Raw genomic sequence first — 55,632 nt, forward strand, 5'->3', positions numbered from 1 at the left:
AGCAGCTCATCGACCTTCAGGGGAACGACTTCGATTTCGTGGCGCCGCAGCATCGCGCGCATGCGGTCGATCACGGCACCGGCGCGCTGATCATCGGCGCGGATGTCTTCGACGATCTCGCGGATCTCGTCGAGGTCCGCATGACCGGAGCGCAACATCAGTTCAGCGGCTTCGGCATTGCGAAGGATCGCGCCGAGCGGCTGGTTGATTTCGTGGGCCAGAGCCGCTGCCAATTGACCCATGACCGACAGGCGGCCCGCATGAGCGATCTCGTCGCGCAGGCGCAAGTTCTCTTGCTCGGCTTCCTTGCTCGTGGTGATGTCGCTGCATACGCCCCGGCTGCGGACCGCGCGATCGCGGTCGAATTCGAACTGGCCCTGTGCCGAGATCCACCGCGAATTGCCCTCGGCGCCGCCGACGCGAAACTGCATCTGGTAGCGGCCATCCCCGACCCCGGCGGCCGCTTGCGCGAACGCCGACCGAACTGCGTCGCGGTCGTCCGCATGCACCTTCAGCAGCAATGATTCGAAGCTGATCTCCTCGCCCGGCGAGAAGCCGAACAGCTGGCGGGTTCTCGGGCTCGCCCAAACGGCATCGCTCGCCATATCGTGCATCCACAGGCCGAGTTTTGCAGCCTGCGTGGCGAACGTCACGCGCTCTTCGCTCTCGCGCAAGGCGTTGACCAGTCTTGCTGCAGAACGCACGTTGCGGCTCAGTTCGTAGGCCATTGCAAACACGATGCCCAGGGAAAACAAGCTCACCGTGATGGGCATCTCGATGAAGCCCCAGAAGACGAGGATCGCCTGACCGACACCGCCCACTGCGAACAGGCAGGCCGTCCCGCCGATGGTGAGCGCAGCGGACCTGTCGCCGCGGCGCCAGGCCGATCGCCCGGCATCCAGCACAAAGATGGCGAGCAGGCCCATTGCCAGTTGACCGACCAGCATCCAGGGATTGGGCGTCCCGACAGCGACCGAGACGTTCTCGCCCAGGAAGGGAATCGCGCGCAGTGCCGAGATCTCGTTGAAGTTCAGTGACTGGCCGCTCAGGAAGTTGGGCGCCAGCGTGAAGGTCCTCAGCGCGATGACTGTCCACCCCAGCCACGGTCGGCCGGCTCCGAGATAGCTGCGCACGAACCCGACCAGTGAAAAGGTGGCAACCCAGACAGCCACTTGCCCGACGCGGTTCCCGAACGCAAATTCCTCCGGGGTCTGCGACTTCATGATGAAGAGTTCGCAGAAGGCAAGCGCAGCTGTGGCCATGGCCAGGAGCGACAGGAACAGACTCGGCCATGCGGCCCGGTCCTTTACCCAAACCGGCAAGTGCACTGCGGCCAGCATGAGGCAAGCGGAACCGACCATGGCCCACACAACGGTGACCCAGCTCATGAAAACTCCACGCGATGATCAAGCATCATTGTGGCTGGAGTATGGCGCAGCACACGCCATCGGCTGGGCCCGCCGCGGGCTCTGCGACTTTGCCCGGGTAGCAATGGAAAGCGGCGGATCCTAGAGCGGGATCTTCATGGCCGGCCGGGCCACCATGGCGTTCATGCGAAGAGCCCTCCCCAGCCTTTGACCGCGCGAGTGTCGATGCCGGTGATCTTGAGCGCCTTCCACACGACGGTGGCGACCGAGTCGTAGATGGGAATGCCGAGTTCACGCTCCAGGTCGTCGGCCAGCGGGGCGCCGTGCAGGTTGGTGCACATCACGGTGATGGCGTCGGGCTTTTGCTGCGCGACCTCGCGGATCATCTTGCGCAGGGTGTCAGCATCGACTGCGGCGAACGAGAAGTTCACCGTCAGGTCGAGGTGGCGTTCCGCGACGCACTGGATGTCGAGCGCAGCGTAGTTGGTCACGATGCGGCGCTGCACGTCCTCCACATAGGGCGACACCAGCCCCAGCGTGCGTGCGCCCTGCGCGGCCAGCAGGTCGTTGAGCGCCAACACCGACGTGGTCGCCGGGATGCCGGTCACTTCGGTGATGCGCGCGCACAGCGCACGGTCGCGTTCGAAGCCCAGCCAGCTGGCGGAGGTGCCGCTCCAGCAGATGACGTCGACGTTCGCATCGGCCAACAGCCTGGCCGCATCGAGAATGAGGCGTTCGTCGAACTGGTTCTGCGAGGTATCGCCCATCGAGATCTCGGTCACGCGGAACCGCGAAAAGTGCGCCGTGACGCCCGGCACGCCGGCAACCATCGCGCTGGTCAGGGGCTCGAGCGCCGTGTTGGAGGAAGGCGTCAATGCGCCGATGCGTTTTTGCTGGGACATTTTGCAGATCTCGAAAAGTTAGGCGGAGGGGACCTTCGTGCTGCAGGCCAGCGAGAACCGTGCCTATGCCCGCGATGACCAAGGCGAAGCCCCACCAGCCGAGCATCGCGCCCGGGCCTTGGATCGTCAACATCATTGCTGAAAAACGCGTCGACGCTAGCTCATTGAGCTCATGGCCCTGCCTCGTTGGCACGGAGCACCGTGATGAACTCATCCAACGCTGCGGCGGCGCCATCGGCATCGCGCGCCCTCAGGCGCTCGACGACCTTGCGCCGAAGCGGGAACACATCAGGTCGGGGGTGCGCCGGAATGACAAGAGCCATCCGTTCGCGCAGCACCGCCGTCATCGTCCGCGCCATGAGCTGGAGCACTTCGTTGTGGCCCGCCAGAGCGATCGACGAGAAGAAGCTCGTCATCGCTTCGATGCGCTGCGGGAGCGCCTTCTCGCCCTGGTGCTGCTCGATCCGGTCAACCGCCTGCTCGATCGCATCGACTTCCGCTTCGGAGGCGCGCGCGCAGGCCAGGCGAAGCAGCGTTCCGTACAGCGCGCGATAGGCCTCGTCCATGTCGTTCGTGCCGAGCTGGCCTTCGAGCACCAGCTTGCGCAGCGACTCGGCCAGCATCATGTAGGCGCCCTTGTAGAACACCAGCGCATGGTCCGGCGAGCCGGGCGCCATGTGCTTGACTTCGCCGATGAAGATCTCGTGGTCGCCGGCCTCATGGCGGGCATAGACGGTGCACTCGAAGCTGGCAAGGCAGTCGTCGATGAGCGGAGTCCCGAGCGGCCCGGCGCGCCATGCGACGCCTTCGAACTTGTCGGAGATCTTGCTCGAAGCAAAGCGCCCGGAGAGCGCGTCCTGGCTCTGCGACAGGATGTTGATCGCGAAGGTACCTGCCTCCACGAAGGCCGGCAACAGGCTGCTCGCCTTGCGCAGGCTGAAGAGCACCAGCGGCGGCTCGAGTGACACCGAGCTGAAGGAGTTGCAAGTCAGGCCCGCGGGGCGCCCGTCGCCGGTGGTCGTGGTGACGACCGCAACGCCCGTGGGGAAGCACCCCAGCAACTGGCGGAAAAGTTGCGGCTCGATCGCGTCGATCCGCGGCGTCTCATAGCTCATGATGCCGGCGTCGGCTGACGCTTGAAGAGTTGAACGACGTTGCCCTCCGGGTCTCGCAGCGACAACACGGCGCCATGCGAACCCATGTCGCGCACGCCGAGCACCTCGCCGCCCGACGCGGCGACGCGCTCGGCAACCGTCTCGAAGTCTTCCACTTCGAACACCATTACGACGCCCGAAGTCGCGGGAACCGCCTCTTCGCGGCAAGCCAGCGCGACGTTGCCGTTGCCCACGCCGTACTGGATCCAGCGGTCCTTGTCGCGGAACTTGAGCTGCAGTCCCAGTGCCGACTCATAGAAGCCGTGGAGTTCCGCCGGCCGCTCGGCGACGACGAACACGTTCTGCAGGCGCTTTGGGGAGTCCATGGTGTTGTCGCTCATGTTGCGTTGCTGTTGTAGATGTTGGTCAGCGATGCCTTGAGGAAGCCGCCGTCGACCACGATGTCCTGACCGTTGACGTACGCCGACGCATCGCTTGCCAGGAAGGCCACCACCGAACCGATGTCCTCCGGCCGGCCGATGCGACGCGCGGGGATGGCGGCAGTGCGGCTCTTCAGCGTGGCCTCGTTGCGGTAGTGCGGCTCCGACAGGGGTGTGCGGATCATCCCCGGGCTGACCGAGTTCGCACGGATGCCGCGCGGGCCCCATTCAACGGCCATCTGGTGCGTCAGCGCCCTGAGCGCAGCCTTGGTGGGGCCATAGGCGCCGACGCGCGTGGGCACCTGCGCGGCGATCGAAGCCACGTTGACGATGCTGCCCGCCTGCTGGTCGAACATCATCGGCACCATTGCCTGCGCGCACAGCAAGGCGCCACGCAGGTTGACGCGGAAGATGCGGTCCCACACGTCGACAGGAAGATCGTGCAAGGCCACCGGCGATGCGGTGATGCCGGCGTTGTTCACCAGCACATCGCAGCGGCCGAAGCGGGATTGCACCTGCCGCGCCATCGCGGCGATGGACGCGGGCTCGCCGATGTCGCAGTGCATGGTCAGCGCGCCATCGCTTTCGGTGATTCCGGCAGATTCAGTGTTCGCGGCCGGATAGCTGATGTCGACCTGCACCACGGAGGCGCCCGCCAGCCGCAGGTGTTCGCAGATCGCAAGGCCCAGGCCGCCGGAGGCGCCGGTGACCACGGCCACCCTGCCGTGCAAGGCCTTGCTGTCGAAAGCAGTGGGAGAAGGGCTTGAGGACATATGCGCTTCAGGCGGAGACCGAATTCATCGAATCGACTTCCTTGCGGATCGCCGGGATGATCTTCTCGCCCCACACTTCGATCTGGCGGAGCATCGTCTTCTGGTCGCAATCGCCCAACTGCGTCTGCAGCGCAACGTGCTTGGGCCGCAGGATGCTGATTTCTTCCAGCATCTTGTCGATCACCTGGTTGACCGAACCCACCGGCAGGTTCTTGCGCAGTTGCTCGAAAGTCGGGTCGGTGGCCGACGGCACTTCCTTGACCATGTAGCCATCGTCGGACTGCGCACGACGGAACTTGAGGCTTTCGGAGATTCGGCGCTGGAAGCGCGCGTTGTCGAGGTAATTGTCGATCTCGGCTTGGTTGTCCGACGCGAACGCGCAGCGCAGGAAGCCGAACTTCACGTCCTCATCGAGATCCGCGCCGTTGTCCTCTGCGACCTTGTCGAGACGCTCGCGCAGCGAGACGATCGCTTCGGTGCCATTGAGCAGTGCGGTGACGAAGAGGTTGTGACCCTCGCGCACGCCGCGGCCGAGCGTGACCGGATTGCCCGAGGTGATCCACAGGGGCGGCATCGGCGACTGCACGGGACGCACCGCGATCGAACTCGGCGGCAGCTTGAGGAATTTTCCGTCGTACGACACGATCTTCTGCGTGAGCCCCTTCGGGATGATGTCGAGGAACTCGTTGTAGATCGCGCCCGAATCCTCGATCTTCACGCCGAAGCGCTCGAACTCGAACTCCTGGTAGCCGGAGCCGATGCCAAGCTCCAGGCGCCCGTTGGACACGGTGTCCGCAAAGCCCACTTCGGCGAGGAAGCGTGCGGGGTGATACAGCGGCAGGATGCACACCGCGGAGCCCAGGCGAATGCGCTGGGTCTTGGCGGCCATGTGCGCGATCATCATCAGCGGCGACGGCGAGAGCGAATAGTTGTTGAAGTGGTGCTCCGCATACCAGGCGGTGTTGAAGCGCGCCTGCTCGGCCACCACGGTCTGCTCAATCGAGTTGTTGATGACCTGCTGCGAAGTCTGGTGATAGCCGCGCTGCTGGGCCAGGATGAATACGCCGAATTCCATGTGTTCCGCCTTCCGAAGGGGTGATGTGCAATGACGGAAATTCTCTTGTTCGATCCCGCGCTCGTGAATACCGAAGGAACGTGATTCAGTCCTGCAAAAAAAGGTGGGATGCGCGTTGCGGACGCGCAAAAAAAAGGACCGGAGCGCGTGGCTCCGGTCCTGTTCCCGGGATGCTCAGTGGTGCTTACTTTTCCTTGAGATCGGTGGTTCGCGCGAGCCCCTGCCAGATGGCGGCATCGCGCTTGATGGAAGCGCTGAACTGCTTCGCCGTGGCGCTCGCGGGCACGATCATGTTCTGCACTTCGATCTTCTCTCGCACTGCAGGGGTCTGTTGCAGGCGGTTGATTTCCGTGTTGAGCCTGTCGATGATTTCCGGCGGCGTTCCTGCCGGCGCGAACACGCCATACCAGCCATCGGCCTCGAACTTGTATCCCTGCTCCGAGAGCGTGGGCAGGTCCTTGGTCGCCGGCCAGCGTTGCGAGCCGGTCTGGCCCAGCCCGACGAGCCGGCCTGCGCGGATGTGCGGAACGGGCGACGCGATGTCGGTAAAGCCCACGCTGATGTTGTTGCCGATGAGATCGGTCACTTCCGAAGTCAAGTTCTTGTAGGGCACATGCGGCATGTCGAGGCCGTAGCGCTCCTTGATGCCCTCCATCGCGAGATGGCCCGACGACCCGGTGCCCCACGAGCCGTAGGCGAGCTTGCCCGGGTGCGCCTTGGCATAGGCCACCATGTCCGCGAGGTTCTTGAAGCCGGTGCCGGGATTGGCCACCAGCAGGATGCCGGCCGCGCCCACCTGTGCGATCGGCAGCAGGTCCTTCTCCGTGTCATAGGGCAGCTTCGAATGGATGACCGGGTTGATGAGGATCGCGGACGACGGCGCGAACAACAGCGTGTAGCCGTCGCCGGCAGACTTGGCGACCGTGTCGCAGGCGATCAAACCGTTGGCGCCCGGCTTGGAGTCCACCACCACCGGCTGCTTGAGCACTTCGGCCAGGGGCGCTGCGATGAGGCGCGCAAAGATGTCGCCGCCGGCACCGGGCGAACCGGCGACCACGATGCGGATCGGTCGATTGGGCCAGTTGCCCGTGTTCGCGAAGGCACTGAAGCCGGCACCCAGCAGCATGCTGCCGAGGAGGACGGTACGACGTTTGATGGGTATCTGGGTTGAGGTCGGGATCGGGGTTGGGGTGGTCATGCAAGTCTCCTGTTTTGATGGGTGCCCAGTTCCTTCTGGATGGCGGGAATGATCTTTTCGCCCCACAGCTCGATCTGCCTGAGCATCGTCTTCTGGTCGAAATCGCCCAACTGCGTCTGGATCGCGATGTGCTTGGGCTTGAGGATGCTGATCTCTTCGAGCATCCGGTCGATGACCTGGTTCACCGAGCCCACGGGCAGATTCCTGCGCAACTGCTCGATGGTGGGGTCCGTCTCGTACGGCACTTCCTTGATCATGTAGCCGTCGTCGGACTGCGAGCGGCGGTACTTCAGGCTCTCGGAGATGCGGCGCTGGAAGAGCGCGCATTCCAGGTACGCGTCGATCTCGGCCTTGTTGTCGGACGCGTAGGCGCAGCGCAGGAAGCCGAACTTCACATCGCCATCGAGATTCCTGCCGTTGACGCCGGCCACGTTCTCCAGCTTCGCGCGCAGCGTGCGAATGCCCTCCGTGCCATTGAGCAACGCGGTCACGAAGAGGTTGTGGTTCTCGCGAACGCCGCGGCCCAGCGTGACCGGGTTGCCCGACGTGATCCAGATCGGCGGCATCGGCTCTTGCACGCAGCGCACGGCGATCGAGCTCGGCGGTATCTTCAGAAAGCGGCCGTCATGCGAAAAGATCTTCTGCGTCAGCCCCTTCGGGAGGATGTCGAGGAATTCGTTGTAGATCGCGCCCGAATCGGCGATGTCGACGCCGAAGCGCTCGAATTCAAATTCCTGGTAGCCCGAGCCCACACCCAGGTCCAGCCGGCCATTGGAGACCGTGTCGGCAAAACCGACCTCCGCCAGAAAGCGGGCCGGCTGATAGAGTGGCAGGATGCATACGGCGGTGCCCAGGCGAATGCGCTGCGTCTTTGCCGCCATGTGGGCCACCATCATCAGCGGTGACGGCGAAAGCGAATAGTTGTTGAAATGGTGCTCCGCATACCAGGCGGCATCAAATCCAGCCTGTTCCGCAATGACGGTCTGCTGGATCGAGTTATTGATGACCTGCTGCGAAGTCTGGTGATAGCCGCGCTGCTGGGCGAGAATAAATACGCCGAATTCCATTCTTTTCTCCGGGAAAATACCGCCCGCAAAGGATCGATAAATTCTAGAGAGACGAGCCGCATTGGCTATGGCTGAAACTGCAGATCAGAACTGCACCAACTGGAGGATTCATGGACAGGTTGCGCGCCATGGAACTGTTCCTGTCGATTTCCCAGACCAAGAACTTTTCCGAGACCGCACGTCGCTTCGGCATCTCGGCGACAGGCGTGTCGCGGATGATCACGGACATCGAGGAAGAGCTGAAGGTCAAGCTGCTGCTGCGCTCCACGCGCCAGATCGCGCTGACCGAATCCGGGCAGGAATATGCGCGCCAACTCGAAAGCATCCTCTGGCGCATCAACGAACTGCAGGGCAACATCACGGCGATCAGCTCGGCGCCGCAAGGCTTGCTGCGCGTGCATTCGCGAATGATGTTCGGCCTGGGCGTGCTGCCCAACCTCATTGCCGGCTTTCGCAAGCTCTATCCAGAAATCCACATCGAACTCACTTTGGGCGAGGCTGCGGTGGACCTGCGACGCAACCAGTTCGACGTGGACTTCCGCATCTCGCCGCCGGTGGAGGCCGGCGTCAAGCGCCGCATGCTGTTCCAGAGCGACCGCTACCTTGTCGCATCGCCCGCCTACCTCGCCGGCAGGCCGGAACTGACGGAACCCGCAAGCATCCTGGCCCACGAGTGCCTCGCCTATCAGCTGCCCGGCGATGAATACACCTGGACCTTCAAGCAGGAGGGGCAACTCGACCAGATCGCGTTCAAGCCCCGCCACATCACCAACAGCGGCATTGCCCTGCTGGAGCTTGCGCGGCTCGGCGAAGGCATGGCGCTGCTGGACGACTACACGGTGCACAACGACATTCGCCAGGGTCGCCTGGTGCGACTGCTGAGCAACTACCGTATCAGCAACAAAGGCTTCGACGAGGGCATGTACGCGACCATCCTCGACACGCCCATCATTCCGGCCAAGATCCGTCTCTTCCTCGACTTCGTGGCCGAGCGCGTGGCCGGACCCGAGCTTCGATTCCTTGCGCACGGCAAGGCCGCGGGACTGGATCCGTCGCCGGGCTCGCCCTAGAGCGGCAGGCGACACACCGGCCGCGCCAGGCCCCGGAAGCCCACGCCCGTGAGCTTGAGTACGGCGCCGTCCATGGGCCCGGATGCGCTGAGCCGTCCACTGTCGCTGATGCTGGTGACGAACAGGTCCGCCATGTCGGGGCCACCGAAACACAGCGCGCTGGGGTACGCCACCGGCAGATCGATGCGATGCGTCAACCGGCCCTGCATGTCGAAGCGGCCCAGCGCGCCTGCGCGCACCAGTGCGGTCCAGAGCCCGCCTTCGCTGTCGAAGGTGCAACCGTCAGGCCCGGAGTCGCAGGCATCGGTCCGCACGAAGACCTGCTTGTCGGCCAGCGTGCCGTCGGGCTTGATCGCATAGGAATAGATCACCCGCTCGGCGCTGTCCGCGACGTGCAGGCGGCCGTTGACGGGATTCACGCACGGCCCGTTCGCGATGCCGATTCCGTCGTCGAGCTTGTGCAGGCGCAAGGCTGTGTCGAGGCGATACAGCCCTCCAAGCGGCGGCTCGCCGGCTGCCCGAAACACATGCATCGTGCCGGTCACGAAGCTGCCGTCGGCAAGCGCAATGCCGTCGTTCAGTCGCAGATCAGGATGGCTCGCATCAATACGCGCCAGCGATCGCAGCTTGCCGGTGCGCAGGTCCAGCGCAGCGATTTCTTCCTTCAGCGACAGGACGATGCAGTCGCTGCCATCGCCATTGAATGCGAAGGAACCGAGGGGCGCGGGGGCTTCGTGGCGCGCAGTCACTTCGCCGGTGTCCGGATCCATGGTCAGGATCAGCCCCTGCCGGCAATCCAGCAGCCACAGCCGGCCGCCATGCCAAAGCGGGCATTCGCCCAATGCCAGTTTCAAGTTGCCGAGGCGCTGAATTTTCATTGATTTTCTGACTCGCTAATTAGCTCGCCAATTAATCAGCCAATTAACTGCATTAATTAATGCGACGAATTCAAACTGAATTGTTCAAATAGACCCGGGTTGACGAATCCGCGCTGGCGCATCCTAGCAGCCATGCCCCAACGGACTCCTTCATTTTTTGCAGAACACTCCTTCAGAATGAATGGAGAACGATTCGGAGTGCCATTTCTATAATTTTCCGCAAGAGACAAACAGGCGGAACGGGCGTTTCATGCCGTCGCCGAAGCCAGGAAAAGAATTTGCCGCAGCGAAAAGCCTGTTTGTCGGAATCGTCCTTTATTCAGATGGATGCCGCAGCGCGCGGTGCCGATTACCGAGGTGATGTATGAGTGATGAATGGGTTCGTTTGGAAGTCTCCGAGGGCGTCGGCCTGGTCACGATGGACCGCAAGCCCGTCAATGCCCTGAACCGCGAAATGCGCCGCCAACTGGTGGCGACGTTCGACGCCATCTCCGAGCGTGAGGACATCCGCTGCGCCGTGCTGACCGGCACCGGCAGCGTCTTCTGCGCGGGCGCCGACCTGAAGGACCGCCCCGATCACACGATCGCCGGCGACTTCCTCGATCACAACCGCATCACCCGCGAGACCGGCAATGCGATTCGCGAATGCGCCAAGCCGGTGATCGCCGCAATCAACGGCACCGCCCTGGGCGCGGGGCTCGGCCTCGCTGCCGCCTGCGACATCCTCTACGCCTCCGAGAACACCACCGTGGGCATGCCCGAGATCAATGTCGGACTGGCCGGCGGCGCCTCGATGCTCAAGACGCTGTTCGGCCGCTCGACCTTGCGCCGCATGTTCTTCACGGGGCAGCGACTGACCGCGGAAGAGCTCTTCCGGCGCAACGTGATCGAGGAAGTGGTTTCCGAGAAAGACCTGCTCCCGGTGACGATGGCGCTCGCACGCGAGATCGCGTCGAAGGCACCGCTGGCCATCATCTACGCCAAGCGCGCGGCCAACATGGTCGACCTGATGCCCCAGCGCGATGCCTACCGCTTCGAGCAGGAATTCACCGTTGCGCTGTCAAAGACCGAAGACGCGCGTGAAGCGCGCATGGCCTTCCTCGAGAAGCGCACGCCGGTCTTCAAGGGACGGTGAAGATGCTGACCCAGGTTCAGGCCACGCCGGGCGCGGGGCTCGACGCATTCTTCAGCGCACGCAGCGTTGCGGTGATCGGCGCGTCCGACGACGTCACCAAGATCGGGGGCCGCCCGGTCCAGTTGCTGCGCAAGTACGGGTATGCGGGCGCGATCTATCCCATCAACCCGAAGGGCGGAACCATCCAGGGTCTGCAGGCCTACGCTTCGGTGCTGGACACGCCCACGGCGCCCGAACTCGCCATCGTGGCGGTGCCCGCGAACGCCACTCTGCAGGCCCTACGCGACTGCGGCAACCGCGGTGTGCGCGGCGTGGTGGTTCTCTCCACCGGCTTCGCGGAGGCGGGCGCCGAGGGCGCGGCGCTGCAGGCCGAACTGGTCCACGTGGCGCGCAACCACGGCATGCGTCTGCTCGGGCCGAACTGCCTCGGCGCGGTGAACGTGGTGGACCGGCTCGTGGCCTCGTTCTCCATCGCGCTCGAACAAAGCATGCCGCCTGCCGGGCAGGTGGGGATCGTCTCGCAGTCGGGAAACATCGGCAGCTTCACGATGCGCTGCATGGCCGATCGCGGCCTCGGCGTGAGCCGCTTCATCGCCACCGGCAACGAAGCCGACGTGGATGTCGCCGATGGCATCGCCGCACTGGCGAACGATTCCGCCACGCGCATCATTCTGTGTTGCATGGAGACCTGCCGCGATGCAGGAAGGCTGATCGCAGCGCTCGACATGGCACGTCGCCATCGCAAGCCGGTGATCGCGCTCAAGATCGGCGCCACCGCGCAAGGCCAGGCCGCGGCCGCCTCGCACACGGGCGCGCTGATGGGCTCGGACGCGGTGTTCGATGCGGTCTTCCGGCGCTACGGCGTGCTGCGCGTGCGCTCGTTCGAAGAACTGCTCGACGTCGGCCACGCAGCGGCCCTCCTGGGTGCGGACCGCCTGCCCACCACCGATGCAGTGACGCTGGTGGCTGCATCCGGCGGCTTCGGCATCATGATGGCCGACGCGATGGTCGAAGCCGGCATGACGCTTCCGCAACTGGCGGACACGACCCGGGCCCTGATCCGCGAAGCCGTTCCGACCGCCGGCACGAACAACCCGGTGGACGCATCGGCACAGATGTCCGCCCGGCCGGACATCCTCTTGAAGATGCTGACCGCACTGCAAGGCGATGCGGGCGGCAGCACACTGGTGCTGCTGCTCGCCCTCTCGCTGTACAACCCGCGGCTGCGCGGCGTGTACATGGAAGCGCTGTCGAAGATTCGCCAGAGCCACCCCGATCGCCTGATGGTCCTCATCAGCAAGGGCCCGGCCGATGCGGTGGCCGAGATCAATGCGCTGGGCATCCCCGTGTTCCCGAGCATCCCTGCGGCGGCCAGCGGGATGGCCGGGCTGGTTCGCCTCGGGCAACTCGCCAGTCTCTCTCCGGCAGCGGCGTACAGCGGCCCTGTCGACAAAGTCGATCCGGCTGTGTTCCGCAACGAGTTCCACGCCAAGAAGGCGCTGGCAGCCGCCGGCATCAGCGTGCCGCGCGAAGAGGTGGTTTCTTCCGCTGAAGAGGCCGTTCGCAGCGCACGGGCGACAGGCTATCCGGTGGTCCTCAAGATCGCATCGGAGGACATCGCCCACAAGACCGAAATCGGCGGCGTGGCGCTCAACCTGAAGGACGACGACGCGGTGCGCCAGGCTTATGACCGCCTGATTGCCAACGCACGCCAGCATGCGCCGGAAGCGCGTCTCGACGGCGTGCTCGTGGCACCAATGGTCCGGGGCGGCGTGGAGCTGATCGCAGGCGTTTCGCGCGACCCCGTATTCGGTCCGGTCGTCATGGTGGGGATGGGCGGCATCCACGCGGAGATCCTGAAGGACGTCGCCGTGCAGGTCGCGCCTGTTTCCGAAGAAGAGGCTGCGCGGATGATCCGCAGCCTTCGCATGTATCCGCTGCTCGACGGCGCCCGGGGCCAGGCCAAGTCCGATGTCGGCGCCGCCGCGCGCACCGTGGCAAGGCTGTCCGAGTTCGCATGCCGCCATGCGGGCGACGTGGCCGAGATCGACATGAACCCGATCCTGGTCAGGCCCGAAGGCGAGGGTGTGCTCGTGCTCGATGCGCTGATGGTTCCCACCTCTTGAAGGCTCTCATGCACACGGAAAAAAACCCGGCCATCCCGGCCGCCTCGGCGGGTCCGGCCGTCTACCGCCAATATGCGCGCGAGTGGCTCCGCGCTCATCTGCCCGGGCACATGCGTGCCGATAGCCTCGACTACCGCACACCCACGCTGGACGAGTGCCGCGACTGGGAAGCCTCCATGTACGACGCGGGCCTGGCCGGCATGACATGGCCCAAGGCCTATGGCGGCCTCGGGCTCACGCTGCGCGAACACCTCGCCGTCAACAAGGAAGTGGGCGCGCTCGCCATGCCCGAGAGCGTGAGCTCGATCGGAAAGGAACTGGCCGGCCCCATCATCCAGACCGTGGGAACGGAAGAGCAGAAGCAATTCTTCCTGCCGCGCATCCTCTCGATGCGCAACTACTGGTGCCAGGGCTTCTCCGAGCCCGACGCAGGCTCCGATCTCGCGCGTTTGCGGACCAAGGCGGTGCAGGAAGGCGACACCTGGCGCATCAACGGCCAGAAGATCTGGACCAGCGGCGCGGCCAAGGCGCACTACTGCCTGCTGCTGACGCGCACCGGCACCGTCGCCGACAAGCATCGCGGCCTGCTGATGTTCGCAGTGCCGATGGACACGCCCGGCATCCGCGTGGTGCCGATCAAGTCGATCGACGGCAAGGACTCGTTCGCCGAAGTGTTCTTCGACAACGTGGTGGTGCCTGACAGCGCAAGGCTCGGCGCGCCCGACGAAGGCTGGAACGCGGCGATCCGCGTGCTGTCGATCGAACGCGCGACCAACCGCATGTACCGCGCGTGGCGCTTCGAATGCGAACTGCGCCAGCTCGTCAACGCCTGCAAGTCCGATCCGCAGTTGTCGAAGTTGCTCGATGACGGCTATTACCAGCGCCGCATCGGCGATGTGGTCGGCGAAATCGCGGCGCTCAAGGGACTGGTCGAACGCGCGGTGGACCAGCTCGCGGCCGGCGACAGGATCGGCGCACGCGGCTCCCTGACCAAGCTGTACTGGTCCGAATGCCACCAGGCCTTCATGGGCCTCGCGCTGTCGGTCGTGTCGCAAATCAATCCGCGGTCGAGCCCGCTGGCGCAACGCGCGCGCAAGCACTTCACCGGCGCCTATCTCTATGCCCGCGCCGAAACTATCTATGCGGGCACCACCGAAGTGCAGCTGGACATCATTGCCCAACGCATCATGGATTTGCCCACGGACCTCCAGGAGTCGCTGAAATGAGCGCATCGGACAACGATCTCAAACCGGAGGAGTTCGCACAGGCCGCTGCCGATGCGATCGCAGACGCACAAGCCGCACAAGCCCGCGGCTTCCGCGAAGCCGCCGCAGTGCTTGCCAATGCGGGGCTGTGCGGCGTATGCGCAAGCGAAGATGCCGGCGGACTTGCGCTGGGCACCGAGTTCGCGCTTCCCATCGTGGCCGAGGCGGGCAAGCTGCGCCTTCAGTGGCCGCTGCTCGAAACACTGCTGATCGCAAAGGCGCTCGGCGATTCGCCGCTCGCGGCGGAGTTGGCTGGCGGCACGCGTGTCGCCACCTGGGCACTGCAAGGGAGCCTGCGGGACGGCTTTGCAGGCCACGCGCGCCATGCACGCCATTGCGACTGGGTACTGGTGGCCAACGGCCAGGGCGGCGGGGCGCTGCTGGACCTCGAATCGATCGAAATCCAGGACGACGCCTCGCTGGACCCCGACTATCCCCAGTCGTGGCTCACGCTGGACAACGCCAAGGTGCTCGCCGAGATCGATGCCCCCACCTTCGCCACTCTGCGGCGTGACGGCGAGATCCTGATTGCCGGTTGGGTCAACGGCGCGGCCGAAGGTGCGCTCGCCACCACGGCCACCTACATGGCGACCCGCGTGCAGTTCGGACGCCCTCTCTCGGCCAAGCAGGCGGTGCGCCACCTGCTGGCGCGGATGCGGCTGGTGCAGGAGGCCTCCAGCGCCGGCATCCAGCGCTTGTTGCGCAAGGACGAATACGGCCATATGCGCGCGACCGGACCGGTGCTTGCCAATGCGCTGGCGAATGCGGCCTTCGTGCTGGAGAAATCCATCCACCTGCATGGCGGGATGGGCTTCACCTGGGAAGTGCCCCTGCACTACGCCCTGCGCGAAGTGCGCAAGTTCGACGCGGCGTTCGGATCGGGATCGCTGGCGCGCCAGGCCGGACTGGACTTCATCCAGTCCGCCGCATGAATGAAGGAGTTCGAATGAATCAGGATCTGCTCGGCCGCGTGGCCCTCATCACCGGCGCAGGCGCCGGTATCGGCCGCGAGACCGCACTGCAGATGGCAGCTCGCGGCGCCATCGTCTGCGTCAACGACATCAAGGAAGAACTGGTGTTCCCGGTCGTCGACATCATCAAGGACCGTGGCGGAAAAGCATTCGCGGTGCCGATGAACATCGCCACCCGCGAAGGCATCCGCGAGGCCGTCCGACGCTCTTTCGAGCACGGCGGGCGCTTCGACATCCTGGTCAACAACGCGGCCTGGGTGCGCTACCAGGCCATCCCCGAAATCATGCCGGAGACGATGGACCGCATGCTGGACGTCGGCTTCAAATCGGTCGTCTGGAGCCTGCAGGAAGCCGTCGCGGTGATGGACCCGCAGCGCGGCGGCTCGATCGTCAATGTGGCATCGGTGGCGGCCCTGCGCTCGGCCGCCAACTCGGTGGTCTATTCGGGCATCAAGGCCGGGATCATGGGGATCACGCGTGCGGCGGCAGCGGAACTCGGCGCACGCAACATCCGTGTCAATGCGGTGTGCCCGTCGGCCGTTCCCACGGAAGGCACGCAGCGCAACCGCGATGCCGCGCGCGACGCCAACCGCATCGCGCGCACGCCGCTGGGCCGACTCGGCACGGTCGAAGATATCGCGCGCGCCATCTGTTTCCTGGCGAGCGACGAGGCGGGATTCATCACGGCGCAGGGCCTGACGGTGGACGGCGGTATCACGCTGACCAACATCTGACATTCGAAGGACACGCGCAGATGCAGACGGTCCTGATCACCGGTGCCGCTTCGGGTATCGGCCGCGATGCCGCGCGACGCTTCGCCGCCGCGGGCTGGCAATGCGTGCTCGTCGATCACAACGAACAGGCCTTGCATGCGCTGGGGCGGACATTGCCTCTACCCGCTTCGTCGGCGCATGTGCTCCGCACGATCGACCTCACCGATCCGGCGCAGATCGCATCGCTTCGCAACAGCATGCCGGCGCTGGACGCGCTCCTCAGCAATGCCGGCATGTCCGATGCATCGAACACGCCGCTGGCCGAACAATCCCCGGCACAGATGGGGCGACTGCTCGCGCTCAACCTGGCTGCGCCGGCGGCCGTGATCGACGCGTGCATGCATCTGATCAAGCCGGGCGCGCGGATCGTGAATGTCGCATCCGGCGCGGGGCTGCATGCGATTCCATGGCGCGGCGGCTACAGCCCGAGCAAGGCGGGGCTCATCGCGCAGACGCGAGCCCTCGCAGCAGCGCGGCCCGACTGGTGCGTGACCGTGCTTGCGCCCGGCTTCGTTCGAACCGAGCTGGTGGACGGGCTGATCCAGGCCGGCCGGATCAAGCCTGAGAACGCGGTCGGGAAGATTCCGCTCGGCCGCATGGCCGTCCCTGCCGAGATGGCGCAGGCGCTCTTCTTTCTGGCAAGTCCCGGCGCGGCGCCTCTGCACGGACAGGTGCTGGCGTTCAACGGTGGCTCTTCCGTCTTCGGCGGCAGCCAGCGCTTCGAGCCGGCCACGCTGGAGCCGCTGCCCCTGGACCTGCCGCTACGCCTCGAAGTCCACGGCGGAGATGCTGCGAAGTGGCAAGCCGCGACGACAGAGCCCACCGCGGCGCAGCACTACGACGCGTGTCTCGACCTGTCGCCGCTGTCCTGCGAAGGACCGGGCCTGTTGCAGGCGGTGCATGCCGCTGCCACGCGATTCCATGCGCGCTACAAGCAGCAGGCCAGCCTGACGGTGCTGCTGCCACGCACCCGCCAGGGCCGCTGGCAGGACGCCGGCGATGCCGCGGCGGCACGCATGCTGGTGTCGACCCTCGCGTGCGAATGGGGCGGTCGCGCCATGCGCATCAATGCGCTGGAAGTGCCGGAAGACCTCGATCCGGAATCACTCCACCCGCTGCTGCGTTTCGTCTGCGGCCCAGCCGCGCAGTACCTCACGGGGCAGACGCTGGTATGCGGCGGCGCCGCTCAAGGAGAGGCACGATGAGCGCGCAGCCGGAAAGCATCACCGACGCCGGGCTCGCGCGGATCAAGGACAACTTCATCGCCGAGCGCGGCTACTGGCGCCCCTGGACCGAGACGATGCTGCAGGCGTGCCCCGGCTTCGTCGCGCAATACGCACGCTATGCCGGCTATCCCGCACGCACCGGGCCGCTCTCGCCGCGCATGGTCGAGCTCATCTATGTAGCGCTCGACAGCTCTTCGTCTCACCTCTTCGAATCAGGACTGCAGATGCACATGAAGCGCGCGCTCGAAGTCGGCGCGACGCAGGCCGACATCTTCGACGTGCTGCACCTCTTGGCCGTGCAAGGGGTCGCCAGTGTGGGGCAGGCCGCCGACATCCTCGCGGAGCTCGCCGGTACGGATGCAGCCGGGTCGATCGGCGACGCGCTTCGGGGCCGGATCGATTCGCTCGGTCCTGCACATGGGCTTTCCCTTGCCGCTATTGCAAGGATGGACCCCGGCTATGCCGAGGTGCTGCTCGACTTCATCGAACAAGGCCGGCCTGGAGGCGGCCTCAGCGCGGCGGAGCGCAGTCTGGTGCAGGTGGCATTGCACGCGTGCTTCACTGCCTTCAATCCCGAAGCGACGAGGCAGATGCTGTCGGTCGCGCTTTCGCAGGGCATACCGCCGGCCGAACTGCTGCAGGCCATCCAGTTGGGATCACACCTGGCGGTGCATGGCACTGCCCTGGGTGCGAATGTCTTTCGGCAATTGCAGCCACCGCAGCAGCTCTCGTCATAGCCGTCAGCTCTTGCCCGCCTTGGCCCGCGAACGCACCGCAGGCTTTCGCGCAACGGCGCGGACCGGCCCGCGCTGCTCCCCCGCTCGCGCCGTGCGCATCAAGAGGCTTTCCGTCGAAGTCACACCGACGATGCGCGCCAGTTGCCGGCTGATGCTGACGTAGGCATGGCCGATGCGGCTGTCGAAGTAGAGCGAATCGCCGCGCTCCAGACGCACGACCTCCCCGACTTCGAAATGCACTTCGATCGTGCCCGAGAGGACGTACGCAAACTCCTCGCCGTCATGGCGCGCGAAGTCCTCGGGTCCTTCAATGCGCCGCGCGTGCACGGTGCCGATCACCGGGCTCATGAGCTTTCCGGTGGCGGTCGTGCCCAGGAATTCGTAGGCAAAGGAAAGGCCGCGATACACCACGCCCTTTCCGGATCGCGTCACGACCGGCGCCTGCAGGGCCGTCGTCTTCACCCCTTCGCCCGCGAACATGGCGTTCATGTCCATCTTCAGTGCGCGGCCCAGGGCTGCGAAGTTCTCGTAGCCCAGCGCCAGTTGCCCGCGTTCCGCACGCGAGATGGTCGGCACCGAAACGCCTGAGAGTTCCGACAACTGCTGCAGCGTCCAGCCGAGGCTCTTGCGGGCGCTTCGCAAACGGCGTCCGAAGGTCTCGCGGTCCAGCAACTGGCCCTCGGGCTGCGCGTCCTCGCTCTCGCGCGGCTTCATGGATTCATCCTCGATCTCCTGTGTGTCTCGGCGGGCCTGCCCAGCAGGGATTCTGCCAGCCGGCGCTATGGACAGGGCTGCTTCATGGCCTGGATTTTGCGTCAATGCAAATTGCGAATCCGCAAATTTACCAATGTAGAGCGATGAGTGTTTTCCCTGAAATACCCCGACAGTTTTTGCGTATCCGCAAATTTGTGCCTACACTCCGCGTCTTCTGAATCGCGCCACCCGACCACCGCTCTTCCAAACCATGACTTCCGAGACCGCCGCCATTCAAGCCGACTTCCTCGTGATCGGTGCGGGCATCGCAGGCGCATCCGTCGCCCACTGGCTTGCACCGCATGGGCGCACCATCGTGCTCGAGCGCGAATCACAGCCCGGCTATCACTCGACCGGGCGTTCGGCGGCCCTCTTCATGGAAAGCTATGGCACCGAGCAGGTGCGCGCGCTCACGCTGGCCAGCCGCGCATTCTTCGAGTCGCCGCCAGCGGGCTTCACCGAGCATCCGCTGCTGACGCCTCGCGGCGCGATGATGGTCGGGACGCCCGAGCAGCACGCCGAACTCGACGCGCACTGGGAGGTGCTCAGCGCGATGTCGCCCCGTGCTCGCCGCCTGACGCCTGCCGAAGCGTGTGCGCTCGTCCCGGCCCTGCGCGCCGAGTTGCTGCACGGCGCCGTCTACGAACCGGATGCCGCCGACATGGACGTGCACGCAATCCATCAGGGCTATTTGCGCGGCATGCGGCGCGCCGGTGGCACGCTGGTGTGCGATGCCGATGTGTCGCAGATGCGGCGCGTGGGCGGCCGCTGGCAATTGACCGCAGGAGCGGCGACGTACGAAGCCCCGGTCGTGCTCAATGCAGCCGGTGCGTGGTGTGACGTGATCGGGCAACTCGCCGGCGCACTGCCGCTGGGCCTTCAGCCGTGCCGCCGGTCGGCATTCATCTTTGCCGCCTCGCCCGATCAGGATCCCAGCCATTGGCCCATGGTGCACGGCGCGACGGAAGACTGGTACATCAAGCCGGATGCCGGCATGTTGCTTGGCTCACCCGCCAACGCAGACCCTGTCGATCCGCAGGACATCCAGCCCGAAGAGCTGGACATCGCCATGGCCATCCACCGCATCGAGGAAATGACCACGCTGCAGATCCGCCGGCCCACGCGCACCTGGGCGGGGCTGCGTTCCTTCGTGGGCGACGGCAACCTCGTCGGCGGCTTCGACGATCAGGTCGAGGGCTTCTTCTGGATCGCCGCCCAAGGGGGCTACGGCATCCAGACTTCCGCCGCAATGGGCGAGACCTGCGCCGCACTCGCGCGCGGGCTGCCGGTGCCCCCGCACCCTTCTTCCTTCGGCCTCACCGAAGAGATGCTGAGCCCGCGACGTCTGCGCAAGCAGGACGTCGTCGCTGTCTGATTCCATTCGTCATTCACAAAGGAGTACTCCGCCGTGCGTGTCTTCAGCGCTTCCCTCGCCACCGAAACCAACACCTTCGGACCCATGCCGACCGGCCTGGCGTCGTTCCGTGATCGCGGCTACTTCCCGGCCGGCAAGCATCCCGATTCGATGATGCTGTTCTCCGGGCCCCTGTGGGCTGCGCGCCTGCGCGGCAAGGAAGCCGGCTGGACGCTCATCGAAGGCATGGTCGCCGCAGCCCAACCCAGCGGCACCACGACGCGCCATGCCTACGAGTCCCTGCGCGACGAGTTGCTGCGCGACCTGAAGGCCGCCCTGCCGGTGGACGTGGTGCTGCTCGGTCTGCACGGTGCGATGGTGGCCGATGGCTACGACGACTGCGAAGGCGACCTTCTGCAGCGCGTGCGCGCGCTGGTCGGCCCGGACACGGTCGTCGGCGCCGAACTCGACCCGCACTGCCATCTGACACCCGAGATGGTGAAGCACGCCAACATGCTCATCGCCTTCAAGGAGTACCCGCACACCGACGTGCTCGAACGCGGCCTGGAACTGGTGGACCTGTGCGTGGCTGCTGCGCAGAAGAAGATCAGCCCGGTCGCCGCCGTGGTGGACACCGGCTTGATCCTCACGGTCCACACGTCCCGCGAACCCGCGCGCGGCTTCGTGCAGCGCATGCAATCGCTCGAGGGCAAGGACGGCGTGCTCTCCGTCTCTCTGGCGCACGGCTTCAGCTGGGGCGACGTGCCCGGCATGGGCACCAAGACGCTGGTCTACACCGACGGCGATGCCGCAAAGGCGCAAGCGCTGGCACGCCAGCTCGCGGACGAGGTGATCGGCATGCGCGATGCGCTGACCGTGAACTATCCCGCCATCGATGCCGCGCTGGACGAGGCGGTGGCCTTCAAGGGCGGCCCGGTGGTCATGGCGGACGGCGCGGACAACGCAGGTGGCGGCGCCGCGAGCGATTCGACCTTCGTGCTGCAGCGCATGCTCGAGCGGGGAATTACGAATGCCGCGCTCGGCCCGCTGTGGGACCCGATCGCCGTGCGCATCGCCTTCGATGCCGGTGAAGGCGCGCGCCTTCCGATGCGCATCGGCGGCAAGATCAGTCCGCTTTCAGGTCAGCCGCTGGACCTGGACTGCACCGTCAAGGCGCTCAAGCCCGCACTTGTGATGACGGGTCTCGCGGGCACGCCCACGGCAATGGGCGATTGCGCGCTCGTCGAAGTCGCCGGCATCGAGATCGTGCTGATCACGCTGCGCAATCAAGCCATGGGCACGGACCTCTTCACGCAGCTCGGCTGCGACCTCACGGCCAAGCGGCTCATCGTGGTGAAGTCTTCGCAGCATTTCTATGCGTCCTTCTCCAAGGTGGGCAAGCACGTGATCTATGTCGCCGCGCCGGGCTCGGTGACGCTCGACCTCAACACCCTGCCCTATCAGAAGATCCAGCGCCCCAAGTGGCCGATGGATGCACTGGCTGCCTGACACGCGAACCTCTTCCCCCTCCCTTGTGACGACCCTTCCCGGAGTTCCGACGATGAAACGACGCACCCTTGCTGCCCTGGCCGCCCTTGGCGCCCTCACGCTGGGCATGCTCAGCCCGGCCGCGATGGCGCAGGCGCAGGCGCCAGCGAAGACCCTTCGCATCGTGGCGCATGCCGACCTGAAGATCCTCGATCCGACCTTCACCACGGCCTACATCTCGCGCAACTTCGGCTACATGGTCTATGACACCCTGTTCGCGCAGGACACCACCGGCAAGCCCCAGCCCCAGATGGTGGAGAAGTACACCCAGTCGCCAGACGGCAAGCAGTGGAGCTTCACGCTGCGCCCGGGACTGAAGTTCTCCGACGGCTCGCCCGTCACGCCCGCGGACGCCATCGCCTCGCTGCAACGCTGGACCAGCCGCGACAGCCTCGGCCGCGCGCTGGCGGCAAACGGCGCCGAATGGAAGGCGGTCGACGCCCGCACCTTCACCCTGGCGCTGAAGGAGCCCTTCGGCATGGTGCTGGACGCGCTCGCCAAGCCTTCGGGCTACCCGGCGTTCATCCTGCCTGAGAAGCTCGCCAAGCTGCCTGCCACCTCTCCGATGACCGAAGTGCTGGGTTCCGGTCCCTTCGTCTTCAAGCGCGACGAATGGGTGCCTGGCAACAAGGCGGTCTTCGTGCGCAACACGCAATACGTGCCGCGCACAGAGCCGGTCAATGGCCTCTCCGGCGGCAAGAAGAGCAACTTCGATCGCGTGGAATGGCTCTACCTGCCCGACGCAAACAGCGCCGTGGCCGCCTTGCAGCGCGGCGAGGTGGACCTGATCGAACAGCTCCCGCCGGACTACATCGCACCGCTGCGCGCCGACAGCAAGATCAAGGTGGGGACCGGCGGCAGCTACCAGGCCTTCCTGGTGCTCAACCAGCTGCATCCGCCCTTCGACAACATCAAGGCCCGCCAGGCTTTCCAGATGGCCGTGAACCAGGAGCGGTTCGTCGCGGCAATGGGCTACCCGGCGGACATGCGCATGGCCTACTGCCACACCTACTTCATCTGCGGCAGCCCCAACGACACGGCGGCCGGCTCGCAGGGTCACGCCAAGCCGGACCTCGCGAAGGCCAAGGCGCTCCTGGCCGAGTCCGGCTACAAGGGCGAGAAGGTTGTGCTGCTGGTGCCGACAGACGTCACCTACCTCAATGCGCTCGCGCTCATGGCCGCGCAGACCCTGCGCAGCATTGGCGTGAACGTCGACATGCAGTCGATGGACTGGGCCTCGATCGGTGCCCGCCGCGCCAAGCGCGACGCACCATCGGCAGGCGGCTGGAACGTGTACGTGACCGTTGCCGGCGAGTTCGATGCCAACTCGCCCATCACCAATGCCTACCTGAGCCCGGCCTGCGGCAATTCCTTGCCCGGCTGGCCTTGCGACAAGGAACTCGACGCCTTGCGCGCCGCCTGGCTCCAGGCCACCGATGCTTCCCAGCGCAAGCCGCGACTCGACGCATTCCAGGCCCGCGCCTTCGAAGCCGTGCCCTACATCAACGCGGGCCAGTATTCCGCCGTCTATGCCGCGCGCGCCGATCTCAAGGGCCTCGACAAGCTCTGGGGCGGCATGCCGCTGGTCTGGGCACTGGACAAGTAAGACTGCACGCAAGCGCCAACCATGGGCTACATCCTGCGTCGCCTTGTCGCCACCCTGCCTGTCATGGCGGTGGTGGCGGTGGTGGTCTTCCTGCTGATCCATCTGTCGCCGGGAGATCCGGCCGCGCTCATCGCGGGCGACCTTGCCACCGAGGACGACATCCGCCACTTGCGCGAGGCTCTGGGACTGAACCTGCCGATCTGGCAGCAGTTCCTGATCTGGATCGGCAAGCTGGCGACGGGTGACTTGGGCACGTCGATCTTCACGCAGGTCCCGGTGACGACCCTGCTCGGCCAGCGCATCGAGCCCACGCTGACGATTGCCTTGGTCACGATGCTCTTCACGATCCTGATCGCCATTCCGCTCGGCACGCTCGCCGCGCATCGCGCGGGCAGTTGGGTCGATCGGCTGGTGATGCTGTTCGCGGTGCTTGCGTTCTCGGTGCCCTCGTTTCTGGTGGGTTACCTGCTGGTCTACGGCTTCGCCATCCGGCTGCCGTGGTTCCCGGTGCAAGGCTATGTGCCAATGAGCGAGGGCCTCGGCCCGTGGCTGCGAAGTATCGTTCTGCCCTGCGTGAATCTTGCACTGGTCTACATCGCTTTGGTCACGCGAATGACGCGCGCGACGGTGATGGAAGTGCTGCACGAAGATTACATCCGCACCGCGCGCGCCAAGGGCCTGGGTGTGCTGCCCGTGCTGGGCCACGCGTTGCGCAATGCGGCAGTGCCTATTGCAACGACGGTGGGCGTCGGCATCGCATTGCTCATCGGCGGCGTGGTCGTGACGGAGACGGTGTTCGCCATTCCGGGCGTGGGGCGGCTGGTGGTCGATTCGGTTCAACGACACGACTATCCAGTGATTCAGAGCGTGCTGTTGCTCTCTGCGGGGGTCTATGTGGTGATCAATTTGCTGATCGATCTGAGTTATCAGCTCTTCGATCCTCGGATCCGGTATTGAGATGAAGCCCATCGTGCTTGGAATGCTGAAGCGAGGGCTGGGGCGGGATCGCGCCGACGGCGTACTCTGCTCCGCGAATGTCCCCCGGCCTTTGGCCTCCTCCTTTATTTCGCTGCGCAGAGCACACCATCGTCGCGATCCATGGGCGCAGCGGTGGTTGATCCGCCGGCACAACACGAGCGTCACTGTGGCGAGGATGCCCGGTGGTCCCCGCAGCGAAATAAAGGAGGAGGCGAAGCCGGGGGACATTCGCGGAGGGGACCACCGGGCGTCCTCGCCACACACCCCCACCGCTTCAATGCAGCCTTCCACTGCATCCCATAGCTCCTGACACGAGGCACAACAACCCGATGTCCGCCGTCCCCCTATCAAAGACCGCACCACCGAGCGATGAATCGGTGTTCGTTCCTCCGCGCTGGCGGTGGGTGCGCAAGCATCCGACCCTCATCGTCGGCGCCGTGCTGCTGTTGGTCATGGCCGCGATTGCCTTGGCAGCCCCGTGGATTGCCACCCACGACCCCCAAGATATCGACCCGCTCGCGCGCATGCAGCCGCCTTCGTCGGAACATTGGTTCGGCACGGATGCACTCGGCCGCGATGTGTTCAGCCGCACTGTCTGGGGAGGACGCGTCTCGCTGATCGTCGGCATCAGCGTGGCCGTGGTTTCGACACTGCTTGGCGTGATGCTCGGGCTGGCGGCGGGGTTTGTGCGGCGCATCGATGGCTTTGTCATGCGCATCATGGATGGGCTGATGGCCATCCCCGGCATCCTGCTGGCGATTGCGCTGATGGCGGTGACGCGCGCAAGTCTCGCTACCGTGATCGTCGCGATCATCGTGCCCGAGGTGCCTCGCGTGGTGCGGCTCGTGCGGTCGCTGGCGCTCACGTTGCGCGAACAGCTCTTTGTCGAAGCCGCACACGCCGTGGGCACGCGGCTGCCGGTCATTCTGCTGCGCCATGTGCTGCCGAACATGGTCGCGCCGCTGGTGGTGCAGGCCACGTTCATCGCTTCGTCCGCGGTGCTGATCGAAGCGGCGCTTTCGTTTCTCGGTGTCGGCGTGCCGCCCACCACGCCCAGCTGGGGAAACATGATGGCTGAAGGGCGCAACTTCGTGGCCGTGGCTTTCCACATCATTCTTTATCCAGGGATGCTGCTGGCTGCCACGGTGCTCGCCATCAACCTGTTAGGCGACGGCCTGCGCGATGCGCTGGACCCGCGCCTGGCACGTCAACTCTGAAGCGAGGCTCTTCGGATGAACCGCATGGACATTCCCGCACGCACCGCGCCACCAGCAAGCAAAGGACATGGCGAGGTCCTGCTCGAGGTGGACAACCTCTACACCCGCTTCGACACGCTCGACGGCCCGGCGCGTGCAGTGGATGGTGTCTCCTACACCGTGCGCGCCGGACAGACGCTGGGCGTGGTCGGCGAATCGGGCTGCGGCAAGAGCGTCACGGCCATGTCGATCATGCGGCTTCTGCCCACGCCACCGGCACGCCTGTATGGCGCGGTTCGGCTGCGGGGCACCGATCTGCTTTCGCTCAGCGAAGCGGAGATGCGCGCCATTCGCGGCAACCGCATCTCGATGATCTTCCAGGAGCCGATGACCTCGCTCAATCCGGTGCTGACGGTGGGCCGGCAGATCGCGGAGACGGTTCGCCTGCATCAGAAGGGGAGCCGCGCCGAGGCGATGGCACGCGCGGTGGAGATGCTGCGCCTGGTGCAGATCCCGGAGCCGGAGCGCCGCGCGAAGGAGTATCCGCACCAGCTCTCGGGCGGCATGCGCCAGCGCGTGATGATCGCGCTCGCACTGGCGTGCAACCCGGAAGTGCTGATCGCCGACGAGCCCACGACGGCGCTCGACGTCACTATCCAGGCCCAGATCATCGATCTGATCAAGCGCCTGCAGAAGGAGTTGGGCATGGGCGTGGTGATGATCACGCACGATCTCGGCGTGGTGGCGGAGAGCTGCGACGAAGTCGCCGTGATGTATGCCGGGCGCAAGGTCGAAGAGGCTGATGTGCAGGACCTGTTCGACCGGCCACTGCACCCCTACACCCGCGCGCTGATGGCGTCGATGCCATCGATGAACACCCGCAGCCCGCGACTGACCGAGATCCCCGGGCTCGTGCCTTCGCCGCTGGCGCCGCGCCGAGGCTGCGCCTTCGCGGCCCGCTGCAGCCTCGCCAACGCGCGCTGCAGTGCGGAGATTCCGGGCCTGACAGAGCAAGGGAACGGCCACCGCGTGGCCTGCTTCGCGGTCGAGGAAGGCCGCTATACCCCATCCACGCCGGAGGCAGCGAGCGCATGACCGCGAACAACACCCTGCTGCGGGTCGAAGGCCTGCGCAAGCACTACAGCAGGCCTGAGCGCTGGCTCTCGCGCCCGCAACCGCCGGTCCAGGCGGTGGACGATGTCTCTTTCACGGTGGCGCGCGGCGAGACACTGTCACTTGTCGGCGAATCGGGCTGCGGCAAGACCACGACAGCCAAGTCCGTGATGCGGCTGATCGAACCCACGTCCGGTTCGGTGCTGCTCGATGGCGAGGACCTTCTCAAGCTCAGTCCCACGCAGATGCGCCAGCGCCGGCGCGACGTGCAGATCATCTTCCAGGACCCCTATGCGTCGCTGAGCCCGCGCCTGAAGGCTGGCGAGATCGTGGCCGAGCCACTGAAGAACTTCGGTGATCAATCCGCCGCCGAGCGTCGCGAGCGCGTGCAGTGGTTGTTCAGCAAGGTGGGCCTGCGGCCCGAGGCGATCGACAAGTACCCGCACGAGTTCTCGGGTGGGCAGCGACAGCGCCTGGGCATCGCGCGCGCGCTGGCGATGCAGCCCAAGCTCATCGTCTGCGACGAACCGGTGTCGGCCCTCGATGTGTCGGTGCAGGCCCAGGTCGTCAATCTCTTGATGGACTTGCAGGCCGAGTTCGGGATCGCCTATCTCTTCGTCGCGCACGATCTCTCGGTGGTCCGCCACATCAGCCACCGTGTGGCTGTGATGTATCTCGGCCGCATCGTCGAATTGGCCGACCGCGACACCTTGTTCAACGCGCCGAGCCATCCTTACACGCAGATTCTGTTGTCGGCGGTGCCCGTGCCGAACCCGCGCTTGCCGGCACAGCGGATGCTGCTGCAGGGCGATCCGCCAAGCCCCGCCAATCCGCCTTCGGGCTGCCGCTTTCACACGCGCTGCCCGCTTGCCCAACCGGTCTGCAAGGAACAGGCGCCGCCGCTGTCGGCGCGCCCGGTCCCTGCCGGATCGGACGGCACGCAGGAGCACTGGGTGGCTTGCCACTTCCGTTGAGCGGCACCGCCGCCCTTTCGTTCAGGAGTCTTTCAGGAGTCGACCATGACAACCAAGCACCATGACCTGCTGATCCGCGGCGGCACCGTGATCGACGGAACGCGCGCACCCCGCTTCGATGCCGACGTGGCGGTGCGCAATGGCCGCATCAGCGCGATCGGCGATCTTCGCGATCACAGCGCAGACAGCGTGATCGAAGCCGCCGGCCGCATCGTCGCGCCGGGCTTCATCGACTCGCACACGCACGACGACCAGGCCGTGCTGTCGCAGGCGACCATGCCCTTCAAGGTCTCGCAGGGCGTGACGACCGTCATCGCCGGCAACTGCGGCATCAGCGCCGCGCCGCTGCGTGCCGAGATGGAATTGCCCATGCCGCTGAGCCTGCTGGACATGCCCGCCAAAGATCGCTTCACGACCTTCCGCGACTACCTCGATGCGTTGCGCGCGCAACCTTCGTCGGTCAACGTGGCGGCAATGGTGGGGCATTCCACGCTGCGTGCAGTCACCATGGACTCCACCGACCGCGAAGCCACGCCCGAAGAGATCGCGCAGATGCAGACGCTCGTCGAAGAGGCGATGGAAGCGGGCGCCATCGGCCTTTCGACAGGCACGTTCTATCCACCGGCGGCCAAGGCCACCACCGAGGAGATCATCGAGGTCTGCCGCCCGCTCAGCGCGCGCAACGCGCTCTATGTCACGCACATGCGCGACGAAGGCGATCAGGTGATGGAGTCGCTCGACGAGACCTTCCGCATCGGCCGCGAACTGGGCGTGGCGGTCGTCGTCTCGCATCACAAGGTGCAGAACACGCAGAACTTCGGCAAGTCGCAGACCACGCTGCCGCACATTCGAGAGGCCATGAAGAGCCAGCGCATCTGCCTGGACTGCTATCCCTACACCGCCGGCTCCACCATGATCCGCGCGGACCGCGGGATGCTCGACTGCCGCGTGCTCATCGCGGACAGCCAGCCGCACCCTGAATGCGCAGGCCGCGACCTGGACGACATCGCGCGCGAATGGGGCGTCGACAAGGTCGAGGCATCGCGCCGTCTCCAGCCCGGAAGCGCTATCTACTTCCTCATGGACGAGAACGACGTGCAGCGCATCCTCGCCTTCGATGAAACCATGATCGGCTCCGACGGCATTCCGCTCGGCGAGAAGCCGCATCCGCGCCTGTGGGGTACCTTCCCGCGCGTACTGGGTCACTACAGCCGCGACGTGGGGCTGTTCCCACTGGAGACGGCGGTCTGGAAGATGACCGGTCTCACCGCACGCAACTTCGGGCTGCACGAGCGCGGCGCGCTCAAGGTCGGGCATTGCGCCGACATCGTCGTTTTCGACGCCGGCACGATCCGCGACTCAGCGAGCTACGAAGCCCCGAAGACCCCGGCCGAGGGCATCGAGGCCGTCATCGTGAACGGCCTCGTCACCTGGAAGCACGGCGCGCACACGGGAGCGCGCAATGGGCAGGTCATTACCCGGCAATCCTCGAACCCACAACAACAGCAAGGTGCACAGCCATGAACATCGAACGCATCCCCTCCCCTTTGCCGGTCCCGTTCTCCAAGGCAGTGCGAGCCGGTGGTTTTCTGTTCCTCTCGGGCGTGCTCGCGATGGACGCGAAGGGCGGCGTGATCGACGGCGACGTGCAGGTGCAGACCCGCGCCGTCCTGGAACGCATCGCGCAGACACTCGGGGAATGTGGCACCAGCATGGCCAGCGTGATTCGCGCGACCATCTGGCTGTCGGACCTCGACGACTTCGCCGCTTTCAACCAGGAGTACGCAAAGCACTTCCCGGACGGCCTGCCTTCGCGCTCTTGCGTGCAGGCCGTGCTCTACAAGGGCGCGAAGGTCGAGATCGAGGTTCAGGCCCTCGACGTTCGCCAGTGATCAAGGTTCATTGATTCTCACGCGCCACCCAGCATCGCGGCAGGATTGGGAAGGCGCGGTGGATTCGGCGCACCGGCCCTGACCCGGCGTACCTCCGGCTCTTCACTTGAAAGCCTCTTCGAAGCGGACGCGCTGGATGCGCGTTCGCAGTCGTTCGGTACCACGAGCACGTCCGTGTCCGAGCGGCCGATGATGCGATTGGCGGTGCTCTCCAGAAAGAGATCCCTCAGTCGCGACGAGGGTCGCCTGCCAACGACGATGAGCTCGGCACCGCTGTTCTGCTGTTGCACGATCGTCTGCCGCGCGGCGTCGCCGTGGCCGACGGCCGACAGCACCCGGTTGCGCCTCGAATCGTACGAATCGGTCAGCCAGAACATCCGGTCCTGTGCGTAGCGCCGGCATTCGCTGCGGTAAGACCTGATGGCCCGATCCGAGACCTCGGCGTAGCGGAGCTTCATCTCATTGGCCGTGCTCACCGCATGGAAGAGCTCGACACGCGCCGATGGATTGAGCGCAAAGCCAAGATCAACGAGCCCGCGTGACGCCTCGGAGAAATCCACGGCAACGATCAGGCGGCGGTAGTCATGTTCGGCTTCGCGTCGCACGACGAGAACGGGCCTTCGGACGGTTCGCAGCAGCTCTTCAACCGGCTGCCCCAGGAAGAATGTCCTCAAGCTTCGGACGGTGGCCGTGCCCCAGACGACGAGGTCGGCGCATCTCGCTTCGGGGAGGACATCCTCGAACGTGAACGCGAGCCTGCCTGCCGCACGCACACGAATGCCATGGCGCTGCCTGAGCTGCAGGGCGTGGTGCGTCAGCCTGCAGGCAGCATCGCCAGGGGGAGCCTCTCCGGGATATGCAAGGTAGACGAGCTTGAGCGTCGCGCCGTGCTCCGCGCACAGGAGTGCTGCTCGCGCGAGCGCGTTGTCTCCCTGCGGGGAGAAATCAGTCACGGCAAGAATGGAGTGAGGAGTCATGGCAATTCCTTTCGATCCTTTCGATACTTTCGAAAAGGCTAGCGCCAGCCTTCCAACGCGCAAGTCGCGATGAAGGGAAAGCGGGGTGAAGGTCAGCGACTACCGGGAGTAGTCCCCGGCAGCCTCGGGCTGGTACTGGATGGCGGCGATTTCGGCTTCGCACGCTTCGCCTGTGGGCGTGAGCCACTTGGCGACGTCGCCGGTCCTCAGGCCCAGGAGATTGATCCCCACCGGCGAGAGCACCGAGATGTAGCCGGCCGCGGGCTGGGCATCGCCCGGGTAGCAAATCGTGAGCACCTGGCGCCTGCGCGTATGCACGTCGACGACTTCGACGCGCGAATACATCGTGACGACGTCAGCTGCGACGGCGCGCGAGTTCGTGACCTCCGCGCTGGCGAGCAGGTCCGCAAGCGGGGGTGGAAGCTGCTGGCCCAGGAGCTTCGTGAGGCGGGCGAAATCAAGTTCGGTGAGCGTGCGCTCACCGTGAACAACTGCATGCATGGTTGCACTCCATCGAATGCGAGTGCCGTCTGTGAATGGCACCCGCGGACGCGCGGGGGAGGTGCCCGGCGGTGGATGGTTGCGCTGAAGAGGAGAGAGCGGACCGCCGGGCTTAGGAGTGTGCTGGCGTCAGCTGACGACGTGCCTTCTTTGCGGCCGCACGTGCGCGGGTCGCTGCGCGAAGCAGCGTGCCCGGGGCAACGAGGGAGCAAATCAAGGGGGTGGTCATGGACGCAATCATAAGCAGTCGGCATGCATTCCGCATCATTTCAGGCCGATGCCCTCACGACGCCTGCCAGATTCATGCGCCATCGACGGCCGGCGCATGACAGGCCGCGCACAGCTTGTTCCCGTCAGGATCTCGAAAGTACGCGCCGTAGTAGTTGTCGTGGTACTGAGGGCGTAGGCCGGGTGGTCCCTCGCAGATGCCACCGTTCTGCAACGCGGTTTCGTACGCGGCACGCACGACTGCGCGAGACGTCGCGGCAAAGGCGGTCATCTGCCCATTGCCGGGGTTGTGCGGCTGCCCGTTGAATGGCTTGCAGATGACGAACAACGGGCGTGCGCCCCCTTGACTGTTCCAGCCGGCCCATGGCCTCTCTCGCTCACAGAAGCGCAGTTCGACGCCCAAGCTGTCCATCACGGCGCTGTAGAAGTTCAGCGCGCGTTCGAATTCGGTGACGCTGATGAAGATGTGGGAAAACACTTTGGCTCCTCAGGCTGGGGGGCGGGCAAGCGGGCTGAAAAACGATTGCAGGCAAGGTCTTTCTACGCCACTGTAGCCCGAGGATCCACAGACAGAAATGGGCCCGCTGGTCAGTCGCGCCCAGCAGGAGCGCGTGCAGCGCTATGTCCGCCCGCGCCTCGACTGACGGCCGAGCCGCAGTCGGCGCAGTTCAAGCGACGGCCCGCCTTCTCGTCGACGGTTCGGCCTCGTGCAGATAGGTGGTCAATCCATCCTTGGCCGGCGCAGCGGAATTGAGCAGCATCACTGCGCTCACTTGTCCGCGGTGACCTGTTCCGTGCGTGATGACGTGCATGAGCATCTCCTCCCGCGACATGCAGCCTGGCGCACCGTCAGTGAAGACGAAATCGATGGGTTCGGCCAGCTGGTCCGCATCGAGCGTCGACACATAGTCGATGTACGCCTGGTCGCTCTTTCTGAGATCAGCGGATAGATCGCGCAGGGTCGGCATGTCCGTCAAGTTGGCCGACGTGTAAGCGTGGGCTTCTCGCTTCATGTGTGCGGCGAATATGCGATCGACCACATAGGTGTGGCTCAACGCCCTGACTGCCAATGGAGTGATCGCGGACTTGTCGTCCAGCCGGGCCAGCGCCGTCAAGAGCTGGTCGTTCGCCCAGGCCTTGTATCTGAAGAGGCGGTGCAGTGTGTCGTCCATTTCATGGGTCTCCTGAAGGTGTGCGCGCGACCGGACCGTGGGTGCAAGAAGAAGGGGCTCCTGAGTGCATTCCGTGCGCGTGTACTTAGAATACGAGCGAACATTTGCTTTTTCTACTCGCATTGGCGGCAGTCAAAAATGGCACGAAAGCCGGTCATTGGCCCCAGGAAAATCGCCACCCAGGCACGATCGCGCGCCACTGTGGACAGCCTCGTCGAGGCAACTGCTCGCATTCTGGTCAAGGAGGGCTTCGACAAGGCCAGCACCAATCGCATCGCGGAGGTGTCGGGGATAAGCGTCGGTTCGCTCTATCAGTATTTCCCGAGCAAGGAGGCTCTCGTGGTCGCAGTGATCGAGCGCCACCAACACCAGATCATGCGAACAGTACGCAGTGGCCTGGCACGAGTCTCGTCGGAGCCGCTGCAGGAGGCCATGCGCCAATTCGTCAGGATTGCGGTGAAGGCCCACCGTGTCGATCCCGAGCTGCATCGAGTGCTCGCGGAGCAGATTCCGCGCATTGGAAAGCTCGAGAAGGTAGAAACCTTCAGCCGCGAAAACTTCGGTCTGTTCAGGGACTATCTCGAAGGCGCCCGGGACGAGCTTGGAGTCGATGACCTCGAGCTCGCATCCTTCGTATGTGTCACGACCATCGAGGCGTTGACGCATAACGCGGTGCTGCACTATTCAAAGGCGCTGACGGAACATCAAATGGAAGCGCTCATCGACGAGGGCGCGCGGCTTGTGACTGGCTATCTGAAAGGCCATGGCTGAAGCATGTCCGAGCGCCTCGGATGCATCCCTTGTCCTACGCGCCCCTGGCTCCTATTCTCAAAATTCATGCGTATGCGCCTATCGGCAAATCAGGGAATGTCCGACGTCCTCACGTCCGGCGTATGGAAGACTTTCAGGCGGATCCGCACGACTCGTGAAAGGAGAACGCAGTGAAACGTCGCAAGCTACTCGTCATTGGTGCATCGCTGGCATCGTTGCTGGCCGGCGGTGCCTACGCACAGGACAAGCCCGCCAAGCAGGCCGAGATCAGGGCAAAGGCCATGCAGGCGCTCGAGGACTTCTACAAGGCCGATCCCAAGATCAAGACCGCCGTAGGCAAGGCCCCCGGCTACGCCGTGTTCACGACCTACGGTTTGAGCTTCGGGCTTGGCGGAGCGGGCGGGAAAGGCATAGCCCACGACAGCAAGTCCAAAAAGGACACATACATGAACATCGCTCAGGCGAGCGCAGGCCTGCAGATCGGGGCCTCCGATACGCGCTATCTCTTCGTGTTCAAGGACGCCAAGTCGCTGGCCGACTTCATCGACAACGGCTGGGATGCCTCGGCCGGCGCTGCCGCGGGCGCGGGCACCGGCAGGGACGAGGCCAATGTTGGGGTGGGTGCTGTCGCGTTCTCGGGCGGCACCGCTTACGTGCTGACCAAGGCCGGCTTGCAGGCGGGGGTGTCCCTCGGAGGCTCGAAGGTCTGGAAGGACAAGGACCTGAACTAAGCGCCGTGTTCAAACAACCGACGCCTATTCCATGCGCCGGCTGCGCGCTGGGCATGCTCGGCTCTTTTCTACGATGGTGAGCTTCAGGAGCGCGCAGCCCATGTCGCTACTGCTTGCCGCCAGTGGCATCGTGCGCCTGCTGGTTGCCGAAAGTCAGTGGCGCCGTGTTGCAAGCGAGCACTGTTTGCCCCGTGCCGGTCAGTTTGATCAGAACCAGCGCCGTGTCTTTGGTACCCGGCTCTCCGCCGTCGGTGAAGGTAAATGCAATTTCTGCCGGCAGTCCATTGAAAGTACCGGTTCCCGCTCCGTCGAAGGTATCAAAGCCTGCATTCGGCGGCTGCTGGATAGCGTCCAGTGTCACTACAGACTGCCTTCTGTCAGCGTGGTCAGATGGAAGTTGTCGCCGCCCGACAAATTGATCTCGAGATTGTTGGGCTCGGCCAAAGTGGCCGGTGGATCGCCCTTGCAATGCAGCTCAAAGCCGTGCGTCACTTTTTGTTGGCTCTGGTCACTGCACACAAAGCTTCCGCCCCCGGTCATCCGACCGAGTTGATGAGCCCACGTGGGACCCATCGTCGTCGCCGCAGCTATGGCGGCGGAGCAAAGCACAGCCTTTCCTAGCAGTTTGTTCATGATCTCTTCCTCTGCCCCGCCACGGGCGGTGATTCCAGGGCCAAAGCCCTCCACTCAGGAGGTTGAACAAACAGGCGCAAGGGCCAATGGGCGGCAAACGTTTTACTCCGCGTCAAGGCCGCCCTCCATATCACCAATGGCTTATCCCGGCGCCTCAATCATCGGGCGCGAACCGCGCCACCAACGCACCCAGGCGTCCGGTGGAGTGCGCCAGGCCCTGGTAGATCGCCCGCACGCCCAGTGCCCAACCCACGTACAGGCGCGTCGCACCGGTTAGCCGCGCCAGGCGGAAGAGGTGCCGGCTCCAGAAGGTGATGGATGCACGCGCGCGATAGATCAACTTGCGCCGCCACGGCAGGCCGGCGTCGGGCATGACGCGCTTGCGCGGGCGCAGGCCGCGGCGCCGCCATGTCAGGCGGTAGGCGAGCCCTTCGCGGCGCTGGCGCAGCCCGGCGGCCTGCGTGCGCGCCACGAAATCCGCATCGACCGCCTCAAGCGCCAGCCGGCCTTGCGCGATGGCGTCATGCACCATGGCGTGCAGGTGCGCCGAGCGGATGATCACCACGTTGTTCCCGCGGCCATCGGACGCATAGGGCTCCACCCACGCGTCGCCGAACGAGATGTCCGCGGTCTCTGCGACGACGTCGTCGCAGACGTTGCACGCAGCGTTCTGGAAGAAGCCCGCGCCCCAGTCGCCTTCGGCCAGGTGGAACCAGTCGCGCTGCGCCGTGCGCCCGTCGCGAAGCTCGAAACGCGCGGTGTACCAGTTGGCCGGCCGCCGCGCGTCCTTCAGCCGATAGTCCATGCCGCGCACCTCGTCCAGCGGGACGTCCATTTGCCACGCAAAGCTCTCGGCCAGGCGCGTGCTCTTCATGTGCCCGCAGAACAGGCCCAGCGTGAAGGACACGCGCGCCTTGAGCACCGGGTCTTCCTGGCGCAGCAGCTGGATGGCCTTGATGAAGCACGGCACGCCGACCACGGCGTAGCGGCCTGGCGTGGCGCGAATCGCCTCGAGCACGCCCGACAGCTCCACCGGGTAGTACCGCGACTTGGCGCCGGCACACACCTCGTCCACCGTGCGCGACAGCCTGTAGGCGAAGAGACGTTCGCCGTCGCTTGCCTTGCCGGGGCCAACGTGCGCCACGGCATCCACTTGCCCGGTGCGCAGCAGTTCGGCGGCGGTCCAGCTGACCATGCCGCCTGAACTGCCCCTCTCGCGATGCCCGCACTCTGCCGCGTGCCCGACGTAGGCGGACTCGAATCTGCCCACGCGACCATCGGCGTGGGCGGCACACGGAAAGAGAGCGGCGGCCAGCGTCGTCTCGTCGTTGGCGGCGGGCGAGAAGGGACAGGTGCGCGCAAAGTCGGACGCGCCGCGCCGCAGGCGACGGGCAGCGCCGGTGGGCTTGAACTCGCCGTCACGGTCCAGTCTCATCCGGATTGCGCCGGCAGTGCCGGCCTGCGCTGAACGCGCCGCGCAGCTCCCGCAGCCGATGCACATGCCGGCGCGAACGATGTCGGCAGGGCTGACCGCGGGGGCGCCATCATGCGACGGCATGGCGGGGACCTTCGACCTGCTCGGGTGCGACGTCCAGCGCTTCGTCCAGCCAGGCGTGCGACGCAGCGCGCAGCACCTGCAGGCGCGCCTCGACGGCGAGCGACGGCGCCTGCGACAGGCGCGCATCGATATCCGCGGAGCTTGCTCCTGGCCCGGCGAGATGGTCGTCCGCTTCCATCAGGGCGAGCAGGTTGCGGATCTTCACCGCGCGGTATGACGACTCCTCACACACGAAGGGCCTGTGGTGGCGCAACGCGAAAACGCAGCCGTGGAAGAAGTTCGTTGCGACCGCGTCGGCACGTGCCATGAAGCGGGCGAAATCTTCAGGCCCGGCGGTAAGCCATTGCGTGTCGCACCAGTCGTTGCGGTAGCCGATGCTGGCCAGGACCAGGCCGCGACGGTCGGCCCATGCGCGCAGCAGCGCAGCAAAACCCGGGCTGAAGTTGTGGCCGTAGACCGCCACATGGGGCTTGGCCGCGCCGCCGCCGGTGAATGCGCTCGCGCCCACGTGCGGAAATTGAAGGCAAGGGTCGAGCACGACGGGCGGCGCCGTGCCCAGTGCGCCAGCCACGAGCGCCTGGGCGTTGGCATCGCGAACGGCAATGGCGTCGAAGTTCCCGAGCCATCCACGCCACGGCGCGGGAAGGCCGCGCTCGGCGCTGTAGTTGCCGAAACTCGCCGCATAGGCAATGCGCCGCCGCGCCCGCAAGCCTTCGCCATAGAACAAACTGCACCGGCCGTACCACGGGTGCGCGAGGTTCCAGACTTCGTCGCTGCCGACGACCACCGTGTCGACCGGCGCCATCTGCACGGGGTCTTCCAGCGAGAACGGCCGCGACAGCGGCAGCGCGGCAACGGCCTGCAGCAGCGCCCGCGTCTTCCGTGCATACGCCGAACGTTCAGCTGCGCTGGTCGGCAGCGGCAGCACGGGATTCAAGGCGCAGCGCCACTCGGCCCAGTCCACGCGCCGCGAACGGTGATCGAGCACCTGGACGTGGTGACCTCGCGCCTGCAGCCCTTCGACCAGGCAACGCGTCTGCCAATAGGAGCCGTAGTTGATGCAACGGTGGAACGTGAGCACACCGAGGGACGAGGACGGCGCCGAGGAGGGCGTGCGAAAAGGAGCCAGCATGCGTGCAACGCTAGGCAGCGCTGCTCGCCTCTGGCGTCGGACGCTGCGCCGTCAGGCGGTACGCGCGGCGAACGCAGGCGGGCAGGCCGCGTCTCGCCCGACGAGCAGTGGAATCACGAAGGCCATCAACACCAACGCGATGAAGAAGTCGAGCACCACAAAGGCTTGCGACCTCTGGACGCTGTGGCGCCTCTTTAGAGCCGATTCAGAACGCTGCTGCGCGCCCGCAATTGCCGCGCCAGCCGCAGCACCGGCGCATCGACCATCTTGCCGTCGACCATCACGGCGCCCTGCACTGACTGCGCGGCCGCGGCAAGCACGCGAGCCGACCATTCCACCTGCGCCGCCGAAGGCTCCATCGCGAGATGCACCGCGGCCACCTGGGCGGGATGGATGCACAGCCTGGCCCCAAAGCCGAAGTGCAATGCCCGGTGCGTCTCGCGGCGAAGTTGCTCGACATCGTCGATCGCAGGGGTGACGCCATCGATCGGCGGGGCAAGCCCGGCGCGGCGCGACGCGAGCACGAGCGCCCAACGGGCCGGCGCCAGAGCCTCCTGCGCCTCGCTCGGTTCCATCGACAAGTCCGCCATCAGATCGAGGTGGCCAAGGCTCAGTCGCAGTACCCGTGGCGCCCGAGCAATGGCGTCCAGCCCGAAGAAGCCCTCGCCGGTTTCGACGAGCGGAAACAGCGGCAGTCCGGGGCATGCGCTTGCCACGGCGTGCAGCGCCTCTGCGCCCTCCGCCTTGGGCAGCATCAGGCCGCCGAGCCCCTGAAGCGCAAGATCGGCGGCTAGTTCGAGGTCTTCCCTATGCCATTCGCTGGTCGCCGAGTTCACACGCAAGACCACCCGTGCACGCGACGCTGCATCCAGCACCGCAAAGGCCAGGCGAAAGGCTTCGCGTGCCACAGCCTTGGCCGCAGGCGCGACCGCGTCCTCCAGATCGACGATCACCGCGTCGGCGCCGGATGCCAGCGCCTTCGCCAGGCGCTCCGGACGGTCTGCCGGCACAAAAAGAAAGGTGCGCGCTCGTGCAAGCGCAGCCTGCCTCTCGAACGTTTCCGTCATCGCGCTCAACCCAGCTGCGAGCCTTGCGCCGGGTTGTTCATTGACTGTCATGAATTGTTCCCTGCAGTTTTCAGTCCGCACGCACCGGCAAATAGCCGATCTCGCGCAGGATGGCTTCGGTGTGCTCGCCCAACGCCGGCACTGCGTCCATGCGCGGCACGTACCGGTTGCTGCGCGCGGGCGGCAGCATGGCCGTGACATTGCCGGCGGGCGTGCCGATGTCGCACCAGACCTTTCGCGCGGCCAGCTGCGGATGCGCCCAAAGCTGCGCCATGTCGCGCATGCGGGCGTTGGCAATGCCGGCGTCCTCGAGCCGCTCGATGACCTGCTGGGTCGACAAGGACGAGAAGGTCTGGAGGATCAAGGTCCGCAAGGCGGCCCGGTTCTCATTGCGCAGTGCATTGGAGGCGAAGCGCGGATCGGTAGCGAGCGCGCCCCGGCACATGACCTTCTCGCAGAACTGCTTCCATTCGCGCTCGTTCTGCAGGCCGAGCATCACCGTGCCGCCGTCGCCAGCCGCAAACGGGCCGTAGGGATAAATGCTCGCGTGCGCCGCCCCTGCGCGCGGCGGCGGCGTTGCGCCTTCGTAGGCGTAGTAGAGGGGGTAGCCCATCCATTCCGTGAGCGATTCGAGCATCGACACGTCGAGATGGCTTCCCTCGCCTGTGCGTCCGCGCAAGATCAGCGCATTCAGGATCGCGCTGTAGGCGTACATGCCTGCAGCGATGTCGGCGATCGAGTTGCCGGCCTTCGAAGGTTCGTCGGGCGTGCCTGAGATCGACACGAGGCCCGCCTCGCTCTGGATCAGCAGGTCGTACGCCTTCTTCTCGCGCATCGGGCCGTTTTCGCCGTAGCCCGAAATGTCGCAGACGATCAGGCGCGGGTGCGCCTGATGCAGCGAGGCGTAGTCCAGCCCCATGCGAGCGGCGGCGCCGGGCGCCAGGTTCTGCACGAGCACGTCGGCCCGCGATATCAGCGCGCGCAAGGCGTCCAGCGCATCCGCCTCCTTCAGGTCCAGCGCAATGCTCTCCTTGGAACGGTTGGTCCACACAAAGTGGGACGACAGTCCGTGCACGCGCTTGTCATAGCTGCGCGCAAAGTCGCCCACATCCGGGCGTTCCACCTTGATGACGCGCGCGCCCTGGTCCGCCAACTGCCGCGTGCAGAAAGGCGCTGCAATGGCGTGCTCCAGCGAGACAACGGTGATTCCCTCAAGCGGTCGTGTCATTGGCATTGCTCCGTTCAGAACGAGCGCGGCAGTCCGAGCACATGCTCCGCCACGTACGACAGGATCAGGTTGGTCGAGATCGGCGCCACTTGGTACAGGCGTGTCTCGCGGAACTTGCGCTCGACGTCGTATTCGCAGGCAAAACCGAAGCCGCCGTGGAACTGCAGGCAGGCGTTGGCCGCCTCCCAGCTCGCCTTGGCTGCCAGGTACTTCGCCATGTTGGCCTCGGCGCCGCACGCCTCGCGGCGATCGAACAGCTCACAGGCCTTGAAGCGCATCAGGTTGGCCGCCTCCAACTCGATGTGCGCCTCGGCAATGGGAAACTGCACGCCCTGGTTCTGTCCGATGAGTCGGCCAAAGACCACGCGATCCTTCACGTAGCGCGAGACGCGGTCGATGAACCAATAGCCGTCGCCGATGCACTCGGCGGCGATCAGTGTCCTCTCGGCATTGAGACCGTCTAGGATGTACTTGAAGCCCTGTCCTTCCTCGCCGATCAGGTTCTCGGCCGGGATTTCCAGGTTCTCGAAGAACAGTTCGTTGGTCTCGTGGTTCACCATGTTGGGAATCGGCCGGATCGTCATGCCGCTCTTTACCGCATCCTTCAAGTCGACCATGAAGATCGACATGCCTTCGGACTTCTTCTTCACGTCGGCGAGCGGCGTGGTGCGCGCCAGCAGGATCATCCAGTCCGAATGCTGCACGCGGGAGATCCAGACTTTCTGGCCGTTCACCACGTAGCGGTCGCCCTTCTTCACGGCAGTGGTCTTGATCTTGGTCGTGTCCGTGCCCGTGGTCGGCTCGGTCACTCCCATGGACTGGAGGCGCCATTCGCCCGACGCGATGCGTGGCAGGTAGAAGTCCTTCTGCTCCTGCGAACCGTGGCGCAACAGCGTGCCCATGTTGTACATCTGGCCGTGGCAGGCGCCGGAGTTGCCGCCCGAGCGGTTGATCTCTTCCATGATGACGGACGCCTCGGCCAGGCCCAGCCCGGAGCCGCCGTATTCCTGCGGGATCAGCGCGGCCAGCCAGCCAGCTCGCGTCAGGGCGTCGACAAAAGCCTCGGGGTAGGTGCGCTGCTCGTCGATCTTGCGGTGGTACTCGTCGGGAAACTCGGCGCACAGGGCACGCACCGCGTCGCGGATGTCTTGGTAGTTGTTGTTGGAACTGGCAGTCATGTGGTTGGGTCTCGGAAATTCTTCAGATCGATTCAGGCCAGGGTGGCGCTCGCGCGCATGGCCAGGAAGCCCTCGTGGTCGCTGGCCCACAAGCGGACGGTCTTGCCGTCTTCCGACGGTGCGCCGTTGAGCGTGAAGGGTCGGCCGTCGAACATGGGTCGTTGCGCCTTGAAGTCGAAGACAAGTAGCTGTGCGTCCGGTTGCTGCCGACGCACCAGGTCGACCAGCAGCGTGGCTATGAGCGGGCCGTGCACGATGAGGCCCGGATAGCCTTCCTCCTGCGTCACGTAAGGGCGGTCGTAGTGGATGCGGTGGCCGTTGAAGGTGAGCGCGGAATAGCGAAACAACAGCACCTCGTCTGGATGCACCTCGCGCTGCCAAGGTGCATCGGCTTCGGCCAGCACGGGCGGCGGTGAGGGTTCGCCGGGCACCGGAGCATCTCGATAGACGATGTCGTGCTCTTCTTCCAGGGCGAGGCCAGCGGCATTGGCATAGCGGTGCGACACCAGCACGAACACCAGTTCGCCGGAGCGCCCTGACTTGGGTTCGATGGAAACGATGCGCGAGTCGCGCTGCACCGTATCGCCGACGACAAGGGCGTTGGTGGAAGACCAGCGCAGCCGCCCGCCGGCCCACATGCGACGTGGCAACGGCACCGGCGGCAGGAACCCGCCGCGCTTGGCGTGGCCGTCGGCGCCAATCTCGCGTTGCAGGTGCTGCGGCAGGAAGTAGAGCCAGTGCCACAGCGGCGGCACCGCACTGCCGATGCTTGGTTCCGGATCGTCACGGTCCAATGTGGCCGACAAGCCCCGAAGAGGCGCGGCATCGATCTGATCGTGCAGTGTTTCGCTGCGGCCGACCCAGCCGGAAAGATCGACTTCAGAAGTGGGAATGTCTCGCATGCCTCAATGTTGATGCGACGAGGGCGGAAGAACAATCGATCTTTTTGAGATACTGCCTTCGTCATTCCCGAAGGCTGCGCAAAACCTCCATGCAATTCGACCTGACCGATCTGCGCCTTTTTGTCCTGGTGGCCGAGGAGCTCAACCTCACCCGCGCCGCCGCCCGCCAGCAGCTCTCGCTGGCTGCGGCAAGCGCTCGAATCAAGTCGCTGGAAGAGCAGGCGGGGCTGCCATTGCTGGTGCGCGAGGCGCGCGGTGTGAGCCTTACAGCCCCTGGCGAAGCCTTCCTGCATCACACGCGCGCAATCCTGCGCCAAACGCACCAATTGCGCTCCGATCTGCAGGACTACGGCGGTGGCCTTCGCGGTCATCTGCGGGTGTTTGCCAATACCACGGCGGTATCGGACTTCCTGCCGGAAATCTTGCCGGCCTACTTGGCGTCGCATCCTCGAATCAACGTCGACCTTCAGGAAAAACCGAACGCTGAAATCGCCCGAGGTGTGCTGGATGGTGGCGCCGACCTCGGCATCGTGGCGGGCGAGACGGACACGCTGGGGCTGGAGAAACTGCATTTCAGCACCGACAGGTTGGTGCTGGTCACGCGCCGTGGGCACCCGCTGGGCAGGCGCAAGAGCATCGACTTCGCGCAAACACTGGGCGAAGACCACGTGGGCATGCACCAGGGCAGCACCTTGCAGACTTTCCTGGCCGATGTGACCGAGCGCCTGGGCAAGCCGCTGAAGCTGCGCATCCAGCTGTCGAGCTTCGACGCCATGTGCCGAATGATCGGCGCCGGCGTGGGAGTCGGCATCGTTCCCGAGAGCGCGGCGCGGCGCAATGCCGAGGCCGGACAGCTGTCCCTGGTGGCCTTGAACGACGCCTGGAGCATTCGCGAGCGCTACGTGCTGGCGCGCGAACGCGCACGGCTTCCAACCTACGCGCAGGAGCTGATCGAGGCGCTGGTGCGCCACTATCAGTAGTGAATAGTGCTCTGGCGCCTCGCTTGTCATCAGCCTTGTGCGGCACCACGCAACAAGGCCTTGTTCCCGCCCACCGTGCACGGCTTCGACGAGTTCTTCGGCAACCTTTATCACCTCAACGCCGAGGAGGAGCCCGAAGACCCGCAGTACTCCATCCGCGAGCACGCACCTGCTCTTTCTTTCGCGGCGTGCCCTCAGCCTTGCCCCAGATCCAGCAGCGCCGAGTTGCGCCATGTTTCGGATCGATCCGGCGGAAGCCATTGCGCCAGTAGTTGCTGCGCAGCCGCACCGTGCAACGGCGCTTGCGGCGGCTTCGGCGTTTGCGCTGATGTGCGCTCGAAGCGCGGTGCAGGTGCCGGCTGCACGACGCCATCGATTTCGATCAGGGTCCCGCGCGCCTTCAGGTGTGGATGATCGGCCGCCTCTTCGAACGACAGCACCGGTGCAAAGCAGACATCCGTGCCTTCGAGAAGCTCGCACCACTCGCTGCGCGTGCGCGTCTTGAAGACCCGCTCGTAGGCTGCCTTCGCCTGGGGCCATGCCGCCTCGTCGAACTGGCCGCCGATCGTGCTCGGATCGATGTCGAGCCGTCGAAGCAAGTCGGCATGAAAACGCCCCTCGATCGGACCGATCGAAATCCATTGCCCGTCGCTGCATTCGTACACGTCGTAGAAAGGCGCGCCCGAGTCGAGGATGTTGCTGCCGCGCTGATCGTTCCATTGGCCTGCCGCCGAGAGCCCGTAGAAGGCCGTGGCCAGCGAGGCCGCGCCGTCGACGATGGCCGCGTCCACGACCTGACCCTGTCCCGTGGCTCGCGCATTGAGCAGGGCCGCGAGCACGCCCATGACCAGGAACATCGCGCCGCCTCCGAAGTCGCCTACCAGCGCCAGCGGAACGGTAGGTGGTTGATCCTTGCGGCCAATCGCGCGCAGAGCGCCGGTCAGAGAGATGTAGTTGATGTCATGGCCTGCTGCCTGCGCAAGCGGGCCGCTCTGGCCCCATCCCGTCATGCGGCCATACACGAGCCTCGGGTTGCGCGCGAGACAGATGTCCGGCCCCAATCCCAAGCGCTCGGTAACACCGGGCCGAAACCCCTCGATCAGCGCATCGGCCTCGCAGACGAGGTCGAGCACCAGGCGAATCGCATCGGGGTCCTTCAGGTCGAGCGCGATCGAAGGTCGATTGCGCAACAACAGGTTGAATTTCAATGGCCGCTTCACACCGAGATCGGCCGCTTCGCGGCGCTCGATGCGCAGCACGGTCGCGCCCATGTCGGCCAACTGCATGGCCGCCATGGGCCCGGGGCCGATGCCGGCCAGTTCAATGATCTTGATGCCTGCCAATGGGCCCATTGCGGTGTCTCCTTGATGTGTCGGTGCGACGTGCGGCTTTCGTCAGGCTGAGAGTGCCACATCGGGCGCGGGGACGAGCCGTGTGATTGCCCCCCCCCCCCGAGCCCCATCACTCCACAGTCACGCTCTTCGCCAGATTCCTCGGCTTGTCCACATCCGTCCCCCGGGCGCAAGCCGTGTGATACGCGAGCAACTGCAGCGGCACCACGTGCAGCAGCGGCGACAACGCGCCGTAGTGCTCGGGCATGCGGATCACGTGGAGTCCTTCGCCGCTTTCAATGCGCGTGTCGCCGTCGGCCAGCACATAGAGCACGCCGCCGCGCGCGCGCACTTCCTGCAAATTGCTCTTGAGCTTCTCCAGCAGTGCGTCGTTGGGTGCGACGGTGACGACGGGCATCTCGCTGGTGACCAGCGCGAGGGGGCCATGCTTGAGCTCGCCGGCCGCATACGCCTCCGCATGGATGTAGGTCACTTCCTTGAGCTTGAGCGCGCCTTCGAGCGCAATCGGGTAGTGCAGACCGCGCCCGAGGAACAGCGCGTTTTCCTTTCGGGCGAAGTCCTCGGCCCAGCTGATGATCTGGGGCTCCAGCGCGAGCACCGACTGCAGTGCAACGGGCAGATGCCGCATTTCCTTCAAGTAGCGCGCTTCATCGGCTTCGGACAATCGGCCCTTGGCTTGCGCGAGCGCCAGCGTGAGCAGAAAGAGCCCCGCCAACTGCGTCGTGAAGGCCTTGGTCGAAGCCACGCCGATCTCCACCCCGGCGCGCGTGATGTAGGCCAGCTTGCATTCGCGCACCATCGCGCTGGTCGCGACATTGCAGACGGTGAGCGTCTGCGTCATGCCCAATGAACGCGCGTGCTTCAACGCGGCCAGCGTGTCGGCCGTCTCGCCGGACTGGCTGATGGTGACGACCAGCGTCTTCGGATCGGGCACGGAGTCGCGGTAGCGGTATTCGCTCGCGATTTCGACCTGGGTCGGGATCTTGGCAATGCCTTCGAGCCAGTACTTTGCCGTGCAGCCGCTGTAGTAGCTGGTGCCGCAGGCCAGGATGAGGACCTTGTCGATGTCCTTGAAGACTCGCCATGCAGCGGCGCCGGGCTCGCCATCGACGGCCGCGCCGTCAAAGAGTTCGGGCACGACGCCTTCCACACCCTCGAGCGTGTCGGCAATGGCGCGCGGCTGCTCGAAGATTTCCTTTTGCATGTAATGGCGATAGGGCCCGAGTTCGGCCGCGCCGCTGTGCGCCTGAACTGTGCGCACAAGGCGATTCACCGGCTTGTGCGTGCGGTCGACGATCCAGTACTTGCCGGGCTGGATGTCGACCACGTCGCCCTCTTCGAGGTACACGATCTGGTCCGTCACTCCGGCGAGTGCCATCGCATCGCTCGCGAGAAAGTTTTCGCCCTCCTCTGCGCCCACTCCGAGGATCAGCGGCGACCCGGCACGCGCGCCGACGACACGGTGCGGTTCATCGCGGGAGATCACGGCAATCGCATAAGCGCCGTGCAGTTCCTTGACGCTGGCCTTCACAGCTTCGAAGAGATCGCCGTCGTAGTGGCTGTCCACGAGATGCGCAATGACTTCGGTGTCCGTCTGGCTCGCGAATGCATAGCCTTTGGCTTGCAACGCCGCGCGCAGCGTTTCGTGGTTCTCGATGATGCCGTTGTGCACGATCGCGATGCGACCCGGCCGCGCTGCCTCGGCGTCCGCGCCGGGGCCATGGCTGAAATGAGGGTGCGCGTTGTGGACCGCCGGCGCACCGTGGGTCGCCCAGCGCGTGTGGGCGATGCCGGTGGTGCCTTCGATGCGATCGGTCTTCACCTGGGTCAACAGGTCGGCCACGCGCGAGGTCGTGCGAGCGCGCTGCAGTCCGCCGGCATACACGGCCACACCGCAGGAGTCATAGCCGCGGTATTCGAGACGCTGCAGGCCTTGCACGAGGACGGGAACGATGTCGCGACCGGAAACAGCGCCGACGATGCCACACATGGGTTGCTCCTGAATAGATTGGTACGGAGCGATCCTATGTTTCACGGCATGAAATTTGTGATCTTCTTTTAGGCGAAAATTGACAAGCGATTTCACTTGCTCAAATATTCGATCTAATATTTCAGAAACGGCTGAATAATGAAATTTTCAGACCTCGACAGCATCGATCTGCGCCTTCTGGATGCGCTCCAACGAGACGCTTCCCAGAGCAATCAGTCGCTGGCCGAGCGCTTCAGCATCTCTCCGCCGACGTGCCTGCGTCGCGTGCGGCGCCTGCGCGAGGCGGGTTGGATCGAAAGTCAGGTCGCGATCCTCAATGCCGAGCAGGTCGGGCCGCTCCTCACCGCGGTGGTGGAGATCTCGCTGGATCGGCAGGATGCGTCGGCGCTCGATGCTTTCGAGCAGCGGGTTGTAGCCGACGAAACCGTCCAACAGTGCTACCGCGTTTCGCCGGGACCGGACTTTGTATTGGTCGTCACTGTGCGCGACATGCCGGGCTATCAGGCACTGGCGCAGAGGCTCTTCACGAGCGACGCCAACGTGCGCAACGTGAAGGCGTTTTTCAGCGTCAAGCGCGCCAAGTTCGCGCCGCGGTTGCCTCTGCCCGGCCTCACATAGGCCGTCACGCCGTTCTGCCGGCTTCAGTTCTTGGGCGCCTTCTGCGGACGCGCCCAGTTCGCGAAGCTCACCTGCCGCGCACGCGAGATCGACAACGCACCGGGATCCGTGCTCTTGGTGATGGTCGAACCGCCGCCGATCGTGCCGCCCGCGCCGATGGTGACGGGCGCGACCAGCACGCAGTTGCTGCCGACGTGCACGTCGTCACCGATCAGTGTGCGGTGCTTGTTGGCGCCGTCGTAGTTGGCGGTGATGCTCCCGGCGCCGTAGTTGACGCGTTGGCCCACGGTGGCATCCCCCAGATAGGCGAGGTGATTGGCCTTCGCTCCGGCGGCGAGCGTCGAATTCTTGACTTCGACGAAGTTGCCGATGTGCACCTCGGCACCCAGGCGCGTTCCCGGGCGCAAACGCGCGAATGGTCCCACCAGCGAGCCCGCGCCCACCGTCACGCCAGCCTTGTCGCCGTCGATGTGCGTAAAGGGATGGATCACCGAGCCCGTCTCGATGCGCGCATTGGCGATGACGCAGTTGGCGCCGATGCGCACGCCGGCTCCGAGCGACACGGCCCCTTCGAACACGCAGTTGACGTCGATTTCGACATCCGCTTCGCACGCGAGCGTGCCGCGCAGATCAAATCGCGCCGGATCGGCCAGGCGAACCCCCTGCGCCATCAGTGCATCGGCCTGGCGCAATTGATAGGCGCGCTCCAGCGACGCCAGCTGCGCCGGGCTGTTCACGCCGGCCACTTGCAAGGCATCGTCGGTGCGGTGTGCAACCACCGGAACACCGTCCACAGTGGCAAAGCCGACGACGTCCGTCAGGTAGTACTCGCCTTGCGCGTTCTTGTTGTCGAGCCGCGTGAGCCAGCTTCGGAGGAGCCGGGCCGGCACAGCCATGACGCCGGTGTAGACCTCCGTGATGGCACGCTGGGCTTCGCTGGCGTCTTTCTCCTCGACGATGGCGAGCACTTCACCCTCGCCCTCCTCTTGAGCCGGCGCGCGCACGATGCGGCCATAGCCGGTCGGCTTGTCCACCTGGATGGTGAGCAGCGCGAGCCGCCTCCCGGCGCTTTCGGCGACCAGCGCTCGCAAGGTCGATTCGCCGATGAGCGGCACGTCGCCGGAAAGCACGACCACGGTGCCATCGTCCGGCAGAAGCGGCATCGCCTGCTGCATCGCGTGGCCGGTGCCAAGTTGCGGAACCTGCCGCGCGAAAAGCGGCGCCACGCCCGGCACTGCGCCGTCCATCGCCGACTCGACGTCGGCCGCACCATGTCCGGTGACCACGACGATGTTGCGTGCGCCGACGCGCGCCGCCGTGTCGATCACGTGCGCGACGAGCGACCGGCCGCCCAGCTTGTGCAAGACCTTGGGCAGGCTGCTCTTCATGCGCGTGCCTTTGCCGGCGGCCATGATGACGATGTCGAGCGCCGATGCGGCGTATTGCGAGGAGGTTTCCGAGGAAGTTTGCAACGAGGTCTGCAAAGAGGCCTGCAAAGAGGATTGCGATTCGGACATGCGATGGGAGCGATTCGGATCGCTCAGGAAGCTGTTCAGTGGAAAAGCCGTCGATAGTCGAGCTGATAGGTCAACTCGACCTCGCGACTGCCGATCGGGCGGGCGGGAATGCCGCCCACGACCGCATTTTCAGGCACGTCGGCGGTCACGACCGAACCTGCTGCGACCACCGACCCACGCCCGAGATGCACGCCCGGCAAGATGATTGCGCGTGCGCCGATCCACACGTAGTCATCAATCACTACCGGCAGGTCGATGCCTGCGAAAGTGGGCGACTGCACATCGTGCGTGGCCGTGAGGATCATGACCTCGGAGCTGATGGAGACATTGCTCCCAATGGTCAGGCCGGCGCGGTTGTCCAGCCGGCACTTTTCATTGACGACCGAATTCGGCCCGATCCACAGTTGGCCGCGCGTGTCGAAAGTCGTCCCCATGAGGAGGCTTGTTCCGGGCTGGATTTCAAAAGCCATGACGCGCGCGTACCAGGCATGCCGCAAGAAGTGCGAGGGGATTCTATTGATCCAGTGATTGGTCAAATAGATCAAAAACTCCATGCCGACAGCTCTTATTTTTCCTGCGATCATCATGCCCCGATATTCACGGTCTTTTTTTTCAAATACATGCCGGTCAGGATGCAGCCGTTTTTCGACGATTCGCAAATGGGCGAAGAATGAATCGCTGGTAAAAAAATGGAATGGTGAGCATGAAAGGCCGCGTCAGCAATCGGCTATAAAACCGGCGCTGGTCACTGAGCCCGCCCATTTTCCAGTTGTCGTTTGAAAAGTAGGCAGTCCATAGCCGCTCGGATTCCTCGTGAGCGACGTGTTGCAGCGTCGCAGATTTGGCCTCGGCATGGCAGCGAAAGCCGCCGATGAAATCCGGGATCATGTGAAATTTGGCGCCTGCAAGATAAAGCCGGCTGAACCAGTCGAGGTCCATCGCAAAGCGCAAGGACGCATTGAGCTCTTCGGACATCGCATTGGCGCGCCAAAAGGCGGTTTCGCTCGCAACGTTGTAGCCATGTTCGGCAGGATTGAAGACTCGCCCGCACACCCAGCCGATCACGTGCGATTCGGCATTCAGCATCAAACGGTCGCCATGCACCACGCCGACTTCCGGGTTCTCGTCGAAAACGCGCAGCACCTTCTTCAAGGCGCCCCGCAGATACACGTCGTCGCTGTTCAGCCAGCCGACGATGTCCGCCTTTGCATGCTTCAAGCCCTTGTTGATGGCGTCCGTCTGTCCGCCATCTCGCTCCGAGACCCAGAAATCGATGCGGCTGGAATACTTCTTGAGCACATCGACCGTCTCGTCGGTGCTGCCGCCGTCCATCACGATGAGCTGCAGCCCGTCAATGTCCTGGTTGAAGATTGAAAGCAGCGTTTCCTCGATGTATTTCCCTTGGTTGTACGAAGGGACGACGATGCTTATTCTCGGCTTATTCATGGCGTTGAACATTCCAATTCAGGTTCCGGCTCCGGCTCTTTCTTCAAATCGGGCCATTTGAGGAACAGCAGGACATATTGATACACGAAATGGGCGGCGCACGTCACGATGTTGAACCAGAGAATCATAGGAAGCGTGCCTGCCCCGAATCTCCATAAAAATGCGCATTGCAACAAGATCACGAATATGACGGCGTATGCCTGCTTTTCGGTAAATCCGCGCACCGCCAGCGTCATGAAGGCAAAGCCGGCGCCATTCATGAGAATGGTCGAAAGAAAAAGCATCCAGACATAGGGTACCATGTTCTGATATTTTGCCCCGAGTAAAATAATCCAATATTGCGGCAAAAAGACCGCCGTCACCAGCAAAAGGAACAAGGCACCCAGATAAGCGAGGTGCACCTTTGCAATCAACGAAACGAGCCGCTTCCCGGCAGGCGCCCGCGCAATGACCGGGAAGAGAAGAATAGCCCCGACCCTGTCGACGATTGCCAGTGCAAGCGCCAACCTTCCGAAGGCGCCGATCTCGGCCACTGTGGTCGCGGTGCCGAAAAGCGAAGCCAGGAAGATCGTGATCGCGCCCTGCACCTGGAAGAAGATGGCCGACGGAATCAGTGGAACGACGATCTTGAGGATCTGGCCGTCGATCTGCTTTTCTTCCGTCGCGCTCAGCCGCGTTTCCTCGATCTTCCTCGCCTTGAACTCCCGTCGATAAAGAACGATGGCAAACAACTCCGAAACCACCGTGGCGCACAAGAGAAATGCAATCGAATAAGGCGTCAGCGGCAGCAGCAGAACGGCGCCGACCATGAGGAACCGCGATGCGGTCACGAAGAAGGTGATGCGGCTGATCGCCGACACCTGCCCAAGGATCACGAGCACGGTCCCCGCAAAGCTGCCACGCAGCGACGCCAGCACCGACGCGACCACCATCAGCGCCGCCCAGGCATAGGCCCACAGCAGCCACTGGTGCTGAATGAAGGTGTAGATGCCATATGGAATGACGACCGCGAAGCTCACGATGAGCATCAGCGTTCGGCGACGAAAGACCTGTCCGCACACACCCATCACCCAGTGCACTTCGGAGCTTCGCTGGCCGACGATCGGCAGCGGGCATTTGGACAACCCGAGATCGGTGATGCCCATGATCAACTGCAGGCAGGTGATGAGGAAGGTGTACACCGCGTACTGGTCCTTGGGCATCACGTTGACGATCAAGAGCCCGGTGATGCCGGCGACCCCAACGCTGAAAGACTCGACGCCGCTCACCATGACGATCTGGCGCAGCCGGGAGAGCAGGTTCATTGGTGCGTGCGGTGGAGAGGGTTCTGGATGGGAACCTGACGATACGCGATAAAAACAACGATCCGACAGCGATACGGCAACGATGGCAATGCGCCGACACTCAGATCAGCGGAACCGGACGCAGCGGCCGTTCGAAGTAGTCACCCAGCGATTCAAGGGCCCGGGGTTCCAGGATTCGCAGCCAGCCGTCTTCCAGGCGATGAAGGTTCAGGTGCCGCAGCCGGCGCAGGGTCTTGTTCGTGTGCACCAGCGAAAGCCCGAGCGCGTCGGCGATGTGCTGCTGGTTGAAGGGAAACTCGACCCAACCGTCGCGCACCATGCCGACCCGTTCGGCACGGCGATAGAGGTGCATCAGCAGCATCGCGACTCTTTCGCTCGCATTGCGCCTGCCCGCCGTCACGAGGTTGTCGTCCACCATCTTTTCCTCGCGCGCGGCCAGCCACGTGATCTCATAGCCGAGCTTCGGATGCGCGTGGAACAAGTCCCAGAGTTCGTCTCGCTTGAAGACGCAGAGCGTGACGTCGGTCACTGCCTCGACCCCATGTGTGAAGCCATCGGCGAATTCGTCCTGCAGGCCGATGAAATCGCCGGGCAGCAGGAAGCTCAGTATCTGCCGACGGCCGTCGCTCAGCGTCTTGAAGCGAAAAGCCCAGCCGGCGTAGAGCGTGAAGAGAGAGGCGCCGGGGCGGTATTCGTCGACGATGGGCTTGCCCGCCTGGACGACGCGCGAACCATGCCGGAATTTCTCGATGACGCGCAATTCGTCGCCGGCGACCTTAAGGAACGCGGCATTGGCACGAAGCCCGCATCGGTCGCAGGGGTCGTTGCCGCTTGGGGGAATGGCGGGAGGCGGATAGTCCTCGAGTTTCACGCTGGCACTATATATGCCGGGTCGCGAGGGAGCGGCGCTTCATGAGTGTCTTTTGACATTTCACGGATCGGCCGCGGCTCCTAAACTGCGGTCGCCTTCACTCCCCGATTCTTTTCCGACACCGATGGAATTCCAGGAAATCCTCTACTGCAGCAAACTCGCATCCGATCAGTCAACCACGGTGGTGGGGCATATCGTGTCCCAGGCCCGGGCGAGAAACGTTCATGAAGGGATTACGGGACTGCTCGTCTTTGACGGCCTGCGCTTCTGCCAGCATCTGGAGGGGCCGCCCGGATCGGTGATGTCGCTGATGCGCCGGTTGGCGGCGGACCGCCGGCATTCGGACATCCGTGTCCTGTACGAGGGTTCACTGGCGCAACGCCGCTACCAACGCTTCGAGATGGGTCTCGCGGAGGTCGAAGAGCACGAAGACCTCGCGGACCTTCACGACCTGCACGGCAAGGCGGCTCTCGATCATTTCATCGCCCTGCGTTCCCGCTTCGACATTGCAGGCTGAAGGGCTCAGCTATTGGAGACAGTGGCGGATTGGGCAACGGCGTCCCAGCTATAGGTTGCGCCGTTGCTATCCCAAGGCTCCATGACGATGCGCTGGCCCGCGGGGACGTTCAGCGATTCGCCCGGCGCCAGCACAAGGTCTTCGCTGCCCCAATGGGCTGTGGCGTCGCGCGTCACCCAAATCCGCCCCTGGCGAACCCGCAGCACGCTGGCGCTCGATGCCTTGAGGCTCATCGCGTGCCCGGCATCGAGTTGCCATGCGCCGCGGCGCACGGCCGAGGGCACAGTGGCCTGGCGTCCCAGCGCAATGGAAGACGGCGAAGTGGAGGTGTAGACGGCAGACATGTTCGGCTCCTGGATGTTGAGCACGCTATTGCGCGCTTCGGGAATGAATGATCTGCCCACCTTCGTTGGCGGTCCAATGAAAACGCGGTAGCCTACTGATTCCGGTTTCGCATCAATCAACCCACCCGCAGAAGCTCGTCCCACATGCTTCATTCGCAAACACACCTGCGTTCCAGGCCCATATCGGCGGGCCATCTCCGCGCCTTCGAAGCCGTCGCTCGCCACCTCAACTTTCGCGCCGCAGCCGACGAAATGGCGCTGACCCAATCGGCCGTCAGCCGCCAGATCCAGTCGCTCGAGGAGGAAGTCGGCGTGGGCCTCTTCCTGCGACACACCCGAGCGGTCGAATTGACGAGCGCAGGCTCGCAGTTGCTGCTGGCGGTCCAGCAGTCCTTGCCGCGCATCGACGGCGCCGTTCGCCAGATCCGACAGAACGCCGGACGAAAGAGTGTGTCGCTCACCACCTTTGCGTCCTTCGCTTCGATGTGGCTGATCCCACGCCTGGAGGCATTCCAGCGCGACAACCCCGAAATCGACATTCGCATCGACGCAAGCGATGCGGCGCTCGACCTCGACGTGGCCGACGTGGACATCGCCCTGCGCTACGGCCCGCGCGAGCACATGCCCCCCGGCGCGCTGCGTCTCTTCGGCGAGACCATCACGCCGGTGGCAAGCCCTTGGCTCATCAAGACCAATCCGCCGATCAAGTCTCCGGCGGATATCGCACGCTTCACGCTGATCGAAGCCGGCGACGCCCATCGCACGCACCTGGAATGGCTGACCTGGCGCCGCTGGTTCGAGGTCAACAGCATGGGACGCGCGCAGCCACGGCGCTGGCTCTACTTCAACTACGCCTATCAGATGGTTCAGGCCGCCTTGACCGGCCAAGGCGTGGTCCTGGCGCGCAGTTCGCTCATCGCGGAAAGCCTGGCCAACGGTGACCTCGTCGAGGTGCTCCCGCACCACCGCATGGATTCACCGATGGCCTATTGGCTGATCACTGGCCCGCGCGGCGCGCCAAGGCCTGAAATCCAGGCGTTCAACGAATGGCTGCAAGGCCAGGCCGCGATCACCCGGGAAACAATCGGCGAAGTGCCAGACCCCGACACCGTCGACCAACTAGATTGAGGCTTCGACGCCAGAAACACCGCGGAACCGGCTTTGCCGGGCCGCTGGTGTTGCCCCCGGCAGGGGGTGGGCGGCCACACGAAGTGAGCAAGCCTGGGGGTGAGCCAGTGACACCGCGGAACCGGCTYTGCCGGGCCGCTGGTGTTGCCCCCGGCAGGGGGTGGGCGGCCACACGAAGTGAGCAAGCCTGGGGGTGAGCCAGTGACACCGCGGAACCGGCTCTGCCGGGCCGCTGGTGTTGCCCCCGGCAGGGGGTGGGCGGCTACACGAAGTGAGCAAGCCTGGGGTGAGCCAGTGACACCGCGGAACCGGCTTTGCCGGGCCGCTGGTGTTGCCCCCGGCAGGGGGTGGGCGGCTACACGAAGTGAGCAAGCCTGGGGGTGAGCCAGTGACACCGCGGAACCGGCTTTGCCGGGCCGCTGGTGTTGCCCCCGGCAGGGGGAAGGCGAAGCGACACGAAGTGCGCGAAGCCTGGGGGCGAGTCACGAGATCGGCCAGACGACGCCGTTGTCATTGAGGATGGCGTCCAGCGGCACGTCGTGGGCCTCCGGCTCGAACTCGCCGAGAAAACCGTTGGTGAAGCCCAGTCCGACGGTGAAGGGCCGCGGTTCCAACGCGGCAAGCGTGCGGTCGTAAAAGCCGCCCCCATAGCCCAGGCGATAGCCGCCGGCGCTGTAGCCCAGACAAGGGACAAACAGCAGCGTGGGCACGATCAGCTCGGTGTCCTTGGGCTTGGGGATGTCGAAGGCGTCGTTTTCCATCGGGCAGCCGGGATACCACGCGTGAAAGGTCAGCGTCTTGTGCACGCGGTCGACGACCGGAAGGCCGATGCGCCTGCGTTGCGGTTGGTCGAGCAGTTCGCCGTCTTCTTTCCAGCGATGCAGGGCTGGCAGTGGATCGAACTCGCCCTTGATCGGCCAATAGGCACCGATGACGGTGTCCGGCCGTCCGACCAGCCAGATCCGCATCACGCGCTGCAGAAGATCGGCGCGCGCGAGCCGATCAGGCATCGCAAGACGCTGTTCGATCAGCGCCGCGCGAACCTGAGTTTTGAGAAATGTGGCAGTGGCCGAGGTGTCGGCACCCTTTGACTTGTCCATAATCCCCCGATGCAATTCGCAAGCATTTTGGCATCCGTCCGCCGACTCCGGAGCGGTGCCCTCTCCTCCCTTCTTTTTTCGTTTGCTGCATTTGCAACCGTGAGCCAACCGGCCGCTGCGCAAAACAGCAACGACGATGTCCTCCTCCAGATGAAACAGGCCGCCCAGCGCGGCGACAAGGCGCGTCTCACTGCGCTGTTGCCGCAGGCGCGCGGCCATGTGCTGGAGCCATGGGCGGCCTACTGGGAAATGAAGGCTCGCCTGCAGGACGTCAGCCTGCCTGAACTTCAGGAATTTCTCGCACGGTATGCCGGCACCTACCAAGAGGATCGCCTTCGCAACGACTGGCTGCTGCTCGCAGGCCAGCGACGCGACTGGAATGGCTTCACGTCCTTGCACCCGGCGTTCCGCATGAACGACGATGCCCAGGTGCGCTGCTATGCCGTCTTGATCGAGACCTTGCAGTCCGGCACCGCCACGCAGGGCCAGGCGGAGGAAGTGCGCCGCAACTGGTTCGGCCAGCGCGACCTGGATGACGGCTGTCTCACCGCGGCCGACCGCATGATCAGCGCGCGCATGATGTCACCCAACGATGCCTGGAAGAAGGCGCGCCTCGCCATCGAGGCGAACCGTCCTCAGGCTGCCCGCGCGGCGATCATGCTGGTCGCGCCGGACGCCATCCCGCTCTTCGACGAAATGAACGCCAACGTCGGCAAGTTCCTGGCGAGCCGAGCCGTCGTCGCGGCCAAGTCGCGGCGCGAACTCGTGGTGCTGGCGCTCATCAAGATGGCCAACAGCGATCCGGAAACGGCCGCCTCGCAGTTCGACGTGAAGTGGAGCCCCATGCTCTCGGCCGAAGAGCGCAACTGGCTCTGG

55 protein-coding genes (1 of these 55 only partly in view) are annotated in these 55,632 nt (G+C 64.8%); 24 read left to right on the forward strand and 31 right to left on the reverse strand.

All coding sequences use genetic code 11. The features are described from left to right. The 8 genes from AC1DSF_RS20600 to AC1DSF_RS20635 all read right to left on the reverse strand — a co-directional run. A partial coding sequence (locus tag AC1DSF_RS20600) for a sensor histidine kinase (protein ID WP_478183340.1) occupies nt 1-1,388 on the reverse strand: 1,388 nt, incomplete at its 3' end. A 161-nt stretch (nt 1,389-1,549) separates the two neighbouring features. Further along, nucleotides 1,550-2,269, reverse strand: a complete 720-nt coding sequence (locus tag AC1DSF_RS20605) for a maleate cis-trans isomerase family protein (protein WP_478183341.1) — start codon at nt 2,267-2,269, stop codon at nt 1,550-1,552. 170 nt (nt 2,270-2,439) lie between these two features. Then, nucleotides 2,440-3,384 carry a flavin reductase gene (locus AC1DSF_RS20610; protein ID WP_478183342.1) on the reverse strand — a complete coding sequence of 315 codons (945 nt, stop codon included), beginning with the start codon at nt 3,382-3,384 and terminating at the stop codon, nt 2,440-2,442. After that, nucleotides 3,381-3,764, reverse strand: a complete 384-nt coding sequence (locus AC1DSF_RS20615; RefSeq protein ID WP_478183343.1) for a VOC family protein — start codon at nt 3,762-3,764, stop codon at nt 3,381-3,383. The genes AC1DSF_RS20610 and AC1DSF_RS20615 overlap by 4 nt, the downstream gene beginning before the upstream one ends. Continuing rightward, nucleotides 3,761-4,576, reverse strand: a complete 816-nt coding sequence (locus AC1DSF_RS20620; RefSeq protein WP_478183344.1) for an SDR family NAD(P)-dependent oxidoreductase — start codon at nt 4,574-4,576, stop codon at nt 3,761-3,763. Before AC1DSF_RS20620 ends, AC1DSF_RS20615 begins: the two co-directional genes overlap by 4 nt. Before the next feature lie 7 nt (nt 4,577-4,583). Further along, complete coding sequence (locus AC1DSF_RS20625; protein WP_478183345.1) at nt 4,584-5,651, reverse strand: LLM class flavin-dependent oxidoreductase; 1,068 nt, start codon at nt 5,649-5,651, stop codon at nt 4,584-4,586. Nucleotides 5,652-5,835: 184 nt separating this feature from the next. Next, nucleotides 5,836-6,849 (reverse strand): Bug family tripartite tricarboxylate transporter substrate binding protein, encoded by a 1,014-nt coding sequence (locus tag AC1DSF_RS20630; protein WP_478183346.1) that lies wholly within the window; start codon nt 6,847-6,849, stop codon nt 5,836-5,838. Further along, nucleotides 6,846-7,916, reverse strand: coding sequence for an LLM class flavin-dependent oxidoreductase (locus tag AC1DSF_RS20635; protein ID WP_478183347.1), 1,071 nt, complete (start codon nt 7,914-7,916; stop codon nt 6,846-6,848). Before AC1DSF_RS20635 ends, AC1DSF_RS20630 begins: the two co-directional genes overlap by 4 nt. A 110-nt stretch (nt 7,917-8,026) precedes the next feature. Here AC1DSF_RS20635 and AC1DSF_RS20640 point away from each other — a divergent pair, with 110 nt between their 5' ends. Next, nucleotides 8,027-8,986: a LysR family transcriptional regulator gene (locus AC1DSF_RS20640; RefSeq protein WP_478183348.1), complete on the forward strand. Its 960-nt coding sequence runs from the start codon at nt 8,027-8,029 to the stop codon at nt 8,984-8,986. Here the strand turns inward: AC1DSF_RS20640 and AC1DSF_RS20645 are convergent. Continuing rightward, nucleotides 8,983-9,864 carry an SMP-30/gluconolactonase/LRE family protein gene (locus tag AC1DSF_RS20645; protein ID WP_478183349.1) on the reverse strand — a complete coding sequence of 294 codons (882 nt, stop codon included), beginning with the start codon at nt 9,862-9,864 and terminating at the stop codon, nt 8,983-8,985. The genes AC1DSF_RS20640 and AC1DSF_RS20645 overlap by 4 nt on opposite strands. Nucleotides 9,865-10,228: 364 nt before the next feature. Between AC1DSF_RS20645 and AC1DSF_RS20650 the strand changes: the two genes are divergently transcribed. Genes AC1DSF_RS20650 through AC1DSF_RS20680 form a run of 7 tightly spaced genes read left to right on the forward strand, consistent with a single transcriptional unit; the run spans nt 10,229 to nt 18,097 of the window. Beyond that, complete coding sequence (locus AC1DSF_RS20650; protein WP_478126264.1) at nt 10,229-10,999, forward strand: enoyl-CoA hydratase/isomerase family protein; 771 nt, start codon at nt 10,229-10,231, stop codon at nt 10,997-10,999. Nucleotides 11,000-11,001: 2 nt separating this feature from the next. Next, a complete protein-coding gene (locus tag AC1DSF_RS20655) occupies nt 11,002-13,125 on the forward strand; it encodes an acetate--CoA ligase family protein (protein WP_478183350.1) in 2,124 nt (707 codons plus the stop codon). 8 nt (nt 13,126-13,133) lie between these two features. Beyond that, complete coding sequence (locus tag AC1DSF_RS20660) at nt 13,134-14,351, forward strand: acyl-CoA dehydrogenase family protein (RefSeq protein WP_478183351.1); 1,218 nt, start codon at nt 13,134-13,136, stop codon at nt 14,349-14,351. After that, nucleotides 14,348-15,322, forward strand: a complete 975-nt coding sequence (locus AC1DSF_RS20665) for an acyl-CoA dehydrogenase family protein (RefSeq protein WP_478183352.1) — start codon at nt 14,348-14,350, stop codon at nt 15,320-15,322. Before AC1DSF_RS20660 ends, AC1DSF_RS20665 begins: the two co-directional genes overlap by 4 nt. A gap of 14 nt (nt 15,323-15,336) precedes the next feature. Next, nucleotides 15,337-16,095, forward strand: coding sequence for an SDR family NAD(P)-dependent oxidoreductase (locus AC1DSF_RS20670; protein ID WP_478183353.1), 759 nt, complete (start codon nt 15,337-15,339; stop codon nt 16,093-16,095). A 20-nt stretch (nt 16,096-16,115) separates the two neighbouring features. Then, nucleotides 16,116-17,339, forward strand: coding sequence for an SDR family oxidoreductase (locus AC1DSF_RS20675; RefSeq protein ID WP_478183354.1), 1,224 nt, complete (start codon nt 16,116-16,118; stop codon nt 17,337-17,339). Beyond that, nucleotides 17,336-18,097, forward strand: a complete 762-nt coding sequence (locus tag AC1DSF_RS20680) for a carboxymuconolactone decarboxylase family protein (protein WP_478183355.1) — start codon at nt 17,336-17,338, stop codon at nt 18,095-18,097. Before AC1DSF_RS20675 ends, AC1DSF_RS20680 begins: the two co-directional genes overlap by 4 nt. Nucleotides 18,098-18,100: 3 nt before the next feature. Here AC1DSF_RS20680 and AC1DSF_RS20685 read toward each other — a convergent pair whose 3' ends face one another. After that, nucleotides 18,101-18,811, reverse strand: a complete 711-nt coding sequence (locus AC1DSF_RS20685; protein WP_478183356.1) for a helix-turn-helix domain-containing protein — start codon at nt 18,809-18,811, stop codon at nt 18,101-18,103. 250 nt (nt 18,812-19,061) lie between these two features. Between AC1DSF_RS20685 and AC1DSF_RS20690 the strand changes: the two genes are divergently transcribed. From AC1DSF_RS20690 to AC1DSF_RS20730, 9 genes are all read left to right on the forward strand, one after another. Next, nucleotides 19,062-20,225 carry an NAD(P)/FAD-dependent oxidoreductase gene (locus AC1DSF_RS20690; protein ID WP_478183357.1) on the forward strand — a complete coding sequence of 388 codons (1,164 nt, stop codon included), beginning with the start codon at nt 19,062-19,064 and terminating at the stop codon, nt 20,223-20,225. A 33-nt stretch (nt 20,226-20,258) separates the two neighbouring features. Then, complete coding sequence (locus tag AC1DSF_RS20695; RefSeq protein ID WP_478183358.1) at nt 20,259-21,713, forward strand: M81 family metallopeptidase; 1,455 nt, start codon at nt 20,259-20,261, stop codon at nt 21,711-21,713. Nucleotides 21,714-21,765: 52 nt separating this feature from the next. After that, nucleotides 21,766-23,358, forward strand: coding sequence for an ABC transporter substrate-binding protein (locus tag AC1DSF_RS20700; protein WP_478183359.1), 1,593 nt, complete (start codon nt 21,766-21,768; stop codon nt 23,356-23,358). 21 nt (nt 23,359-23,379) lie between these two features. Beyond that, the gene (locus AC1DSF_RS20705; RefSeq protein ID WP_478145527.1) at nt 23,380-24,315 is read left to right on the forward strand and encodes an ABC transporter permease; all 936 of its coding nucleotides are present in this window, start codon (nt 23,380-23,382) and stop codon (nt 24,313-24,315) included. A gap of 350 nt (nt 24,316-24,665) precedes the next feature. Beyond that, complete coding sequence (locus AC1DSF_RS20710; protein WP_478145526.1) at nt 24,666-25,553, forward strand: ABC transporter permease; 888 nt, start codon at nt 24,666-24,668, stop codon at nt 25,551-25,553. Between the two features lie 24 nt (nt 25,554-25,577). Further along, the gene (locus tag AC1DSF_RS20715; protein ID WP_478183360.1) at nt 25,578-26,627 is read left to right on the forward strand and encodes an ABC transporter ATP-binding protein; all 1,050 of its coding nucleotides are present in this window, start codon (nt 25,578-25,580) and stop codon (nt 26,625-26,627) included. After that, nucleotides 26,624-27,619 (forward strand): ABC transporter ATP-binding protein, encoded by a 996-nt coding sequence (locus AC1DSF_RS20720; RefSeq protein WP_478183361.1) that lies wholly within the window; start codon nt 26,624-26,626, stop codon nt 27,617-27,619. The genes AC1DSF_RS20715 and AC1DSF_RS20720 overlap by 4 nt, the downstream gene beginning before the upstream one ends. Before the next feature lie 45 nt (nt 27,620-27,664). Further along, a complete protein-coding gene (locus AC1DSF_RS20725) occupies nt 27,665-29,143 on the forward strand; it encodes an N-acyl-D-amino-acid deacylase family protein (RefSeq protein WP_478183362.1) in 1,479 nt (492 codons plus the stop codon). Continuing rightward, nucleotides 29,140-29,511, forward strand: coding sequence for a RidA family protein (locus AC1DSF_RS20730; RefSeq protein WP_478126248.1), 372 nt, complete (start codon nt 29,140-29,142; stop codon nt 29,509-29,511). Before AC1DSF_RS20725 ends, AC1DSF_RS20730 begins: the two co-directional genes overlap by 4 nt. 17 nt (nt 29,512-29,528) lie before the next feature. Here the strand turns inward: AC1DSF_RS20730 and AC1DSF_RS20735 are convergent, their stop codons facing one another. From AC1DSF_RS20735 to AC1DSF_RS20750, 4 genes are all read right to left on the reverse strand, one after another. After that, nucleotides 29,529-30,488, reverse strand: a complete 960-nt coding sequence (locus AC1DSF_RS20735; protein ID WP_478126247.1) for a universal stress protein — start codon at nt 30,486-30,488, stop codon at nt 29,529-29,531. A gap of 99 nt (nt 30,489-30,587) precedes the next feature. Beyond that, entirely contained in the window at nt 30,588-30,989 is a 402-nt protein-coding gene (locus tag AC1DSF_RS20740) for a GreA/GreB family elongation factor (protein WP_478126246.1), read from the reverse strand. A gap of 301 nt (nt 30,990-31,290) precedes the next feature. Beyond that, entirely contained in the window at nt 31,291-31,695 is a 405-nt protein-coding gene (locus tag AC1DSF_RS20745; protein WP_478126245.1) for a VOC family protein, read from the reverse strand. A gap of 190 nt (nt 31,696-31,885) precedes the next feature. After that, nucleotides 31,886-32,389 (reverse strand): DinB family protein, encoded by a 504-nt coding sequence (locus tag AC1DSF_RS20750; RefSeq protein ID WP_478126244.1) that lies wholly within the window; start codon nt 32,387-32,389, stop codon nt 31,886-31,888. Nucleotides 32,390-32,527: 138 nt separating this feature from the next. On the opposite strand from AC1DSF_RS20750, the gene AC1DSF_RS20755 reads away from it, so the two are divergent. Both AC1DSF_RS20755 and AC1DSF_RS20760 read left to right on the forward strand, forming a co-directional pair. After that, the gene (locus AC1DSF_RS20755; RefSeq protein ID WP_478126243.1) at nt 32,528-33,160 is read left to right on the forward strand and encodes a TetR/AcrR family transcriptional regulator; all 633 of its coding nucleotides are present in this window, start codon (nt 32,528-32,530) and stop codon (nt 33,158-33,160) included. Nucleotides 33,161-33,330: 170 nt separating this feature from the next. Then, on the forward strand, nt 33,331-33,891 hold the full coding sequence (locus tag AC1DSF_RS20760; protein ID WP_478126242.1) for a lipid-binding SYLF domain-containing protein: 561 nt from the start codon (nt 33,331-33,333) through the stop codon (nt 33,889-33,891). A gap of 106 nt (nt 33,892-33,997) precedes the next feature. On the opposite strand, the gene AC1DSF_RS20765 is transcribed toward AC1DSF_RS20760, so the two are convergent. The 8 genes from AC1DSF_RS20765 to AC1DSF_RS20800 form a co-directional block, all read right to left on the reverse strand. Then, nucleotides 33,998-34,252 carry a hypothetical protein gene (locus tag AC1DSF_RS20765; RefSeq protein ID WP_478126241.1) on the reverse strand — a complete coding sequence of 85 codons (255 nt, stop codon included), beginning with the start codon at nt 34,250-34,252 and terminating at the stop codon, nt 33,998-34,000. Further along, nucleotides 34,252-34,524, reverse strand: coding sequence for a hypothetical protein (locus AC1DSF_RS20770; protein ID WP_478126240.1), 273 nt, complete (start codon nt 34,522-34,524; stop codon nt 34,252-34,254). Before AC1DSF_RS20770 ends, AC1DSF_RS20765 begins: the two co-directional genes overlap by 1 nt. A gap of 154 nt (nt 34,525-34,678) precedes the next feature. Continuing rightward, nucleotides 34,679-36,082: a Coenzyme F420 hydrogenase/dehydrogenase, beta subunit C-terminal domain gene (locus AC1DSF_RS20775; protein ID WP_478126239.1), complete on the reverse strand. Its 1,404-nt coding sequence runs from the start codon at nt 36,080-36,082 to the stop codon at nt 34,679-34,681. Next, nucleotides 36,069-37,214, reverse strand: coding sequence for a polysaccharide pyruvyl transferase family protein (locus AC1DSF_RS20780; protein ID WP_478126238.1), 1,146 nt, complete (start codon nt 37,212-37,214; stop codon nt 36,069-36,071). The genes AC1DSF_RS20775 and AC1DSF_RS20780 overlap by 14 nt, the downstream gene beginning before the upstream one ends. Nucleotides 37,215-37,408: 194 nt before the next feature. Continuing rightward, nucleotides 37,409-38,332: an HpcH/HpaI aldolase/citrate lyase family protein gene (locus AC1DSF_RS20785; protein WP_478183363.1), complete on the reverse strand. Its 924-nt coding sequence runs from the start codon at nt 38,330-38,332 to the stop codon at nt 37,409-37,411. Between the two features lie 19 nt (nt 38,333-38,351). Next, nucleotides 38,352-39,509: a CaiB/BaiF CoA transferase family protein gene (locus AC1DSF_RS20790; RefSeq protein ID WP_478183364.1), complete on the reverse strand. Its 1,158-nt coding sequence runs from the start codon at nt 39,507-39,509 to the stop codon at nt 38,352-38,354. 14 nt (nt 39,510-39,523) lie between these two features. Then, nucleotides 39,524-40,687 carry an acyl-CoA dehydrogenase family protein gene (locus tag AC1DSF_RS20795; protein ID WP_478183365.1) on the reverse strand — a complete coding sequence of 388 codons (1,164 nt, stop codon included), beginning with the start codon at nt 40,685-40,687 and terminating at the stop codon, nt 39,524-39,526. A 32-nt stretch (nt 40,688-40,719) separates the two neighbouring features. Further along, nucleotides 40,720-41,589 carry an HTD2 family dehydratase gene (locus tag AC1DSF_RS20800; protein WP_478183366.1) on the reverse strand — a complete coding sequence of 290 codons (870 nt, stop codon included), beginning with the start codon at nt 41,587-41,589 and terminating at the stop codon, nt 40,720-40,722. A gap of 89 nt (nt 41,590-41,678) precedes the next feature. Between AC1DSF_RS20800 and AC1DSF_RS20805 the strand changes: the two genes are divergently transcribed. Continuing rightward, nucleotides 41,679-42,569: a LysR family transcriptional regulator gene (locus tag AC1DSF_RS20805; protein WP_478183367.1), complete on the forward strand. Its 891-nt coding sequence runs from the start codon at nt 41,679-41,681 to the stop codon at nt 42,567-42,569. 194 nt (nt 42,570-42,763) lie between these two features. Here the strand turns inward: AC1DSF_RS20805 and AC1DSF_RS20810 are convergent, their stop codons facing one another. Next, nucleotides 42,764-43,921: a CaiB/BaiF CoA transferase family protein gene (locus AC1DSF_RS20810; protein WP_478183368.1), complete on the reverse strand. Its 1,158-nt coding sequence runs from the start codon at nt 43,919-43,921 to the stop codon at nt 42,764-42,766. Between the two features lie 109 nt (nt 43,922-44,030). After that, nucleotides 44,031-45,911, reverse strand: coding sequence for a glutamine--fructose-6-phosphate transaminase (isomerizing) (gene glmS, locus AC1DSF_RS20815; protein WP_478183369.1), 1,881 nt, complete (start codon nt 45,909-45,911; stop codon nt 44,031-44,033). Nucleotides 45,912-46,049: 138 nt separating this feature from the next. On the opposite strand from glmS, the gene AC1DSF_RS20820 reads away from it, so the two are divergent. Continuing rightward, nucleotides 46,050-46,529: an Lrp/AsnC family transcriptional regulator gene (locus AC1DSF_RS20820; protein ID WP_478126073.1), complete on the forward strand. Its 480-nt coding sequence runs from the start codon at nt 46,050-46,052 to the stop codon at nt 46,527-46,529. A 23-nt stretch (nt 46,530-46,552) separates the two neighbouring features. Here AC1DSF_RS20820 and glmU read toward each other — a convergent pair whose 3' ends face one another. The 5 genes from glmU to AC1DSF_RS20845 all read right to left on the reverse strand — a co-directional run bounded on the left by glmU (nt 46,553) and on the right by AC1DSF_RS20845 (nt 51,667). Further along, nucleotides 46,553-47,941: a bifunctional UDP-N-acetylglucosamine diphosphorylase/glucosamine-1-phosphate N-acetyltransferase GlmU gene (glmU, locus tag AC1DSF_RS20825; RefSeq protein ID WP_478126321.1), complete on the reverse strand. Its 1,389-nt coding sequence runs from the start codon at nt 47,939-47,941 to the stop codon at nt 46,553-46,555. 140 nt (nt 47,942-48,081) lie between these two features. Beyond that, the gene (locus AC1DSF_RS20830; RefSeq protein WP_478126072.1) at nt 48,082-48,705 is read right to left on the reverse strand and encodes an acyltransferase; all 624 of its coding nucleotides are present in this window, start codon (nt 48,703-48,705) and stop codon (nt 48,082-48,084) included. Continuing rightward, nucleotides 48,674-49,492, reverse strand: coding sequence for a glycosyltransferase family 2 protein (locus tag AC1DSF_RS20835; protein ID WP_478126071.1), 819 nt, complete (start codon nt 49,490-49,492; stop codon nt 48,674-48,676). Before AC1DSF_RS20835 ends, AC1DSF_RS20830 begins: the two co-directional genes overlap by 32 nt. Continuing rightward, complete coding sequence (locus AC1DSF_RS20840; protein ID WP_478183370.1) at nt 49,489-50,763, reverse strand: MATE family efflux transporter; 1,275 nt, start codon at nt 50,761-50,763, stop codon at nt 49,489-49,491. The genes AC1DSF_RS20835 and AC1DSF_RS20840 overlap by 4 nt, the downstream gene beginning before the upstream one ends. 133 nt (nt 50,764-50,896) lie before the next feature. Continuing rightward, nucleotides 50,897-51,667: a Crp/Fnr family transcriptional regulator gene (locus AC1DSF_RS20845; RefSeq protein WP_478126069.1), complete on the reverse strand. Its 771-nt coding sequence runs from the start codon at nt 51,665-51,667 to the stop codon at nt 50,897-50,899. Nucleotides 51,668-51,791: 124 nt separating this feature from the next. On the opposite strand from AC1DSF_RS20845, the gene AC1DSF_RS20850 reads away from it, so the two are divergent. Further along, nucleotides 51,792-52,184 (forward strand): BLUF domain-containing protein, encoded by a 393-nt coding sequence (locus AC1DSF_RS20850; RefSeq protein WP_478183371.1) that lies wholly within the window; start codon nt 51,792-51,794, stop codon nt 52,182-52,184. Between the two features lie 5 nt (nt 52,185-52,189). Here the strand turns inward: AC1DSF_RS20850 and AC1DSF_RS20855 are convergent, their stop codons facing one another. After that, nucleotides 52,190-52,528, reverse strand: a complete 339-nt coding sequence (locus AC1DSF_RS20855) for a DUF2917 domain-containing protein (RefSeq protein ID WP_478126067.1) — start codon at nt 52,526-52,528, stop codon at nt 52,190-52,192. A gap of 144 nt (nt 52,529-52,672) precedes the next feature. Here AC1DSF_RS20855 and AC1DSF_RS20860 point away from each other — a divergent pair, with 144 nt between their 5' ends. Next, nucleotides 52,673-53,656 carry a LysR substrate-binding domain-containing protein gene (locus AC1DSF_RS20860; RefSeq protein ID WP_478126066.1) on the forward strand — a complete coding sequence of 328 codons (984 nt, stop codon included), beginning with the start codon at nt 52,673-52,675 and terminating at the stop codon, nt 53,654-53,656. Between the two features lie 482 nt (nt 53,657-54,138). Here the strand turns inward: AC1DSF_RS20860 and AC1DSF_RS20865 are convergent, their stop codons facing one another. Then, nucleotides 54,139-54,756: a 5-formyltetrahydrofolate cyclo-ligase gene (locus AC1DSF_RS20865; protein ID WP_478145466.1), complete on the reverse strand. Its 618-nt coding sequence runs from the start codon at nt 54,754-54,756 to the stop codon at nt 54,139-54,141. Nucleotides 54,757-54,765: 9 nt separating this feature from the next. Between AC1DSF_RS20865 and AC1DSF_RS20870 the strand changes: the two genes are divergently transcribed. Beyond that, nucleotides 54,766-55,632, forward strand: the beginning of a protein-coding gene (locus tag AC1DSF_RS20870) for a lytic transglycosylase domain-containing protein (RefSeq protein WP_478145465.1). 1,152 nt of this gene lie beyond the right edge of the window; 867 of the gene's 2,019 nt are visible here — the first part of the coding sequence; it begins with the start codon at nt 54,766-54,768; its stop codon lies beyond the right edge, outside the window.

This window comes from Variovorax sp. 01N429 (assembly GCF_056399425.1).

Coding starts and splice junctions, on each gene's coding strand:
- AC1DSF_RS20605 (WP_478183341.1), bottom strand. CDS start 2,269: ATGTCCCAGCAAAAACGCATCGGCGCATTGACGCCTTCCTCCAACACG.
- AC1DSF_RS20610 (WP_478183342.1), bottom strand. CDS start 3,384: ATGAGCTATGAGACGCCGCGGATCGACGCGATCGAGCCGCAACTTTTC.
- AC1DSF_RS20615 (WP_478183343.1), bottom strand. CDS start 3,764: ATGAGCGACAACACCATGGACTCCCCAAAGCGCCTGCAGAACGTGTTC.
- AC1DSF_RS20620 (WP_478183344.1), bottom strand. CDS start 4,576: ATGTCCTCAAGCCCTTCTCCCACTGCTTTCGACAGCAAGGCCTTGCAC.
- AC1DSF_RS20625 (WP_478183345.1), bottom strand. CDS start 5,651: ATGGAATTCGGCGTATTCATCCTGGCCCAGCAGCGCGGCTATCACCAG.
- AC1DSF_RS20630 (WP_478183346.1), bottom strand. CDS start 6,849: ATGACCACCCCAACCCCGATCCCGACCTCAACCCAGATACCCATCAAA.
- AC1DSF_RS20635 (WP_478183347.1), bottom strand. CDS start 7,916: ATGGAATTCGGCGTATTTATTCTCGCCCAGCAGCGCGGCTATCACCAG.
- AC1DSF_RS20640 (WP_478183348.1), top strand. CDS start 8,027: ATGGACAGGTTGCGCGCCATGGAACTGTTCCTGTCGATTTCCCAGACC.
- AC1DSF_RS20645 (WP_478183349.1), bottom strand. CDS start 9,864: ATGAAAATTCAGCGCCTCGGCAACTTGAAACTGGCATTGGGCGAATGC.
- AC1DSF_RS20650 (WP_478126264.1), top strand. CDS start 10,229: ATGAGTGATGAATGGGTTCGTTTGGAAGTCTCCGAGGGCGTCGGCCTG.
- AC1DSF_RS20655 (WP_478183350.1), top strand. CDS start 11,002: ATGCTGACCCAGGTTCAGGCCACGCCGGGCGCGGGGCTCGACGCATTC.
- AC1DSF_RS20660 (WP_478183351.1), top strand. CDS start 13,134: ATGCACACGGAAAAAAACCCGGCCATCCCGGCCGCCTCGGCGGGTCCG.
- AC1DSF_RS20665 (WP_478183352.1), top strand. CDS start 14,348: ATGAGCGCATCGGACAACGATCTCAAACCGGAGGAGTTCGCACAGGCC.
- AC1DSF_RS20670 (WP_478183353.1), top strand. CDS start 15,337: ATGAATCAGGATCTGCTCGGCCGCGTGGCCCTCATCACCGGCGCAGGC.
- AC1DSF_RS20675 (WP_478183354.1), top strand. CDS start 16,116: ATGCAGACGGTCCTGATCACCGGTGCCGCTTCGGGTATCGGCCGCGAT.
- AC1DSF_RS20680 (WP_478183355.1), top strand. CDS start 17,336: ATGAGCGCGCAGCCGGAAAGCATCACCGACGCCGGGCTCGCGCGGATC.
- AC1DSF_RS20685 (WP_478183356.1), bottom strand. CDS start 18,811: ATGAAGCCGCGCGAGAGCGAGGACGCGCAGCCCGAGGGCCAGTTGCTG.
- AC1DSF_RS20690 (WP_478183357.1), top strand. CDS start 19,062: ATGACTTCCGAGACCGCCGCCATTCAAGCCGACTTCCTCGTGATCGGT.
- AC1DSF_RS20700 (WP_478183359.1), top strand. CDS start 21,766: ATGAAACGACGCACCCTTGCTGCCCTGGCCGCCCTTGGCGCCCTCACG.
- AC1DSF_RS20705 (WP_478145527.1), top strand. CDS start 23,380: ATGGGCTACATCCTGCGTCGCCTTGTCGCCACCCTGCCTGTCATGGCG.
- AC1DSF_RS20710 (WP_478145526.1), top strand. CDS start 24,666: ATGTCCGCCGTCCCCCTATCAAAGACCGCACCACCGAGCGATGAATCG.
- AC1DSF_RS20715 (WP_478183360.1), top strand. CDS start 25,578: ATGGACATTCCCGCACGCACCGCGCCACCAGCAAGCAAAGGACATGGC.
- AC1DSF_RS20720 (WP_478183361.1), top strand. CDS start 26,624: ATGACCGCGAACAACACCCTGCTGCGGGTCGAAGGCCTGCGCAAGCAC.
- AC1DSF_RS20725 (WP_478183362.1), top strand. CDS start 27,665: ATGACAACCAAGCACCATGACCTGCTGATCCGCGGCGGCACCGTGATC.
- AC1DSF_RS20730 (WP_478126248.1), top strand. CDS start 29,140: ATGAACATCGAACGCATCCCCTCCCCTTTGCCGGTCCCGTTCTCCAAG.
- AC1DSF_RS20735 (WP_478126247.1), bottom strand. CDS start 30,488: ATGACTCCTCACTCCATTCTTGCCGTGACTGATTTCTCCCCGCAGGGA.
- AC1DSF_RS20740 (WP_478126246.1), bottom strand. CDS start 30,989: ATGCATGCAGTTGTTCACGGTGAGCGCACGCTCACCGAACTTGATTTC.
- AC1DSF_RS20750 (WP_478126244.1), bottom strand. CDS start 32,389: ATGGACGACACACTGCACCGCCTCTTCAGATACAAGGCCTGGGCGAAC.
- AC1DSF_RS20755 (WP_478126243.1), top strand. CDS start 32,528: ATGGCACGAAAGCCGGTCATTGGCCCCAGGAAAATCGCCACCCAGGCA.
- AC1DSF_RS20770 (WP_478126240.1), bottom strand. CDS start 34,524: ATGAACAAACTGCTAGGAAAGGCTGTGCTTTGCTCCGCCGCCATAGCT.
- AC1DSF_RS20775 (WP_478126239.1), bottom strand. CDS start 36,082: ATGCCGTCGCATGATGGCGCCCCCGCGGTCAGCCCTGCCGACATCGTT.
- AC1DSF_RS20780 (WP_478126238.1), bottom strand. CDS start 37,214: ATGCTGGCTCCTTTTCGCACGCCCTCCTCGGCGCCGTCCTCGTCCCTC.
- AC1DSF_RS20785 (WP_478183363.1), bottom strand. CDS start 38,332: ATGACAGTCAATGAACAACCCGGCGCAAGGCTCGCAGCTGGGTTGAGC.
- AC1DSF_RS20790 (WP_478183364.1), bottom strand. CDS start 39,509: ATGACACGACCGCTTGAGGGAATCACCGTTGTCTCGCTGGAGCACGCC.
- AC1DSF_RS20795 (WP_478183365.1), bottom strand. CDS start 40,687: ATGACTGCCAGTTCCAACAACAACTACCAAGACATCCGCGACGCGGTG.
- AC1DSF_RS20800 (WP_478183366.1), bottom strand. CDS start 41,589: ATGCGAGACATTCCCACTTCTGAAGTCGATCTTTCCGGCTGGGTCGGC.
- AC1DSF_RS20805 (WP_478183367.1), top strand. CDS start 41,679: ATGCAATTCGACCTGACCGATCTGCGCCTTTTTGTCCTGGTGGCCGAG.
- AC1DSF_RS20810 (WP_478183368.1), bottom strand. CDS start 43,921: ATGGGCCCATTGGCAGGCATCAAGATCATTGAACTGGCCGGCATCGGC.
- glmS (WP_478183369.1), bottom strand. CDS start 45,911: ATGTGTGGCATCGTCGGCGCTGTTTCCGGTCGCGACATCGTTCCCGTC.
- AC1DSF_RS20820 (WP_478126073.1), top strand. CDS start 46,050: ATGAAATTTTCAGACCTCGACAGCATCGATCTGCGCCTTCTGGATGCG.
- glmU (WP_478126321.1), bottom strand. CDS start 47,941: ATGGCCGCCGGCAAAGGCACGCGCATGAAGAGCAGCCTGCCCAAGGTC.
- AC1DSF_RS20835 (WP_478126071.1), bottom strand. CDS start 49,492: ATGAATAAGCCGAGAATAAGCATCGTCGTCCCTTCGTACAACCAAGGG.
- AC1DSF_RS20840 (WP_478183370.1), bottom strand. CDS start 50,763: ATGGTGAGCGGCGTCGAGTCTTTCAGCGTTGGGGTCGCCGGCATCACC.
- AC1DSF_RS20850 (WP_478183371.1), top strand. CDS start 51,792: ATGGAATTCCAGGAAATCCTCTACTGCAGCAAACTCGCATCCGATCAG.
- AC1DSF_RS20855 (WP_478126067.1), bottom strand. CDS start 52,528: ATGTCTGCCGTCTACACCTCCACTTCGCCGTCTTCCATTGCGCTGGGA.
- AC1DSF_RS20860 (WP_478126066.1), top strand. CDS start 52,673: ATGCTTCATTCGCAAACACACCTGCGTTCCAGGCCCATATCGGCGGGC.
- AC1DSF_RS20865 (WP_478145466.1), bottom strand. CDS start 54,756: ATGGACAAGTCAAAGGGTGCCGACACCTCGGCCACTGCCACATTTCTC.